Here is a 57,671-nt window from a genome sequence, read left to right as displayed (position 1 = left end):
GAGCCCGGCGAGCGCACCGGCGACGGCGTGCACGATCCCCGGCCCGTCGGGGCAGGAGAGCGTCAGCACCCACTGCTGGGAGACGGGGGCGGTGGTCGGGGCGGAGGCGGTCGGGGGGGTCGTCGTGGACACCCTGAGAGCGTAGCCGCGTCGCGTCCGGTGGAACGCGCTCGTCCTTCACCCGGACGTGCCCCGTCGCGCGCGGCGCATCTCTGAGAACATGTGCCCATGAGCGACGCGCAGATCACCACCCGTCTGGTCACGGACGACGAGGCCGGCGAGCTCCTCACGCTCCGCCGGGCGGCCTTCGTCACCGAGGCACAGCTCTACGGCGACCCCAACATCCCCCCGCTGACCCAGACTTTGCACGAGTTGCGCGACGACCTGGCGCGCGAGGACGTCGTGACGATCAGCGCGTGGCTCGGTCACCGGCTGGTGGGTTCGGTGCGCGTGGAGATCGAGGGCACCCGGGCGACGCTGGGACGGCTCGCCGTCGCGCCGGACATGCAGGGCCGGGGGATCGGCACGCAGATGCTGTTCGACGTCCTGCCGTACCTGCCGGAGCAGACGTCGGAGATCTGGGTCTTCACGGGCAAGGACTCCAAGCAGAACCTCGCGATGTACACCAAGCACGGGTACGAGCAGCAGTACGACAAGGCGGCCGGCGACCTGACGTACACCTACCTGCGCCGCATCCTCGGCGAGGCCGAGGCGCGCAACGCCGAGGACACCGGCGCCGCTGCGGCGCCGCAGGAGTGACCCGGCGCGTGGCCCGACCCATGCGTTAGGATCGTGCGCGTCGCGACTGGCGCGGCCCGGTTCGTCCGTCACCTCATACCGACGCCGACACCGGGCAGGGTGGATCACCACCGGGGAGCGACTGCTGTGCAGACGACGGGTCGTTCGCCTGGGCCCCGGGTCACCCTGGTGGGGCGTACCCGGACACGAGCCCGCACCCCGCCGACGACAACTGCCCAGAACGCGAGGGAGACGCCATGAGCGCCCAGCCAGCCGACCGCACCGTCCTCGACACCCCGCTCGCCGAGCTCGACCCCGAGATCGCCGCCGTCCTCGACGGCGAGCTCGCCCGCCAGCGCGACACGCTCGAGATGATCGCGTCCGAGAACTTCGTGCCCCGCGCCGTCCTGCAGGCCCAGGGCTCGGTCCTGACCAACAAGTACGCCGAGGGCTACCCCGGCCGCCGCTACTACGGTGGCTGCGAGCAGGTCGACATCGCCGAGAACCTCGCGATCGCGCGCGCCAAGGACCTGTTCGGCGCCGAGCACGCGAACGTCCAGCCGCACTCCGGTGCCACGGCCAACGCCGCGGTCCTGCACGCCCTCATCAACAAGGGCGACAAGATCCTCGGCCTCGAGCTCGCTCACGGCGGCCACCTCACGCACGGCATGAAGATCAACTTCTCCGGCAGGCTGTACGACGTCGCGGCGTACGGAGTCGACCCCGAGACCTACCGCATCGACATGGACCAGGTGCGCGAGAAGGCCCTCGCCGAGCGCCCCGACGTCATCATCGGCGGCTGGTCCGCCTACCCGCGCCACCTCGACTTCGCCGCGTTCCGTTCCATCGCGGACGAGGTCGGGGCCAAGCTCTGGGTCGACATGGCGCACTTCGCGGGCCTCGTCGCGGCCGGGCTGCACCCGTCCCCTGTGCCGGACGCCGACGTCGTGTCCTCGACCGTGCACAAGACGATCGGCGGCCCGCGCTCCGGGTTCATCCTGAGCAAGGAGCAGTACGCGAAGAAGATCGACTCCGCGGTGTTCCCGGGTCAGCAGGGCGGCCCGCTCATGCACGTCGTCGCGGCCAAGGCAGTGTCGTTCAGGATCGCCGCCTCCGACGACTTCCGCGACCGCCAGGAGCGCACCATGCGCGGCGCGAGCATCATCGCCGACCGTCTCGCCCAGCCCGACGTCGCGGCGGCCGGCGTGTCCGTCCTCACCGGCGGGACCGACGTCCACCTCGTGCTCGTCGACCTGCGCCACAGCGAGCTGGACGGCCAGCAGGCCGAGGACCTCCTGCACGAGGTCGGCATCACGGTGAACCGCAACGCGGTGCCGTTCGACCCGCGTCCGCCGCGCGTCACGTCCGGCCTGCGCATCGGGACGCCGGCGCTCGCGACCCGCGGTTTCGGGGACACGGAGTTCGCCGAGGTCGCGGAGATCATCGCGACGGCGCTGCGCGAGGGCACGGCCACCGACGCGGAGTCGCTGCGCACCCGCGTGGCGCGCCTGACGGCGACCTATCCGCTCTACCCGGGCCTGCACCAGTAAAACCCCCCGCTGAGCATGTTGTTGTGGCCCGTATCGCCACGCGGACGGGCAGCAACCACATGTTCGGCCAGCAGCGTCCGCATGCTCGACCGACCTTCGGAGGTCCGTTCATGACCGCACAGATCCTCGACGGCAAGGCCACCGCCGCCGCCATCAAGTCCGAGCTGCGTACCCGGGTCGACGCCCTGCGCGAGCGCGGCGTCGTCCCCGGTCTCGGGACCGTGCTCGTCGGTGCGGACCCGGGGTCCATGTCCTACGTGGCGGGCAAGCACCGGGACTGCGCCGAGGTCGGGATCGCCTCGATCCGCGAGGACCTGCCCGCCGACGCGTCGCAGGCGGACGTCGAGGCGGCGGTCGACCGCCTCAACGCCGACCCTGCCTGCACGGGCTACATCGTGCAGCTGCCGCTGCCGAAGGGCGTCGACACCAACGCGGTGCTCGAGCGCATCGACCCCGACAAGGACGCCGACGGCCTGCACCCGACCAACCTCGGTCGCCTCGTCCTGCGCGTCAACGAGCCGATCACGTCGCCGCTGCCGTGCACGCCCGCCGGCATCGTCGAGCTCGTGCAGCGGCACGGGATCGACCTCGCGGGCAAGGACGTCGTCGTCGTCGGCCGCGGGACGACCGTCGGCCGTTCCATCGGGCTCCTGCTCACGCGCCGCGAGATCAACGCGACCGTCACGCTCACCCACACGGGGACGCGCGACGTCGTCGCGCACCTGCGCGACGCCGACGTGGTCGTCGCGGCGGCCGGTGTCGCGGGCTTCGTGCAGGCCGAGCACGTCAAGCCCGGTGCCGTCGTGCTCGACGTCGGCGTGAGCCGCGTCGTCGAGCCCGAGACGGGCAAGGCCCGGCTGCGCGGCGACGTCGACCCGGCCGTCGCCGACGTCGCCGGCTGGCTCTCGCCCAACCCGGGCGGCGTCGGCCCCATGACGCGCGCGATGCTCCTCGCGAACGTCGTCGACACCGCGGAGCGCACCCTCTCCTGACCGCCACCACCTGACCGCCTCCTGACTGCCTCCGCCGCCGACCGCCCGGCGGACGGGCACGCGACGAGACCCCCTGCGCTCCCGCCCCGCACGGAGAGACCACGCCCGCCGCGCCGGACCGGGCGCTACCCTGCGCAGGTGACCATCGCGCGCACGGCGACGACGGCGGCCTACGCCGTCCAGGGCACGGGGTTCGCCGTCGTCCTGACGAGCATCCCCGGCTACAAGGACCGGCTCGGCATGGGGGACGACGTCGTCACGCTCGTCGTGCTCGGCGTGTGCGTGTGCGCGGGGCTCGGCAGCGCCCTGTCCGGGGCGGTGTCCGCGCGCCGCGGATCGCGCGCCGTCGTGGTCGGCGGACTGCTCCTCGCGGCGATCGGGATCGCCGGGGCGGGCGCCGCGCCGACCTGGCCGCTCTTCTTCGCCGCGCTCGGGGCGTACGGGCTCGCGCTCGGTTCCGTCGACGCCGCGATGAACATGCAGGGCATCGACGTCGAGCGCGCGTACGGGCGCAGCCTGCTCGCCTCGTTCTACGCCGGGAACGCCGCCGGGGGAGTGCTCGGTGCGCTCGTGGTCTCCGGCGCCGCGCTCGTCGGGCTCGGGCAGGCGGTCGCGCTGCCGCTCGTCGCGGTCCTGGTCGCGATCGCAGCTCTCGTCCTGGGCCCCCGGCTCGTACCCGTGCGCGGCGTGCCCGACGACGCGCGGGCGGTCGACCCGCCGACCGACCCCGGGGCCGGGCACGGGCGGTCGGTCGACCGGTCGCCCGCCCAACCCGGTGCCGCCGCGGTACGGGTCGCGGCCGGGACGGTCGCGCTCCTCGGGCTCGCGATGGTGGCCTTCCCGGTCGCGGACTCCGCCGTCTCGAGCTGGAGCGCCACGTTCCTGCGTGACGTGCTGGCCGCGTCCGCGGCCGCGGCACCGCTCGGGTACGCGGCCTACCAGGCGGCGCTCATCGTGTCCCGTCTCGCGGGCGACGGACTGGTCGAGCGGCTCGGACGCGTGCGGGTCGTGCGCCTCGGTGGGCTGCTGGGGGTGGTCGGGTTCGCCGTCGTCGCGCTCGCGCCGGGGTGGCCCGTCGCCGTCGTCGGGCTCGCCCTGACCGGGCTCGGGCTCGGCGTCGTCGCCCCGCTCGCGTTCTCCGCGGCCGGCGACCGGGCGCGCGAGGTCGTGGCCGCGGCACGGACCGGCAGGGCGGGCGTCGACCAGGACGGGCTCGTCGAGACGGTCACCGACCGTGCGGTAGCACGGCTCAACGTCTTCACGTACGTCGGCGCGGTGCTGGGTGGCGTGCTCACCGGGGTCTTCGCGACGGCCCAGCACCTTCGCGTGGGTTTCGTCGTCCTCGCGGCGCTCGCGGCGGTCTCGGCCGTCCTCGCCGGGCGGTTCCGGGCGGTGCGCCCGGACGCCGCGTGGCTCGGCGAGGACGCCGTCGTCGACGGCGAGGTCCCGGACGTGGGTGCCGACCTGGACGTGAGCGGGGGCACAGACGCACGGTGATCCTCGACGCCGCGCGCGTCGGTGGCGTGTGATGGGATGTGCCGGTGCTGACGATCGCTACCGCCAACGTGAACGGGATCCGTGCCGCCGCCCGGCGTGGGATGCCCGCCTGGATCGACTCCCGGACGCCCGACGTCCTGCTCCTGCAGGAGGTGCGCGCGCCGGACGCCGTCGTGCACGACCTGCTCGCGGGCTGGCACGTCGCGCACCAGGCGAGCGACGTCAAGGGCCGCGCGGGCGTCGCCGTCGCGTCGCGACTGCCGTTGCGCGCGGTCCGCGTGGGTCTCGGTCCTGGGTCGGAGGCGGACCCGGTCGACTCCGGGCGCTGGATCGAGGCCGACGTCGAGCTCGCGGACGGGACCTCGCTGACGGTCGTCTCGGCCTACATCCACTCCGGCACCGTGAGCCGCCCCGAGACCATGACGCGCAAGTACGCGTACCTCGAGCGGGTCACGGCGCGGCTGCGCGAGATCGCCGCGGGCGGCGGGCGCGCCGTCCTGGCGGGCGACCTCAACATCGCGCACCGCAACGCGGACATCAAGAACTGGAAGGGCAACCTGAAGAACGCCGGGTTCCTGCCCGAGGAGCGCGCGTACGTCGACAGGTGGCTCGACGACGTCGGCCTCGTCGACCTCGGTCGTGTCCACGGCGGCGAGGGGCCCGGACCCTTCACGTGGTGGTCGTGGCGAGGCCGGGCGTTCGACAACGACGCGGGCTGGCGGATCGACTACCAGCTCGCGACGCCCGCGCTCGCGGACCGTACCGTCAAGGTCGAGGTGGACCGGGCGCCGTCGCACGCCGAGCGGTGGAGCGACCACGCGCCGCTCCTCGTCACGTACGACCTCTGACGGGAGCGGCCTGCTGGTCGGCTCAGTCCACGGCGCCCGCGGGTTCGGACGGCACCGCCAGGAGGAACCCGGGGGCGCCGAAGCCCTCGCGCTCGAACGCGGCGCGGACCGAGTCCGCGACCGCCTCGGCGCGGTCGGCCGCGACCAGGGCGATCGCCGACCCGCCGAACCCGCCGCCGGTCATCCGGGCACCGAGAGCGCCCGCGACCCGGGCCGCCTCGACGGCGACGTCCAGCTCGACGCTCGACACCTCGTAGTCGTCGCGCAGCGACGCGTGCGAGGCGTTCATCAGCGGGCCGATCTCGCCGACCCGGCCGTCCCGCAGGAGCGCCACGAGATCGCGCACCCGGCCGATCTCCGTCACGACGTGCCGGACGCGTCGTCGGGCCACGTCCTCGGGCAGCTTGTCGAGCGCGACCGTGAGCGTCCCGGTCGGGTCGTCGGACGCCTCGACGGCGTCGGCGAGCTCGCGCAGCGACTCCGTGCCGAGCGCGTGCGCGGCGGCCTCGCACGTGTCGCGCCGCTGCGCGTACTGGCCGTCGACGAGCTGGTGCTCGGCGCGCGTGTCCATGACCAGGACGGCCAGACCCGCGGTCTCGAGGTCGAACGGCACCTGCTCTGCGGACTCGGCCGGGTCGAGTCCCCGCCGGCAGTCGAGCAGCAGCGCGTGCCCGGAGCGGGCGCGCAGCGCGACGGACTGGTCCATGCCACCGGTCGGCGCGCCGGCGATCTCGTTCTCCGCGCGGACGCACGCCGTGGCGAGAGCGGCGCGGCCGGCGTCGGAACCGCCGAGGCCCAGCCCGCCGACGTCGTCCAGCGCGACGGCGACCGAGGACTCGAGCGCCGCGGACGACGACAGCCCGGCGCCGAACGGCACGCACGAGTCGACCGCGGCGTCGAACCCCGTGACCTCGCGCCCGAGCTCCTCGCGCAGGGCCCACGCGACGCCGGCGACGTACGCGCCCCAGCCGCTGACGGCACCGGGCGCGACGTCCTCCAGCCGAGCCTCCCAGACCTCTCCGGGCGCCTGGGCGGACGTGAGTCGCACGAGCGAGTCGCTGCGCGGCCGCAGCGCGACGTACGTGCGGTGCGGCAGCGCGATCGGCAGGCAGAGACCGTCGTTGTAGTCGGTGTGCTCGCCGATGAGGTTCACGCGACCCGGGGCGGACCAGACGCGGAGGTCGGCGGTCACGTCGTCGAAGGCCTGCGCGAACACGTCGCGCACCCGGGCAGCACCCGTCTCCTGCGCCCACGCGCCCACCCACCCGCGCGCGGCGCCGGCGGGGGCGAGGTCCTGCAGGCGCGCGGCGATGCGCTCGGGCGTCGTGTCGCTGATCCACGCGCCCATGCCCGACTCCGATCCGGCCAGGTACTTGAGCTTGCCGGGCGCGCGCAGGACCGAGAAGACCTGCAGGTGCAGCCGTGCGAGCGTGACGTCGTCGGTCCCGCCGTCGGCCACGGACCGGCCGACGCTCGCGGGCGCCTGGTGCCACGCGGCGATGTAGGGCAGGGGGATCGGGTCGCCGTCGTCGGTCTCGAAGAACCGGTCGAGGCGGCGCAACAGCTCGAGGTAGGCCGTCGCGAGGTCGTCGCGCTCGGCGTCGGTGAGCGCCGGCAGGTCGGGGACGTCGCGGCGGGGAGCGAGGTGCACCTCGACGGGCCAGCGGGACGCGTACGGGACGTAGGCGACCCAGTGCTCCGTCTCCATGACGACGCGCCGACCGTCCGCGAGCTCCGCGTCGAGCACGTCGCGCAGCAGGTTCCGGCCGGTCCGCTCGTGGTGCGCCCTGGCCTGGCCGAGCATCGTGCGGGTGCGGGGCGTCACGTAGGGGTAGCCGTAGATCTGACCGTGCGGGTGGTGCAGGGTGACGCCGATCTCCTGGCCCCGGTTCTCGAAGCAGAACACCTGCTCGACGCCGGGCAGCGCGCCGAGCGTGGCCGTGCGGTCCGCCCACGCGTCGATGATCGTGCGCACGCGCTGCGGTGGCAGGGCACCGAACGACGTGCGGTGGTCGCTCGAGAAGCACACGACCTCGCACCGGCCCGCCGCGGGGCCGTGGACCTGGAGCGGGGCGTCCTCGACGCGGACGTCGGGCGTCCCGGGGACCTGCTGGAGCGAGGGGAAGCGGTTCTCGAAGACGACGACGTCGTAGTCGGTGTCGGGCACCTCGCCGTCGGAGTACGCGCTGCCCGGCGTGGCGGGGCACAGCGGGCACGAGTCCGCGGCGGGGAGGAAGGTCCGGTTCATGCGGTGCGCCGCCATCGGGACCCAGTCCCCGGTCAGCGGGTCGAGCCGCATCTGGGGGCCCTCGTAGGGCTGCATCTCGCCGTCCGGGCCGGGCACGGGTGCGAACCGGTCGCCGAGCGGTCGCGGGTCGTCGAGACGTCGCGAGCGCTCGCCGGAGACGTACTCGGGCGAGTCGTCGAAGTAGACGAGCTCGCGGCCGTCTGCCATCCGGGCCGGTGTGCGACGCAGGTGCTGATTCATGCGGTTCCGTTCGCGTTCTCGTGCGGGAGGGGTCGGTTCGCGCGGGCGGTCAGGCGACCACGAGCTGCTCGACCAGGTCGTCGACCCGGGTGCGTGCGTCGGTGGGCAGCCCGGAGTCGGTCACCAGCACGTCGACGTCCGCGAAGGTGGCGAACACCCGCAACCCGGTCGTGTGCCACTTGGTGTGGTCGGCCAGGACGACGGTGCGCCCAGCGCAGTGGATGAGCGCCCGGTTGGTCGCCGCCTCGTCGAGGTTCGGCGTGGTGAGCCCGACGTCGGGGTCGACGCCGTGCGCACCGAGGAACGTCTGGTCGACCCGCAGGCCCACCAGAGCAGCCTCGGCGAGCGGTCCGACGAGCGCGTCCGAGGGCGTCCGGGAGCCGCCGGTGAGGATCACCTCGAGTCGCGGGTCGTTGGCGCGGTAGAGCGTCTCGGCCACGGGGAGGGAGTTGGTGACGACGGTGAGGGGGCGAAGGTCGGGCGACGCGACGATCTGCGCGGCCAGGAGGTGCGTCGTCGTGCCTGCGCTGAGCGCGATCGACGAGCTGGGGGCGATGAGCCGCGCCGCGGCCTCCGCGATCACGCGCTTCTCGCCGGCCTCGCGGCCGCTCTTCGCGGCGAACCCCGGCTCGTGCGCGGTGGTGTGCGGGGAGACTGCGCCCCCGTGCACCTTGCGGACCAGGCCTTGGTCGGCGAGCTCCATGAGGTCCCGGCGGACCGTCATGTCGGAGACCTCGAGCTCTCGGGTGAGGTCGGCGATGCGCACGGCCCCCTGGTCACGTACCTCGGCGAGGATCCGTTCCTGACGCTGCGATGCGAGCATGGTGCACAGTATTGTCCAGATCGCCGATAATTCCAACACGATCGAACACGACCGAACACCTGGGAAGTCCGTCGACGCCGGCGCACCACCCGCGACGTCGGTGCGCTCAGCTCCCGGACCCGACCACCGTGACGCCGAGCGAGCGGCCCGCGAGCCCGCGCGGTCGGCGCGAGAGCCCGCCGGCGATGTCGCGCAGCGCGACGGCGGCCGGCGACCCGGGAGCGGCGAGCACCACGGGCGTGCCGCCGTCGCCGGCCTCGCGCAGCGTCACGTCGAGGGGCACCTGACCCAGGAGGGGGACGTCGGTCCCGATCGCGTGCGAGAGGTTCGTCGCGACCCGCTCGCCCCCGCCCGAGCCGAACAGCTCGAGGCGGGACCCGTCGGGCTGGGTGAGCCACGACATGTTCTCCACCACGCCGACGACGCCCTGCTGCGTCTGCATCGCGACCGAGCCTGCCCGCTCGGCGACCTCGGCCGCGGCGACCTGGGGAGTGGTCACGACGACGATCTCGCTGCCCGGCAGGAGCTGGGCGACGGAGATCGCGATGTCCCCGGTCCCGGGCGGCAGATCGAGCAGGAGGACGTCGAGGTCGCCCCAGTAGACGTCGGCGAGGAACTGCTGGAGGGCACGGTGCAGCATGGGCCCGCGCCAGACCACCGGCTGGCCCGGCGGCACGAACATGCCGATGGACACGACCTTGACCCCGTGCGCGATCGGGGGGAGGAGCATGTTGTCCACGCGCGTCGGCTGCCGGTCCACCCCGAGCATGCGCGGGATGGAGAACCCGTAGATGTCGGCGTCGACCACACCGACGGACAGCCCGTCCTGCGCGAGCGCGACCGCGAGGTTCGCCGTCACGGACGACTTGCCGACCCCGCCCTTGCCCGACGCGACCGCGTAGACCTTCGTCAGCGAGTCCGGCTTGGCGAACGGGATCTCCGGCTCACCGACGCCGCCACGCAGCATCGTGCGCAGGTCGGCCCGTTGCTCGGCGGTCATGACGCCCAGCTCGACCTGCACGTCCGCGACACCCTCGACCGCGCGCACCGCCGCCGTGACGTCGCGCACGAGCGTGTCGCGCATCGGGCACGTCGTGACGGTGAGGTCGACCCCCACCGTGACGGCGGCGGCCCCCCCGCGCTCCTCCAGGTCGACCGAGCGCACCATCCCGAGCTCCGTGACGGGGCGGCGGATCTCCGGGTCGAGGACGGTCGCGAGGGCGGCGCGGACCGCGTCCTCGAGCTGGGCGGTGCGGGCGTCGGGCATGGCTCCATCGTAGGTCGGCACCGGGCCGACGCGGAGCCCGGGGCCAGACGCAGGGCGCTCGCCGCGAACCGCTCCGTCCGTCACTCCCGCGGCGCGGCCTCGTCGTTCCGGGCCGGTCTCGCCGACTTCTCCTCGAGCTCCTCGAGCAGGTTGCGGATCTCGGACCGCACGAAGTCGCGCGTCGCGACCTCGCTCAGCGCGATGCGCAGCGCCGCCATCTCGCGCGCGAGGTACTCCGTGTCGGCGAGGTTGCGCTCGGCACGCTGGCGGTCCTGCTCCGCGGTGACGCGGTCGCGGTCGTCCTGCCGGTTCTGGGCGAGCAGGATGAGAGGCGCCGCGTAGGAGGCCTGCAGCGACAGCATCAGGGTGAGCGCGGTGAAGCCGTTGGCCGCGTTGTCGAACCGCAGCTCCTCGGGACCCCACGCGTTCCACACGAGCCAGGCGGCGCAGAACACGGTGAGGTACACGAGGAAGCGGGGCGTGCCGAGGAATCGCGCGACACCCTCGGTGATCCTGCCGACGGCGTCCTGGTCGACGCGGACGCGGGGAAGCAGCGAGCGCCGCGACGAGCGCGGCGTGTCCAGACGGTCAGCCACGTGCACGCTCCGCCCTCGACCGCAGGACCGTCTCGTCGCGCGACGACTCGACCGCAGGGTCCTCGTCGCTCTCGCGCCAGTCGTCGGGCAGCATGTGGTCGAGCACGTCGTCGACGCTGATCGCGCCCAGGAGCCGCTTCTGGGAGTCGAGCACGGGGACGCAGAGCAGGTCGTACGTCGCGAGGATCCTGGTCACGCGACCGAGTGGCGCGTCGGGGGACACTCCTTCGACGTCGGAGTCGAGCACGGAGCCCACGGCGGCGTGCGGGGGCTCGCGCAGCAGGCGCTGGAAGTGCGCGACGCCGAGGAACCGCCCCGTCGGCGTCTCCAGCGGCGGCCGGGCGACGAAGACCATCGAGGCGAGCGCGGGCGCGAGATCCTTGCGGCGGATCTGCGCGAGCGCGGTCGCGATCGTCGTCTCCGGGCCGAGGACCACCGGCTCGGACGTCATCAGACCGCCCGCGGTGTCCTCGTCGTAGGCGAGCAGCCGCCGCACGTCGCGCGCCTCCGACGGCTCCATGAGCTCGAGGAGCTCGGACGCCTGGGCCTCGGGCAGCTCGTGCAGCAGGTCGGCCGCGTCGTCGGGCTGCATGGCCTCCAGCACGTCCGCGGCACGGTCGTTGTCGAGGCCCGAGAGGATCGCGACCTGGTCGTCCTCCGGGAGCTCCTCGAGGACGTCCGCGAGGCGTTCGTCGTCGAGCGCGACCGCGACCTCGAGGCGGCGCGCGTCGGCGAGGTCGTGGATGACGTCGGCGAGGTCGGCGGGCTTCATGTCGTCGTACGCGGCGAGCAGCATCGCGGCGCCCTGGGCGCCGTCGGTGGCCGCGAGCCCGGTCACCGCGTCGACGGGCACCACGAAGGTGTCCCCGCGACGACGCAGCCGCAACGTGCCCTTGTGCTGGGTCTGACGGCGCACGTAGAGCTGCGTGACGAGCCAGTCCCCGGTGCGCTGGCGCTCCATCGCGAGGTCCTCCACGGTGGCGCCGCCGGACCCGTCGACGAGCTCGACGCGGCGTTCCAGCAGCTCGCCGACGGCGAGCGTCTCCAGCGCACGCTGCTCGAACCGGCGCATGTTCACCACCCCGGTCGAGATCACCTGCCCGGCGTCGATGCTCGTCACGCGGGTGAGCGGGAGGAACACCCGTTTGCGACCAGCGACCTCGACGACGAGCCCGACCGCGCGGGGGGCGCCCTTGGGGCGCACGAGCACGACGACGTCGCGCACGCGCCCGACCTGGTCCCCGATGGGGTCGAACACGCTGGTCCCGGCGAGGCGCGCGACGAAGACGGTGGTGGATGCGCTCACGGCGCCAGCCTACGCACCCGGCGCACGCGGCGCCGATGGCTCGCCCGTCGTCCTCGCGTCGCAGGGTCCGGTGGGGGACACTGTGCGCATGAGCATGTCTCGCCAGAACGCCGCCCCTCGTGTCCCGACCCCGCCACGTGGCGAGGAGATCGCGTCGTACGCGACCTACCTCGAGGCGCAGAAGGCGGTCGACTACCTGTCCGACAGCAAGTTCGCGGTCGAGCTCGTCACGATCGTCGGGGCCGACCTCAAGATGGTCGAGCGGGTCATGGGCCGCCTCACCTACGGCCGGGTCGCGCTCGCGGGCGCGCTCTCCGGCGCATGGTTCGGCCTGTTCGTCGGACTGCTGCTCTACATCTTCTCCGCGGGCGGAGCCGTCGTGCTGACTGCGATCGCGATCGGTGCGGGCTTCGGTCTGCTGTTCTCCGTGCTGTCCTACGCGCTCACGCAGGGTCGGCGCGACTTCACGTCCTCGAGCCAGATCGTCGCGTCGTCGTACGCGATCCTGTGCGCGTCGGAGCGGGCCGGCGAGGCGCGCCAGCTCCTGTCCCAGCTGCCCGACGCCGCGAGCGGCGTCCGCGTCACGGGAGCCGCGACCCCGGGCGCGTCCGCGCAGCCGCCGGCGAACCCCACGTGGGGCGCACCGCCGCCGCAGCCCTCCGCCCAGCAGCCCTCCGCCCAGCAGCCGTCCGCCCAGCCGCCGCAGACCACCGCGTCGGACCAGCCCGGGCCCGAGCGGACGCCCGACCCGCGCTGGACCACCCCGAGCGGCGAGCCGCGCTACGGCGCCATGCGGCCGACGTCGGACGCGCCGCCGGCCGAGGACGAGCCGGGCCGCACGCCCCCGCCCGCCTGACGCTGGGTACGAGGCGGGAGGCGGGGGCGCGCGGACCGGCTGCGCGGGACCGGCCGCAGGTCGGTGACGCCGGTTCGTGCCGGTGACGCCGGTCAGTCGCGCAGCGACGCCATCCAGGCCTCGACGTCCTCGGGCCGTCGCGGGAGCGCGGCGGACAGGTTCTCGTTCCCGTCCGCCGTCACGAGCACGTCGTCCTCGATGCGCACGCCGATGCCGCGGTACTCGGCAGGGACAGCGAGGTCGTCGGCCTTGAAGTACAGCCCGGGCTCGATGGTGAAGACCATGCCGGGCTCGATCACGCCGTCGACGTAGAGATCACGACGGGCCTGCGCGCAGTCGTGCACGTCGAGGCCCAGGTGGTGGCTCGTGCCGTGGACCATCCAGCGGCGGTGCTGCTGCCCGTCGGGCGACAGCGACTCCTCGGCGCTCACCGGGAGCAGGCCCCACTCCTCGAGGCGGGCCGCGACCACCTCCATCGCGGCGGCGTGCACGTCGCGGAACCGGGCCCCGGGCACGGCGGCGGCGAAGGCCGCGTCGGCGGCGTCGAGCACCGCCTGGTACACGCGCCGCTGCACGTCGGTGTACTCGCCGTCCACGGGCAGCGTCCGGGTCACGTCGGCCGTGTAGAGCGAGTCGACCTCCACCCCGGCGTCGAGCAGCACGAGCTCGCCCGGACGCACGGCCCCGTCGTTGCGGATCCAGTGCAGCGTCGTGGCGTGGTCGCCGGCCGCGGCGATGGTCTCGTAGCCGACGGCGTTGCCCTCGAGGCGCGCGTGCGCGTCGAACGTCGTCTCGACGACACGCTCGCCGCGTCGGTGCCCGAGCGCGCGCGGCAGGTTCCGCACGACCTCCGAGAAGCCCGCGATCGTCGCGGCGACGGCGTCGCGCATCTGCTCGACCTCGTGGGCGTCCTTGACGAGCCGCAGCTCCGAGACCGCCTCGACGAGTGCCGCGTCGGTGCGCTGGTACGCGATCCGTGCACGTTCGAGCCACTGCGCCTCGGTGACCTGCTCGTCCTCGACCCGGGCCCCCGCGTCCTGCGTCGTGCCGTCGAGGCCGGACTCGGCGCGGATCGCGTCCACGAGGTCCTCGACCGCCTCGTCCGCACCGGTGACGACGAGCAGCGCCACGCCGTCGGCGCCGACGTCCTTCGCGAGCGCGTCGCGCAGGCCGTCGACGTGGCGGGCGTCGATGCCCGTGCGCGTCGCGACGTCGTCGAGCGACGGCCGGGCCCCGACCCAGAACTCGCCGTACCGGGCGTCGGCGTAGAACTCCTCCGTGTCGCGCGCGGCGAGCGGCCGCACGTACAGCACCGCGCGATGGGCGCTGCGGCCTGAGCCGTCCTCGCCACCACGACCGCCGCTGTCGCCCGTGCCGGGTTCCACCGGGTGCAGGACGAGCACCGTGTCCGGGTCGGTGTCCCAGCCGGTCCCGGTGAGGTGCGCGAAGGCCGAGTGCGGGCGGAAGCGGTAGTCGGTGTCGTTGGAGCGCACCCGCAGCGGGCCCGCCGGGATGACGAGGCGGGCGCCGGGGAAGCGTTCCGACAGCATCGCCCGCCGTGCCGCGGCGAACGGCGCGGCACGCGCGGGCTCGACGTCGAGCGCGGCGCGCGGTGCCCAGCTGCTCGTGACGAACGCCTTGAACGCGTCGGACTCGGGGCGCTGGGACCTGTTGCTCCCGCGCTCGCTCACGTCCTGGTCGACGGGTGGCTCGGTGGTCTCGGGGGTGACGGGGGTGGCGTCGGTCATGCTCCCAGTGTCGCACCGCGCCCGCGCCCGAAGTCGGCGAGCGCGCGGCCGAGCACGCGGTTGAACGCGTCCGGTGCCTCGCTGTTCACGTCGTGGCCCGCGCCGGGGACGACGACGAGCGCGGCGTCCGCCGCGGCCGCGAGGTAGCGCTGCTCGTCGAGCCGCATGCGGTCCCGCGCACCGTTGACGAGCCACAGCGGGACGTCGAGGGCGCGCACGTGGGGGAGCCACGACCGGCCGGCGAGCTGGGACAGGGCGTCGGTGACGATCCCCCAGCCCGGCCGGTGCGCGGTGGTGGCCGTGACCGTCCCGCCCGGCAGCACCGAGGCCGTGTCGGCGCCGCCCGGCACGGACCCTGCGCCGCGCGCGAACGTGCCCCAGGCCGCGACGCTGGTGCGGGCGCTCCAGCGCGCGGCACGGGCGAGCGTGCCGCCGCCGGCGACGACGAGACGGGCCACGTCGCGGAAGAGCGCGACCGGCTTGCCCTTGGGGTCCGAGGTGCAGCCCGCGACGACCACACCGGCGAGGTTCGCGGGTCGCCGTGCGGCCCACGCGAGACAGGTGTAGCCGCCGAGCGAGAGGCCCACGAGCACGACGGGCCGGTCCGGGCCGAAGGACGCCACGGCGTCGTCGAGGACCTCGAAGGACCGTGCGAGCGAGAACCGCTCCCCGTGCCGGGTGCCGTGCGCCGGCAGGTCGACGGCGACGGCGTCGTGACCGAGCGCGCGCACGTGCGCGACCTGGCGCTCCCAGATCCTGCTCGAGGTGCGCATGCCGTGCACGAACACGATGGCGGGGGGCTGGTGCGGGCGGGGCGCGGTGATGGTGGTCATTGCTCTCGACGGTCGCACCCGGACCTGGGACTCGCATGGGGGCGGTCCGTGCCCGGTGTGAACATCGTGTGCGGGTCCCGTACCTCACTATCCTGGGCTGGTGCGCATCGACCTCCACACCCACTCGACCGTGTCCGACGGGACGCAAGAACCGGGCGAGGTCGTGCGGGCCGCGGCGGCCGCGGGGCTCGACGTCGTCGCGCTCACCGACCACGACACGACGGCGGGATGGGCCCGGGCCGCCGACGCGGCGCTGCGGCACCGCGTCGCTCTCGTGCGCGGGGCGGAGATCTCGGCGCGCGCGGGCGGCGTCAGCGTCCACGTCCTGTCCTACCTGCACGACCCTGCGCACGTCCCGCTGCTCGACGAGCTGGACCGCACGCGCGACGCGCGCACGACGCGGGCACGTCGGATGGTCGAGCTCGTCGGTCAGGACTTCCCGGTGACCTGGGAGGACGTGCTCGCGCAGACGGCCGAGGGCACGACGATCGGCCGGCCGCACATCGCGGACGCGCTCGTGGCCGCGGGCGTCGTGGCGGACCGCTCGGCCGCGTTCGCCACGGTCCTGGCGGCCGGGACCGCCTACTACGTGCCGCACTACGCGCCCGACGCCGCGACCGCGGTCGCGCTCGTGCGTGCCGCCGGCGGGGTGCCCGTCCTCGCGCACCCCGGCGCCCGGATGCGCGGTCGCGTGGTGGGCGACGAGGTGATCGAGGAGATGGCGGGCGCAGGCCTGGCGGGGCTCGAGGTCTTCCACCGCGACCACGACGCGCAGCAGCGCGAGCGTCTCCAGGGGCTCGCGCAGGACCTGGGCCTGTTCGTGACCGGGTCGAGCGACTATCACGGTGCCGGCAAGCCCAACCGCCTCGGGGAGAACACGACGGCCCCCGCGGTGCTGGAGCAGATCGTGGACCTGGGCCGGCTGGACGTGATCCGGTGAGTGCGGCGGACCGGGTGGACGGGCGGGCGGGCCGATGAGCGACGTGATCGACGTCCGTCTCTTCACCGAGGTGTTCGTCACGCTGTTCGTCATCATGGACCCGCCGGGCACGGTGCCGGTGTTCCTCGGGCTCACGAGCGCGATGGGGGCCAAGCAGCGCAACCAGGCGGCGCGGACCGCGATCCTCGTCGCCTTCGGCGTGATCGTCGTGTTCGCCGTGTTCGGGCAGCAGATCCTCAGCTACATGCACATCTCGCTGCCCGCGCTGCAGACGGCGGGCGGGCTCCTGCTCCTCCTCGTGGCGATGGAGCTGCTGACCGGCAAGATGGAGGACCCGCAGCCCTCGGGGAACAAGGGGGTCAACGTCGCGCTCGTGCCGCTCGGCACGCCGCTGCTGGCCGGGCCGGGGGCGATCGTCGCGACCATGGTGTTCGTGCAGCGCGCGCAAGGCCAGGGCGGCGGTCTCCCCGAGTGGGTCGCGATCGTCGCCGGGGTCGTCGCGGTGCACGTGTGCCTGTTCCTCGCGATGCGGTTCGCGAACGTCATCCACCGGGTGCTGGGCGACTCGGGCACGATCCTCGTGACCCGCATCGCGGGGCTCCTGCTGGCCGCGATCGCGGTCCAGCTCATCGCGGACGCGGTCACGGAGTTCATCCGGACCGCGTAGTCGCCCGTCGTCGCGCCCGTCGTCGTACGGTCGGACGCCCTCGTTCGACCGTCAAACATGGGATGTTAGGCTCTTTCGATGTCACAGCCGATCACCCCGCCCCGCAAGGTCTCCGAGCTCGTCGTCGAGCGGCTCACGGAGCGCGTGGAGCAGGGGCAGTGGCCGGTGGGTTCGCGGATCCCGTCCGAGCCGGAGCTCGTCGCCGAGCTCGGCGTCGGGCGCAACACGGTGCGCGAGGCGGTCCGCGCGCTCGAGCACGCCGGCATCCTCGAGCCCCGGCGGGGCGACGGGACCTACGTGCGCGCGTCCAGCGGGCTCGACGCCGCGCTCGGGCGGCGTGCGCGGACGGCACGCGCTCTCGACGTGCTCGAGGTCCGGGGCGTCCTCGAGCGCGGGGCAGCCAGGCTGGCGGCCGCGCGGGACGACGCGGGAGCGCTCGCCCGGCTCCGGGCTGCTCTGGACGACCAGGTGCGCGCGCGCTCGGGCACCGGGCCGGGGTCCGACGCCGCGTTCGAGCGGGCGGACGTCGCCTTTCACTCGGAGGTCGTGCGTGCCGCGGGCAACCCCCTCCTCGCCGAGCTCTACGACGGGCTCGACCACGCGCTCGTGCGTTCGACCGCCGCCGGCGACGCGCGTCGTCACGACCGCGAGGTCCCCGGGCACGAGGAGGTCGTCGACGCCGTCGCGGCGGGTGATCCGGACGGGGCCGAGCGTGCGGTCGCCCGGACCATCGCCACCGTGCGGGCACAGCTCCTCGGAGCGACCGAGGCCGGTACCCCCGGACCGTCCGGACGATGACCACGCTGCGCCGCCCCCTGAGCGTGGGGGCCGCCGTCGCGATCGTCCTGGCCGCGCTCAACCTGCGACCCGCGGTCGTGGCCGTGTCTCCCCTGATCGGAGAGATCCGTGCCGCCGAGGGGCTCAGCGCCGCAGCGGCCGGTCTGCTCACGACCCTGCCCGTCCTGTGCTTCGGGGCGCTCGCCCCCGTCGCACCCGCACTCTCACGCAGGCTCGGCCTCGAGCGCACGCTCTTCGGCGCGCTCGTGCTGCTCTGCGTCGGCTTCGCCGTGCGGCTCGCCCCGACCACCACGGCGCTGTTCGTCGGGACCGTCGTCGTCGGCTGCGCCATCGGGCTCGGGAACGTGCTGCTGCCCGCGCTCGTCAAGCGGGACTTCGCCGACCGCGTCGGCCTCATGACGAGCCTCTACTCCATGGCGCTGGCCGGTGGCGCTGCGCTCGCCGCCGGTCTGACGCTGCCGGTCGCCGAGGCTGCCGGCCTCGAGTGGCGGGGTGCGCTCGCGACGTGGGGGCTGCTCGCCGTCGTGGGAGCGCTCGTCTGGGCGCCGCGCGCGGTGCGCGCCGACCCGGCGCTGCCGAACCCGCTTCCGGCGGGCATCGCCGCAGGCACGGTCGGAGGGTCCGGGTCGGCACGGTCCGTGTGGCGCAGCCCGCTCGCGTGGGCGGTCACGGTCTTCATGGGCGTGCAGTCGCTGTCGTTCTACGTGGTCAACGCGTGGCTGCCGGAGATCTTCGTCAGCGCGGGCAGCACGGCCGAGGCCGGCGGCTGGCTCCTCGCGCTGTGCAACCTGTGCGGCATCGTGGGGTCCTTCGTCACGCCCCTCGTCGCCGGGCGGATGCGCCGTCAGCGAGCGATCGGGATCCTGCTGGCAGGATGTATCGGCGCGGGACTCGCCGGGCTCGCCCTCGTCCCCGGCGCCGGGGTGCTGTGGGTCGTGCTCCTCGGGCTCGGGCAGGGTGGCGGGATCAGTCTCGCGCTGACCCTCATGGCGTTGCGCGCGCCGGACGCGGCCCGGACCTCCGAGCTGTCCGGCATGGCCCAGAGCGCGGGCTACACGCTCGCGGCGTGCGGGCCGATCGGCGTCGGGCTCGTGCACGACATGACCGGCACGTGGTCCACGGCCCTGCTGCTGCTCGTGGGGGCCGCCGTCGTCCAGGGCGTGGCGGCCTGGTTCGCCGGACGCGACGCGCACGTGCGCTGAATCCGGACCGGAGGTACGCGAGCCCTGGGACCGTCCGCGCGACACCGTGGTCGGGCGGACGGTCCCGGGTCCGGGAGGAGCTACTCCGCCGCGGGCGGCGCGCCACCCTGGTCCGGAGGCGTCACGGGCCTGCCGCCGCGCGTGCGGCGGCGGTTGCGCGACCGACGTCGGCGCTCGCCGCCCTCGCCCGACCCGCTCGGGCTCGGCGCTGCGCCGCCCTCGCCGTCCTGGCCGGCGACGTCGGGCCGCGGAGCCTGCTGCCGCGCATCGCCGCCCTCGCGACGGTCGTCCCGGCCGCGTCCGCCGGAGCGCTCGCCGCCACGACCGCTCGTCCGCCCGCCGGAGCGCTCGCCGCCGCGGCCCCCCGACCGCTCGCCGCTCGGGCGCGCCTGCGTGTGGCGCTTGCCGGTCTCGCCGAGGTCCTCGAGCACCTCGGCGTCCAGACCCGCGAGCGTGCGCCGGCTCTTCGGGAGGCGGCCCTTGGTGCCCTCGGGGATGCCGAGGCCCGTGTACAGATGGGGGGACGTCGAGTAGGTCTCGACCGGCTCGGGGATCCCGAGGCCGAGCGCCTTGTCGATGAGCGACCAGCGGGGCAGGTCGTCCCAGTCGACGAACGTCACCGCGGTGCCGGTGTTGCCCGCGCGGCCGGTGCGGCCGGTGCGGTGCAGGTAGGTCTTCTCGTCCTCGGGGCACTGGTAGTTCACGACGTGCGTGACGTCGTCGACGTCGATGCCTCGTGCGGCGACGTCGGTCGCGACGAGCACGTCGATCTTGCCGTTGCGGAACGCGCGCAGCGCCTGCTCGCGGGCGCCCTGGCCCAGGTCCCCGTGGATCGAGCCTGCGGCGAACCCGCGGTCGACGAGCTCGTCGGCGACCTTGGCGGCCGTGCGCTTGGTGCGCGCGAACACGATGGTCCGCCCGCGGCCGTCGGCCTGCAGGATGCGGGCGAGCACCTCGACCTTGTCGAGGGCGTGCGCGCGGTAGACGACCTGGGCGATGTTCTTGACGGTCTGGCGGCCGTCGTCGTCGGGGTCGACCGCCCGGATGTGCGTCGGCTGCTTCATGTACCGGCGGGCCATGGACACGACCGCGCCCGGCATGGTCGCGGAGAACAGCATCGTGTGCCGCTGCGCGGGGGTGCGCGCGAGGAGCTTCTCGACGTCGGGCAGGAACCCGAGGTCGAGCATCTCGTCGGCCTCGTCCAGCACGACCGTGTTCGCGCGCGTGAGGTTGAGGTGACCCTGGTTCATCAGGTCGATCATCCGGCCGGGGGTGCCGACGACGACCTCGACACCGCGCTGGAGCGCGTCGACCTGCGGCTCGTACGCGCGCCCGCCGTAGACCTGCAGGACACGCACGCTGCGTCGGCGCGACGCAGTCTCGAGGTCCTTGGCGACCTGGACCGCGAGCTCGCGGGTCGGCACGACGACGAGCGCCTGCGGCTTGCCGGGGGCGGGGAGGTCGTCGAAGCCGTCCTCGCCGGGTGCGACCACGCGGTGCAGCAGCGGGACGCCGAAACCGAGCGTCTTGCCGGTACCGGTCTTGGCCTGGCCGATGATGTCGTGGGCCGACATCGCGACGGGCAGGGTCATGGCCTGGATGGGGAACGGGTGGGTGATGCCCGCGTCGGCGAGCGCGGCGACGATCTCCGTCCGCACGCCGAAGTCGGCGAACGAGGTGTTGTCGGCGTGCACGCTCGCGGCGACGGCGTGCGCGTCGGCGCTGACGTCGGGGGTGGCGTCTGTGGTGGTCACTGGTGCCTCTGTCTCGTGGAGAGCGCACGCCGCGACCTTGCCCCTGGCACCGGAAGTCCGTGCCGCCCGGGGCCCGGGCCGTCGTCGTACGCGCCTCGTGGCCGGCAGCCGATCGTGGTTTGCGTGGCGAGGTCCGTACGGACCGTCGCGCGTCGTCTCGCGCGAGGACGAAACTGTTCCTCGCACCGGTCCAGGGCTGATGAGGGCCGGTGAGGGCGTCTGCTGTCGGGACGACCGGGCAACCGATGTACCCGGCCATGGTATCGGACGCGAGCGCCGGCACGGTATCCGGGCCACTATCCTGGCGTGATGAGCGACGGCGACGGCACCAGCCCACACGCGGTCTCGACCGCGACCCTGACCTCGCAGGCCGACGACGACCGCGGCACGGGTGACGCGGTGGACCTGCTCGGCCTCGTCGCGTACACCGAGCTCGCGAGCTTCGGTCGGCTCGCGGGCGACGCCGCGCACGCCCCGACGCTGGGGCAGCGGCTCTCGCTGTCCCGGATGGCGGCGACGATGCTCGAGCGCCAGCACGCCGTGCTGGACCGCGCCACCGAGCTCGGCGGGCACCCCGAGACGTGCATGGCCGCGTACGAGGGGATGTACGACGACTTCGACGGCCGCACCCGACCGAGCACCTGGTGGGAGGGGATCCTCAAGGGCTACGTCGGACAGGGAGTCGCCGACGACTTCTGCCTGCTGGCCGCGCAGGGTCTCGACGAGCGCTCGCGGGGCGTGGTCGTCGACGCGCTGACCGTCGAGACCGCCGCGGACCGCTCTGCGCCGGTGATCGGTGTGGCCGCGGCCGACGATCCCGTGCTGGCCTCACGCCTCGCCCTGTGGGGTCGACGGGTGGTCGGCGAGGCCCTGGGCGTCGTCGGGTCGGTGCTCGCCGAACGGCCGGCGCTCGCGCGGCTGGTGGCCGACGCGATGCGCGCGGCCGAGGGCGAGCCGGGCGACGGCCCCTCGACCCAGGCCTGGGTCTTCGCCCGGCTCACCGCCGAGCACGCCCGGCGGATGGACCGTCTGGGCCTCGCGGCCTGATCCTCAGAGCGAGCCGAAACCGACCTTGCGCTGCTCCTCCGTGCCGATCTCGACGTAGCCCAGCGTCGCGGTCGGGATGATGACCCGACGCCCCTTGGCGTCGGTGAGCTCGAGCGCGGGCGCGCCCCCGAGCGCGGCGGTGACCGCCTTCGCCACGGACTCGGCGGTCTCGTCGGTCTCGACGACGATCTCGCGGGCCAGGTTCTGCACACCGATGGTGACTTCCACAGGTTCTCCTCACAGCGGCTGCGCGGACGCAGCGTTCGACGTCGTCCCGTCGCCGGCCGGTGGCGTCCACCCGCGGCGACGCCACGATCGTAGTCCGAACCGGGCCTACTGGCGTCGGAGCATGCCGTGCACGCCCCGCCAGACGAGCTGGGGGAGGATCCGGGTGACGTCGTCGGGCCCGTTCTCCGGCCGGACGGCCTCGGCCGCGGCCGCGCGACCCACCGCCGTGCAGGTCCGTGCGACGACGAGCGCGGCCGGGCCGTCCAGGTCCGTGATGCGGACGAGGACGTCCGCGAAGGCTGCCGCGATGGCGGCGTCGGGCGCGAGGACCCGTGCGCGGACCAGGGGGTCGCGCATGACGTCGGACTCGAACAGCAGCGCGGCCGAGCGTCCGGCGGCGTGGGCGTAGGCGACGTAGGCGTGGAGGATCCCCTCGATGACGGCGAGCCCGTCGACCGCGAGAGCGTCCAGGTCGCCCGGCTCCGTGCCCGGGGGTGCCTCACGGAAGGGGTCGAGCGTCTCCTGGACCGACCGCACGAGCCGCTCGCCCTGCGCGTCGACGATCGCGAGGTAGAGATCGAGCTTCGAGGGGAAGTGCCGGTAGAGGACCGGCTTGCCCACGCCGGCGCGGTCGGCGATGTCGTCCATCGAGATGTGGTGGTAGCCGTGGACGGCGAACAGGTCTTCGGCGATGTGCAGGATCTGGTCGCGCCGCTCGGACCGGGGCATGCGGCGGCGGGCCGGGCGCGCCACGTCTGCACGCGCGGCCGGCGGTGCTTGCGTGCCTGTCGCCATGACGCCGAGGATACGACCGGCACGAGGAGGTCGACCGGGGTGTACGAGGAGTGGGACGATGTCCTCGTGCCCGACCCCGTGACGTCTTCGCCGAGCGACCGCACGAGGACCGCTCGCAGGGGCGGTCCGTGGCACGTCGCGGCCCTGGTCACGTGCCTCGTCGTCGGTTCCACGTCGGGTGTGGCGACGGCGATGGTGTGGGACGCGCCCGAGCCCGAACCGTCGGTCTCGACGGTCGCGGGTGAGGCGGCTGCGACGCACGACGTCCCGGCACCGCCCACGCAAGCTGCTCCCGAGCCGCAGGCCGGTGCAGCGAGCCGCTCCGCGGCGCAGCGCCCGGTCCACGTGGACCCGGACGCCCCGACCGGCCTCGTCGTCCCGACCGACGACCCGGAACCCGTCGAGCCCGTGCCCGCCCCGCGCGCGCCCGTCACCCCGACCCCGGCGCCCGACCCGACGCCGTCCCCGGTCGAGCCGGCGGCACCCACCCCGGAGCCGGGCTCGGGCCTGCTGGGGACCGACGTCGTCGAGGACCTCGGCGGCGAGCTCGTGGTCGTCGGGGCGGCGGCGGACGCTCCCGGGGACGCTGCGACGCGATCCGTCCGTGTCGAGGTCGAGGACGGTCTCCCGGTCGACGGCGACGTCTTCGCGGACGCGGTCCTCGCCACCCTGAACGACCCGCGCGGCTGGTCGTCGGGCGACGGGGTGACCTTCTCGCGCACGGCTGGTGCGGACCCGTCGATCCGCGTGGTCCTCGCCAGCCCGGCCACCGTCGACCGGCTGTGCGCGCCGCTGGAGACCGAGGGCACGTACTCGTGCGGGAACGCGGTCGACGGCGTCGCCGTGCTGAACTTCGAGCGCTGGGTCGTCGGGGCGCCGGACTTCGGCGACGACGTCGCGACGTACCGCCAGTACCTCGTCAACCACGAGGTCGGCCACGTGCTCGGGCACTCGCACGAGTCGTGCCCCGGCGAGGGCGAGGTCGCTCCCGTCATGGTGCAGCAGTCGATCTCGACCGAGGGGTGCCTGCCCAACGGGTGGCCCTCGCCGTAGGTCGTCGGACCGCGGGTGTGGGCGGCGCGTGGTTGCATCGCTGCGTGCCCATCTCCGCGCCCGGCCGTCCCTCGTCTCTCGTGCGTCGCCGTCCGCCTCTGCTCGTCGCCCGTGCGCCCGAGCGGGCCGCGTTCCGACCGGACCCTGCGCAGCGCGCAGCCCTCGACGCCGCGTCGCGTCCCGGCACGACCCTCGTCGTCGGCGCTCCCGGGACCGGCAAGACGCTCGTCGCGGTCGAGGCCGTCCTGGCGGCGCTCGACCGCGGGGCGCCGCCCGAGCGTGTGCTGCTCCTCGCCGCGACGCGACGCGGCGCCGCGACGCTGCGCGACCGGCTCTCCGCCCGGGCCCGGCGGACCGTGGGGGCACCGATGGTGCGCACGGCCTCCGCGGCGGCGTTCGCGATGCTGCGCGAACGGGCGGCCGCCCTCGCAGAGCCCCCGCCGACCCTCGTCTCCGGCCCGGAGCAGGACCTCGCGCTCGCCGAGCTCCTCGCCGGGCACCTGGCGGGAGAGGCACGGCCCCTCGACCTCCCCCCGGGCCTGCCGGTCGAGGCGCTCGGGCTGCGGGGACTGCGCCAGGAGCTGCGCGACCTGCTCATGCGTGCGGCCGAGCGCGGGCTGACCCCCGCCGACCTCGCGACGCTGGGACGACGGTACGACCGGCCGGAGTGGGTGCTCGGTGCGCACCTGTACGAGGAGTACCTCGACGTCACCGCCCTGCGCGCGGGCCTGCCGGGCTCCGGCGCCCGGCTCGACCCGGCGGTCGTCGTCGACGAGGCCGCGCAGGCGCTGCGCGCCTGGGACGAGGAGGTGCCGGAGGTCCCACGCCCGACGTGGGACCTCGTCGTAGTCGACGACTACCAGGAGGCGACGGTCGCCACCGCGCGGCTGCTCCGGACCCTCGTCGGGGACGGCGCGCGCCTCGTGCTCCTCGCCGACCCGGACTCGGCCGTCCAGGGCTTCCGCGGTGCGAGCCCGGGCCTCGTCGCCCGGGCAGGGGCGCCCGACAAGGGAGGCGCGGGCGAGTTCGACGCACGCGTCGTCGTGCTCGGTACGGCGTGGCGGCAACCGGCACCCCTGCGCGAGCTCACCCGCCGTGTCACGTCGCACGTCGGGGTGGTCGCGGGCGCGGTGCACCGAGGAGCCGCGCCCGGCGGGGCCGCGGCGGGGGACGACGTCGCGCCGGTCCAGGTCGCGGTCCTCGCCGGCACGGCGCAGCAGGCGGCGTTCGTCGCGCGCGAGCTGCGCGCGGAGCATCTCCTGCACGGGACGCCGTGGCGTCGGATGGCGGTGATCGCCCGGTCGGGCACCCAGCTCGCCGCACTCCGGCGCGAGCTGGTGGCGGCGTCGGTGCCCGTCGAGCTCCAGGGATCCGACGTCCCCCTGCGGGACGAGCCGGCCGTCTCCCCGCTGCTCGCCGCGGTGCTCGCGAGCGTCGCGGCCGACGACCCGCGGCCGGACGTGCCGTCCGGCGCGACCGTGCTCGACCCGCTGGTGGCGGCGACTCTCCTCACGTCCCCGTTGGGGGGGCTGGACGTGGTGGGACTGCGACGGCTGCGCCGCGCGCTGCGCGGGGAGGAGCTCGCCGGGGGCGGGGGCCGTTCCTCCGACGCGCTGCTCGTGGACCTGCTCCAGGACCCGGACCGGGCCGCGACGCTCCCGGCCCCGCTGCGCCGTGGCCCGGTCGCGCTGGCCCGTGCGCTGCAGGCGGGCCGGGCCGCGGCGCACGAGCCGGGCGCGAGCGCGCAGACGGTCCTGTGGGCCGTGTGGGACGCGACCGGGCTCGCTCAGCGGTGGCGGGACGCCGCGCTCGCGGGTGGTCCCGCCGGTGCGCGCGCCGACCGCGACCTGGACGCCGTGCTCGCGCTGTTCCGTGCCGCGGAGACGTTCGTCGACCGCATGCCGGGTGCCGCCGTCTCGGCGTTCGTCGAGTACCTCGCGTCGCAGGACCTGCCCGCGGACTCGCTGGCCGCGGGCACGAGCGGGGTCGACGCCGTGGCGGCACTGACCCCCGCGGGCGCGGCCGGGCGCGAGTGGGACGTCGTGTTCGTCGCCGGTGTCCAGGACGGCGTCTGGCCGGACCTGAGGCTGCGCGACTCGCTGCTGGGCTCGCAGGCCCTCGTCGAGCTCGTCGCGGGCCGGCAGGACGACGGGCACGGCGTCGGCTCCCAGGCCCGTGCCCAGGTGCTCGCGGACGAGCTGCGGGCGTTCACCGTCGCCTCGTCGCGCGCGACGAGGCGACTCGTGGTCACCGCCGTCGAGGACGCGGAGGAGGCACCCTCGGTGTTCTGCGACCTCGTCGCGCCGCCGCCCGGACCGGACGGGGACGGCACCGACCCCACGGACGCGCACCGCCCACCGGAGGGCGGCGGGACCGACGGCGGCGCGGCGTCGGGGTACGAGCGCCGACACGTGCGGGTCGGCGCTCCGCTGGACCTGCGGGGAGTCGTCGCGGCCGCACGCGCCGTCCTCGTCACCGACTCCGCACGAGCGGAGCCGCGCGACGGCCGCGGCGACGCGGCGGCGACGCTCCTGGCGGACCTGACGGCCGCCGGGGTCCCGGAAGCAGACCCCCGCACGTGGTACGGGGTCCCGCACCTCACCTCGACCGCGCCCCTGCGGGACCCCGACGAGCTCGTGACGGTCTCGCCCTCGAAGGTCGAGACCGTCACGACCTGTCCCCTGCGCTGGACCCTCGAGGCCGCGGGCGGGACGGCGCCCGACGCGTCGCACCAGAGCCTCGGCACGCTCGTCCACTCGATCGCGGAGGCCCTTCCGGCCGGGTCGCTGTCCGAGCTGCGCGCCGAGCTGGACCGTCGCTGGCCGGAGCTCGCGCTGCCCGCTGGATGGCCGTCGGTCCAGCTGCGCCGGCGCGCCGAGCGGATGATCGCCAAGCTCGCCGACTACCTCGCCGGTGCGGGGAGCCCGCTCCTCGTCGAGCCGCAGTTCGCCGTCGACGTGGGTCGTGCCCGGCTACGGGGCACGCTCGACCGGGTCGAGGACGCCGGCGACGGAGCGGTCCGCGTCGTCGATCTCAAGACGGGCCGCAGCACGGTGACCAAGGCCGATGCCGGACGGCACCCCCAGCTCGGTGCGTACCAGCTCGCCGTCGAGGAGGGGGCGCTCGACCTCCCGGACGGTACGCGCAGCGCAGGTGCCCAGCTCGTGTACGTCGGCAGCACCCACGTGGGACCCGCCGTCGTCGGGCAGCCCGCCCTCGCGCCGGAGCCCGACGGGTCGAGCTGGGCCAGGACGGTCGTCGAGGACGCTGCGGGGACGATGTCTGCCGCGACGTTCACGGCACGGGTGAACCCGCTGTGCGAGATGTGCCCGGTCCGCCGGGCGTGCCCCGTGCAGCCCGAGGGTCGCAGGGTCGTGGCATGAGCGGGACGGCAGCGAGGTCGCAGGACGGGCTGTTCGACCTGGACGAGATGCGGACGGGCGGCGTGCGTGCGGACGTCGATCCGGTCGGACGACACCGCGGAGCCCTCCCGGAGGGCAGCGCCCCGGCGCTCTCCGCCGCCGCGATCGCGCGCCTGCTCGGGCGGCCGGAGCCGACCGCCGAGCAGGTCGCGGTGATCGAGGCACCGCTCGAGCCGATGCTCGTGGTCGCCGGCGCCGGCTCGGGGAAGACGGAGACGATGGCGGCCCGGGTCGTCTGGCTCATCGCCAACGACCACGTCCGGCCCGACGAGGTCCTGGGGCTGACGTTCACGCGCAAGGCCGCCGGAGAGCTGGCCGAGCGCGTCCGCGCGCGGCTCGCCCAGCTGACGCGGGCCCGGAGCGACGCCGCGTCGGGTCTCTCGCTGCTCGACCGCCCCACGATCGCGACCTACAACGCCTACGCGGCGACGATCGTCGCGGACCACGGCCTGCGGGTCGGGGTCGAGCCGGGGTCCCGGCTCCTCGGCGAGGCCGAGCAGTGGCAGCTCGCGTCCCAGATCGTCGAGAGCTGGGCCGACGATCTCGGGACAGATCGCGCGGTGAGCACCGTCGTCGCCGCCGTCCTCGGCCTGTCCGGTGCGGTCTCGGAACACCTGCTCGACGTGCCCGACGCCCGCTCCCGGGTCGAGGACATCGCGGCGGCGCTGGACGTGCTGCCCCTCGGCCCGCGGCAGCGTGCGCGCACCAAGGAGGTCGAGAAGCTGATCGGCGACGTGGCGGAGCGAGCGCGGATCCTCGACCTCGTCGGCGCGTACCGGGAGCGCAAGCGCACGGCGGACACGCTCGACTTCGGCGACCAGGTGGCGCTCGCGGCCCGGCTGGCGCTCGAGGTGCCGGTCGTGGGCGCGACCGAGCGGTCGCGCTTCCGCGTCGTGCTCCTCGACGAGTACCAGGACACGTCCCACGCCCAGGTGGAGCTGCTCGCGGGACTGTTCGGGGACGGTCATGCCGTCACGGCGGTCGGTGACCCGCACCAGTCGATCTACGGGTGGCGCGGCGCGAGCGCCGGCGGGCTCGCCCGCTTCCCCCAGCGGTTCGCACGCGACGGCCGGCCGGCCGCGGTCCACTACCTCTCGACCTCGTGGCGCAACGACGGTGCCGTCCTCGCGGCGGCGAACGTCGCCTCCGCCCCGCTGCGGGCAGGCGGCCCGCGGTCCGCGGACGTCGCCGTCCCCCCGCTTGCACTGCGCCCGGGGGCGGGCCCCGGGCGGGTGAGCGCGCACGTCGCGGCGACGCTCGAGGAGGAGGCCGCGGCGGTCGCCGAGGTCGTCGCGTCGCGGTGGCGGCCGGGCAGCGCCCCGGCCGGGCGTGTCACGGCAGCGGTCCTGTGCCGCAAGCGCAGCCAGTTCGCGCCCGTCGAGGTCGCGCTGCGCCGGCTCGGCCTGCCGGTGGAGGTCGTCGGGCTCGGCGGGCTGCTGACGACGCCCGAGGTCGTGGACGTCACCTCGCTCCTGGAGGTGGTGCACGACCCGTCGCGCGGCGACGCGCTCGTGCGGCTGCTCACGGGCCCGCGCGTCAACCTGGGCGCCGCCGACCTGCACGCCCTCGCCGGTCGCGCCGCGGACCTCGCACGGCGTGACGCTCTCGGTGCCGCCCGGCGAGGCGGGCGGGGCAGCGCCGGCGGACCCGCCGCCCTCGCCGGAGGACCGGACCCCGCCGACGCCGCGGGGACCGGTCCGGTGGTCGTCGAGGGCGACGTCGTGGACCACCGTTCCATCGTGGACGCCCTCGACGACCTGCCGTCGCCCGGGGAGGCCTCGGGTGACGGGCGGGTCCTCACGTCCGCCGCGCACGAGCGGCTGAGCACGTTGGCGCACGCGTTGCGGTCCTTGCGGTCGTTGACGTACCTGTCGTTGCCCGAGCTCGTCGTCGAGGCCGAGCGCGCCCTCGGGCTCGACGTCGAGGCCGTGACGAACCAGGCTCTGCTCTCGACCGGACGGCTGTCCGACCCCGACGCGGTGAGCGACCGCGCGCGCGAGCACCTGGACGCCCTGAGAGACGTCGCGGCCACCTTCGCGCAGAAGGCGGACGTCGTGACGCTCGGGGCCTTCCTCGCGTGGCTGGGGGTCGCCGCGAGCCGCGAGGACGGGCTGGACCTGCCGGTGCGCGAGCCCGACCCGGACGCGGTCCAGGTCATCACCGTGCACGCGGCGAAGGGCCTGGAGTGGGACGTCGTCGCGGTCCCCGGTCTCGTCGACGGAGGGTTCCCGACGACGGCAGCGTCCTCCTCGGGGGTACGCGCGGACAGCGGCTGGCTCTCGGACGTCTCACAGCTCCCGTACCCGTTGCGCGGGGACGCGGACGACCTTCCCGAGTTCCGCTTCGACCTCGCGACCGACACGAAGGACCTCGTCACGCGACGCGACGAGTTCCGCGCCGCGGCCGGAGAGCACCAGCTCGCCGAGGAGCGTCGCCTCGCGTACGTCGCCTTCACCCGCGCGCGCCGCGAGCTGTTCCTCGCGGCGTCCTGGTGGCGCGCGGGCACACGACCCCGGTCGTTGTCGCCCTTCCTGGTCGAGCTCGTCGACGCGGGCGTGGTCGCCGACGACGGGTGGTCGGCGCCGCCCGGGCCGCAGGACGCGAACCCCCTGGAGGACGTGGAGGTGACGGGGGTCTGGCCGGCGCCGGAGCGCCACGCCCCGACGTCCGCCCGTGCCGTGCTGCGCGCGACCGCCGAACGGGTCGGGCGTGCTGCCTCCACCCGAACCCTCCGTACGGCCGCGGAGCAGGACGAACGCGCACACCGACCACCCGGCTCCGCCGGCGGACCTCTGCCGGACGCGCTGACCACCGCCGCGGGCGTGCTGGTCGACGAGGACGGGCGCGACCTCGTCGAGCTCGCGCGCGTGCTGCTCGGTGAGCGGGAAGAGGCCACGGGCCCGACCATCGAGATGCCGGCGCACGTGTCGGCGTCAGCCCTCGTGCGGCTCGCGGCGGACCGGGACGAGTTCGCGCTGCACCTGCGACGCCCCGTCCCGTCGCAGCCGACGGTGCACGCGCGGCGCGGGACGCAGTTCCACCTGTGGGCCGAGCGGTACTTCACCCGCTCCTCGCTGCTCGGCGTCGAGGACCTGCCCGGCGCCGACGACGAGGACACCGACCACGACCTGGACCTCGCCGCGCTGCAGGAGACGTTCCTCGCCTCGCCGTGGGCGGGCCGGACACCGAGCGCGGTCGAGGTCGACGTCGAGACCACGGTCGGTGACACGGTGCTGAGGTCGCGCATCGACGCGGTGTTCCCCGAGCACCCGCTCGACGACCGGGACGAGCGGGAGGGGACGACCGCTGCCGGAGCAGAGCGGGGCGGCGTCGTCGTCGTCGACTGGAAGACGGGCCGGGCTCCGCACGACCGGCAGGCGCGCGCGACGCGGGAGGTCCAGCTCGCCGCCTACCGGCTGGCGTGGTCGCGTTGGTCCGGGCTCCCGCTGGAGCAGGTCGGGGCGGCGTTCTACTACGTCGCCTCGGACGAGACCGTCCGCCCCGAACGGCTGCTCGACGAGGGCGAGATCGAGGCGTTGCTCCGGGGGTGAGGCGCCGTCACGCGTCGTCGCGCGTGGCCTCGTCGAGGTCGGCGAGCATGTCGAGCGCGTCGGCGACCACGTCGTCGAGGTCGTGGCGCACGCCGTGCATGAGCCAGCGTGCCAGCGCGAGCTCGCTCACGAGCAGCGCCCGGTCCGTCAGCCGCGTGTCGGTGAGCTCGGTGCGACGCAGCTGGTACGCCTCGGTGATGGAGTCGATCGCCTCGGGCGGTGCCGAGGCGAGCAGCCAGGCGAGGTCGTCCGCCGGGTCGGCCACGCGCGCGTCGGACCACCCGGTGACCGCCACGACGCGTCCGCGCGCGACGAACACCTGCTCGGGGCTCAGGTCTCCGTGCACGACGACGGGCTGGAACCGCCAGAGCGAGACGTCCTCGAGCGCGGACTCCCAGCGGCGCAGGAGCCGCGTGGGAACGCTGCCGGTCGCGGCGGCCTCGTCGAGCTCGGACATGCGGCGCTCGCGGTACTCGGTCGCGGTGTAGCCGGGCAGGCCGGCGTCGTCGACGATCGACCGGGGCAGCTCGTGGATCGCCGCGAGGACGCGGCCGAGGTCGGCGGCCAGCCCGGGCCCGGGACGGAGCGAGTCGACGTCGAGCGCCGTCCCCTCGAGCGCGGGGTGCACGACCGCGCGGCCGCCCTCCGGCAGGAGGGCGAACCCGGCCAGTCGCGGGACGGCGAACGAGAGCACACCGGAGTCGGCGAAGAGCTGGAGCGAGGCGAGCAGCTCGGTCTCGGCCTCGAGCGCCGCCCCGGCCTGCGGGCTGCGGGGGGCCCGGACGGTCCACCGCGCGCCGTCGTCGTCCGTCACCACGGCGGTGTCGTAGTCGCCCGGGTCCGCGACCGGGTGCGCGCTGCGCGCGTCGAGACCGGGGACGGCGGCGGTCGCGAGCGCGGCGAGCGTGAGGGGAGAGCGAGGCACCCGCTCACGGTAGTCGGTGCCGACGCCGCGGCGCCGGATCCACGCCGGACCCACGCCGGATCCACGCCGGACCAGGACGTCCCGGACCGACGCCCGTCCGCCGTGGTGGCCTACGGTCGGAGCATGACCGCGAGCATCCCGTCCCCCCGTCCGGCCGTCCGCGCGGTCCCGGTGCCGCAGGACGGCGTCCTCGTCGACCGCGCGGCGCACCGGCGCGCCGAGCCAGGTCTCGTGGGCGCGCTGCGCGAGATCGGGTCGACGCGCGTGCTCCTCGTCCACCGCGGACGTCTCGCCGTCGCACCGGGCGGGGAGGTGGTGGTGCTCGGCGGCGAGCGCCTCGTCCGCGTGCCCGCGCCCGACGACGGCGAGCGACCCCGGTGGTTGTTCCTCGGCGAGGACGGTGGCGCGGCGTACCTCGCGCTCGTCCTGCCCGACGACGCCGACGCCCAGGGGATGGACATCGAGGGGATCGACCCCGGCGACCCGCTCGCCGAGCTCGTGCGCGACCACACCTGGCGCGGGCTGCGCGAGATCGTGGGCGGCGCGGACGGGCTGGGTGCCGCTCTCGCCACGGAGGCGGTGGCGCTCGCGGCGTGGCACGCGTCGCACCCGCGGTGCCCCCGCTGCGGCGAGCCGACGGTCGCCGAGAACGCCGGCTGGACCCGTCGCTGCGTCGACGAGGGGATCGACTTCTACCCGCGCACGGACCCGGCGGTCATCATGAGCGTCGTGCGCGGCGACGGAGCGGACGAGCAGCTCCTGCTCGGGCACGCCGCGCACTGGCCCGACCGACGCTTCTCGACCCTCGCGGGCTACGTCGAGCCGGGCGAGTCGCTCGAGCAGGCGGTGCGACGCGAGGTCCTCGAGGAGTCGGGGGTCGTCGTGGGGGAGGTGGACTACCGGGGGAGCCAGCCGTGGCCGTTCCCGGCGTCCCTCATGCTCGGCTTCCACGCTCGCGCCACGAGCGAGGAGATCCAGGTCGACGGCGTCGAGCTGACCGACGCGCGCTGGTTCACGCGCGCCGGGCTGGGCGCGGCGGTCGACGCGGGCGACGTCCTGCTCCCGGGCCGTTCCTCGATCGCGCGGGCGCTCATCGAGGGCTGGTACGGTGCCCGACTCGCCGGCGACTGACGTCGGCTCACGTCGTCCGGCGCCGGCGGGCGCCCCAGGAGGAGTGTCCCGCTCGTGTCCTCGACTGCCCCCGACTGCGCTCGACGCTTGCCGTCAGGCGGCGAGGCGCTGCTGGACCTCGGCGAGCGACGGGTTGGTCGCGGCGGTCCCGTCCGGGAAGACGACGGTCGGGACCGTCTGGTTGCCGCCGTTGACCTGCTCCACGTACGCCGCGCTGTCGGGGTCCTGCTCGATGTTCACCTCGGTGTACCCGATGCCCACCGAGTCGAGCTGCGTCTTGAGCCGTCGGCAGTAGCCGCACCACGTGGTCGAGTACATGGTGATCGTGCCGGCGTCGGGCGTGGTGGGGGCGGTGGGCATCGGGAGATCTCCTCGGTTCGACGGCATGGCGTCGGGTCGCTTCGGTCGCTGCGCGGGTGCGGCTGCAGCCACGCTCCTGCGTGAACGTCGGGGTGCGGGGTCCTTGTTCCCGTCGCCCGCGCACCACCGTCGGACCGCCCGGGGACGGCCCTCGGAGGTTCCGGACCTGGTGCCGCGTGTGGGTGTCGGCTGCGAGAATCAGCGGTGATGTCGACACCACCCGGCCCACCCTCAGCTCCTGCCTCGACGCCTCCTGTCCTGCGCTCCGCCGACGCGATCCTGGACGCGCTCGACCCGGACCAGCGCGACGTCGCGCTCGCGCTGTCCGGGCCGGTGTGCGTGCTGGCCGGGGCCGGGACGGGCAAGACGCGCGCGATCACGCACCGCATCGCGTACGGCGTGCGTACGGGGTCCTACCCGCCCACGTCGGTCCTGGCCGTGACCTTCACCGCCCGGGCCGCCGGGGAGATGCGCACGCGGCTGCGCGAGCTGGGCGCGCACGGCGTCCAGGCGCGCACCTTCCACGCCGCCGCTCTGCGGCAGCTCGGCTACTTCTGGCCCAAGGTCGTCGGCGGTGCCCCTCCGCGCATCCTCGAGCACAAGGCGTCCGCGGTGGCGGAGGCGGCCCGGCGCATCGGGGTCTCCGTCGACCGGGTCGCGGTCCGGGACCTGTCGTCGGAGGTCGAGTGGTCCAAGGTCTCGCTCGTCACCGCTGACGACTACGTCCGTGCCTGCGCGGCGATCGATCGTGACGCACCGGCGGGCTACGACCACCAGACGGTCGCCCGGCTCATCACGGCCTACGAGGACGTCAAGACCGAGCGGTCCGTCATCGACTTCGAGGACGTCCTGCTCATGCTCGGCGACATGCTCGCCCACCAGGGTTCGGTCGCGGACCAGGTGCGTCGCCAGTACCGGCACTTCGTCGTCGACGAGTACCAGGACGTCTCCCCGCTGCAGCAGTTCCTGCTCGACCAGTGGCTCGGCGGGCGCGACGAGCTGTGCGTCGTCGGTGACCCGTCCCAGACGATCTACTCGTTCACCGGCGCGACCCCCCACCACCTGCTGACCTTCACCCGCACCCATCCGGGCGCACGGGTCGTGCGGCTCGTGCGGGACTACCGCTCGACCCCACAGGTCGTCACGCTCGCGAACCGCCTCCTGTCCCGCGCCGGGCGGGCCGGGGGCGGGCACACGGCGCTCGAGCTCGTCGCGCAGCGACCGTCGGGCCCGCCGGTCGCGTTCACCGCGTACGAGGACGACGAGGCGGAGGCGACGGGGATCGCCGCCCGGATCGGGCGGCTCGTCGAGGCGGGTACCCGGCCGTCGGAGATCGCGGTGCTGTACCGCACCAACGGTCAGTCGGAGGCGTTCGAGGCGGCCCTCGCCGACGCGGGGATCGGCTACCTCGTGCGCGGCGGCGAACGCTTCTTCCAGCGCAAGGAGGTCCGCGACGCGATCGTGCTCCTGCGCGGTGCGGCCCGGTCCGCGGACCCCGACGTGCCGATGCCCGAGACCGTGCGCGACGTGCTGGTCTCCGCCGGGTGGTCCGCCGAGCCGCCCGCGGCGCGCGGCGCCGCACGTGAGCGCTGGGACTCGATGCAGGCGCTGGTCGCGCTGGCCGACGACGTCGCGGCCCTCGCCGCGTCGTCGGGCGACCCGACGACGGTCGCGACCTTCATCGCCGAGCTCCAGGAACGCGCAGCGGCCCAGCACGCGCCCACGGTCGAGGGAGTCACCCTCGCGTCGCTGCACGCGGCCAAGGGGCTGGAGTGGGACGCGGTGTTCCTCGCCGGGACGAGCGAGGGACTCATGCCCATCTCGCTCGCGGAGACCGACGAGGCGGTCGCGGAGGAGCGCCGGCTGCTCTACGTCGGGATCACCCGTGCCCGCGAGCACCTCGAGCTGTCCTTCGCACGTTCCCGCAACCCGGGAGGTCGCGCGACACGCAAGCGCACCCGGTTCCTCGACGGGCTGTGGCCGGCCGAGGCGGAGGGCCGGGTCGCCGGGCGCCGACCCCGTCCCGGCGAGGCACGGCTGCGTCTGACCGGCGAGTACGACGTCGCCCTGTTCGACGCGCTGTGCGAGTGGCGCCGCGAGGTCGCGCTGGAGACGGACAAGCCGGCGTTCACCGTCCTCGTCGACGACACCTTGGCCGCGATCGCGGAGACCCGCCCCAGCACGGTCGCCCAGCTCGCGCGGATCAACGGCCTGGGACCGGCGAAGATCGACCGGTACGGCGCGGTCCTGCTCGGCCTCGTGGCCGGTTCCGCGCACTGACGGACAACTCGTCGAAAGAAGTTCGGTAAATACGTTGCGCCTCCTGCGAGGCGCGACCTACTCTCAGAGTGTCCTTGGAGGAGGGGCGTGCCGAGAGGCAGGCCCGAACGGAGAGAGGGGGTGCACACGGTGAAGATCAACCAGATCCTGATGGCGAGCCTGCTGGATCCTGCGACGAACGCAGCGATTCCAGGGGGGAACTCTGCCCGCGTGCGCACGCACCGTGGCGGAGCCTTCGGCATCCGCACCGCACCCGACTCCGCTCCCAGGACACGTCCGGTCTGACCGACCGCACGTCAGGTCCAGGCCGCGGAGTCCCACTGGGACCCGCGGCCTTCGTGCTTCTCCAGGCACGAGGCCGGTGAGGAATCACCGGAGGCATCGTCCAGGTCGGACGAGGCCGCTGTCCGGGGGTCCTGTGACGACGACGTTCACACACGACAGGACACCACTGGAGGACATCGTGCGGCTCACCGCGCTGCTCGACACCATCACGACCCAGGGCGGATCCGGCCCCTGGGAACCACAACCCCCCCATCAGTCGTCGAGCTCTCTGCGAGGCGACCAGGACACGACCGAGTTCGACAGCCTCGTCCTCGACCTGCTCCCGTGCCGCAGCAACGACCCCGAGCTGTGGTTCGCGGAGCGCACGATCGAGGTCGAGCGGGCCAAGGCGCTGTGCCGGACCTGCCCCCTCGCTGCCGGGTGTCTCGCGGGTGCGCTCGAGCGCCGCGAGCCCTGGGGCGTCTGGGGTGGCGAGGTCTTCGTCGACGGGAACGTGGTCGCGCGCAAGCGTGGCCGCGGCCGACCCAGCAAGGCCGAGGTGCTCGCGCGCCGGGCGCAGGACGAGGCGTCGGAGGCCGACGCCTCAGCCGATGCGCGTTCGGTCGCCTGACGTGCGGGTGCTCGTCGCCCGGGGGGCGAGGCCGGCACGGACGAGGGGTGTGCCGTCCGGCGGCGCCCCGCGCAGCTCGGTGCACCCGCACTCCGGGTGCGAGGTGGTCCCGCGCAGCCGCGGCACCGCGTCGGGAGCAAGGATCTCGAGGCATGCCGTGGCTGTGCGGGGCACGTCGCCGTCGATCGCGGCGAGCACCTGACCCGAGGCCACCGATGCGGCGACGGACGACAGCACCGCGTCCTCGTACCCTGGCCCGACCGCGTCCCGGAGCTGGCGCGCCATCTGGGGCCAGCAGGGGTCCACGTCGCGACGGCGCAGATCGACGCAGCGCACGCACGGGTCGAGACCCGGGCGGACGAACGGGCCGACGACGACGTCCGCCTCGCGCACCACGATCGACAGGTGCGCCACCCCGTCACCCACGAGCTCGCGGACCCGGTCCGGGTCCGCCGCGTCGTGCTCGACGACCACGACCACGTCCGGGACCCGCCCCGACGCCGTCGTGACTCCCGGCGCCACCTCTCCCAGGATCCGGGCCAGCGCCAGCCCACGAGGTGCGCCCACGTCCCGCAGCCGGAACCCGCCGAGCCCGACGTCCGTCGCGAGCACCGGCGCGGTCTCGTGCGCCACGATCGTCCCGACGCCCGCCGTGGCCAGGGTCGTGGCCAGGGTCGCGCCCAGCCTGCCGATGCCGACGACGCCGACGACGGCGCGTGCCCGGCCTGCGAGCGCGCGATGCCCCGCGCCGTCGTGCCGGACCGCGTCGAGGACCGGGAGCTCGGCGTCACCGTTGCCGGGGCCGGTGCTGACGCGGCGGCGTGGACGACGCCGGACGAGCAGGCCTGCCTCCTCGAGCAGGCGGAGCAGCGTGCCGCGGCGCTGCGCCGGCGGTCGCAGATCGGCCGTCGTGGCGCACGGGGCGCCGTCCGCGCCGAACCGGGGCTCGAGCGACTGCAGCCACCGCTCCTCGGCCGCCGAGAGGCCGACGAGGCGGACGGCCCACCGTGGATCCGTCCCGATCTGCACCTCGCCCGGCGCGCGTCGGAGCACGCGGGTGGCGGGGCGCAGGGTGAGGGCGTGGGGCATGGGACCTCCGGAGCACGTGCACGGGCGTCTGCGGGCCGGTGCGTCCGGTCCCGTCGTGCACGCCAGCGTGGCACGGTCCGGCCCGGCTCCCGCCGTCGTCCACAGGGCCGGCGGGGTGCGACCGGATCGGCGTGGGGCCTGCCAATTCTCGCCCCGAACCAGTACGGTCGTGGCGTGGTCCGGGAGACGGTCGTGGAGGTCCGGCGAAGTCGCCGGCGCAAGAGCACCGTCAGCGCCTACCGTGACGGAGACCGCACGGTGGTCGCGATCCCGGCCCGGTTCACCCGCGAGCAGGAGCAGGAGTGGGTGGCGCGCATGCTCGCGCGGCTCGCCAGCTCCGAGCGGAGACGTCGCCCCTCGGACACCGAGCTCGAGCGACGCGCGGCAGAGCTGTCGGAGCGGTATCTCGACGGGCGCGCGCGGCCCACCTCGGTGCGGTGGTCGACGAACCAGGGTCGTCGCTGGGGGTCGTGCACGTTGATCGACGGCACGATCCGCATCTCGACGCGGGTTCGGGGCATGCCGGGCTGGGTGCTGGACTACGTGCTCCTGCACGAGCTCGCGCACCTGCTGCACGCCGGTCACGGGCCGGCGTTCTGGCAGCTGCTCGAGAGCTACCCGCGTACCGAGCGGGCGCGCGGGTTCCTCGAGGGGTTCTCCTTCGCCGGCGAACCGGTCGAGGACGACGAGGACCCCGCAGCCGACGACGGCTCCGCCGCGAGCGACGGGCGCGCCGCCGACTGACCCGACGTCAAGGCGTGCCCTGAGCGGGTGGATCGTCGGAGTCGTCGCCTGCGGTGCGGAAGATCTCCTCGAGCGCGCGGTCGACGTCGGCCTCCTCGGCACGTGCCGTCTCGCGCCGCGTCGCGTACCCGGCGGGGTCGTCGAGGTCGGTCGCGTCGGGCAGGAGGTCGGGGTGCGCCCACACCGCTTCGCGTCCCGCGGCGCCGGACTCGCCCGCGATGCGCGCCCACAGCGCCGCCGCGTCGCGCGAGCGACGTGGGCGCAGCTCGAGCCCGACGAGCGAGGCGAACGTGTGCTCGGCCGGGCCGCCCGCCGCCCGGCGTCGGCGCAGCATCTCGCGCAGCGGCACCGCGTGGGGCAGGTGCGGCAGCGCCGCGGCCGCGGTCACCTCGTCCACCCAGCCCTCGACGAGGGCGAGCGTCGTCTCGAGGCGCAGCAGCGTCGCCTGCTGCTCCGGCGTGTTCTGCAGCCCGAACACGCCGCCGGACGAGAGCGCGCCCTGCAGCGCGGCGGTGTCCGTGAGGTCCACGTCGCGCAGCTGGGACTCGAGCTCGCCGAGGTCGATGGTGATGCCCCGGGCGTACGCGTCGACGAGGCCTCGCAGGTGACCGCGCAGCCACGAGACGTGCGTGAACAGCCGTGCGTGCGCGGCCTCGCGCAGAGCCAGGAAGAGCCGCACCTCCTCGGCCGGGGCGTCGAGCCCGTCGGCGAAGGCGGCGACGTTCGTCGGCAGCAGGACCGTCGCGGGCTCGTCCAGGAGCGGGAGCCCGACGTCGGTCGCCCCGAAGACCTCGCGCGACATCGTCCCGGCGGCCTGGCCCACCTGCATGCCGAAGACCGCGGACCCCATCCGTCGCATCAGCGCGGTCGGGTCGGTGCCGGGCAGGCCGGGGGACCCGGCCGTCTGACCGGGCAGGGTGAAGCCGACGCCGGGCAGCTCGGGGCTGCCGGTGCCGCCCAGGTCGCCGAGGCCGTCGGGGAGCTGGTCGCGCAGGACGGTCGCGAGGGCGTCCGCGACGGACGCGGCGACCGGCGCCACGAGCGCGTCCCAGGCCGGCAGGGTCGCCTCGACCCACTCCGACCTGCTCCACGCGTGCGCTCGCCCGCCCGACGGCGCGAGGTCCGTGACGGCGTCGAGCCACAGCTCCGCGACCGACAGGGCCTGGGTCGCCTCGCGGGCCTGTGCGGCGGTGAGCGAGGGGTCCCCCTCGGCGACGGCGACCTGGCGGGCGACGTCGTGCGCCACGCCGGTGTTCACCGGGCCGTCGCTCGGTGTCGACAGGAGCCGCTGCACCTGGGCGAGGACGTGCTGCACGAGCTGGGGGTCTGCTCCCGCGGCGCCAGGGCCCGCGAGCGCCCCGGGGTCGAAGCCCCGCTCGCGGAGCTCGCGCAGGGCCGCGTCCGCGTCGGCTCCGAGCATCTGACGCAGCAGCTCCTCGAAGCCCTGGTCCCAGGGGGTGGCGTCGTCGGCGCCCGGCGCGCCGTCGTCAGGGGGAAGGGGGCTCATGGCGACTCCTCGTGGTTGCGTCGGGACTCACCGTAACCAGGTTCCACCGTCGCGCAGGCGGGTGCGGGCGGTCCCGGGCCGGAGGTTCGCTCAGGGCGCAGCGCGGCCGCCGGCGGACACGTCCGCCGAACTCGGGGATGATGTCCCGGTGAGCGACCCCACCTCCTTCGACTCCCTGATCACCGACGACGAGGCCCCGCCGCCGGTGACGCGACGCGCCGTGACGTTCGGCGTGTCGCTGCTCGCGACGACCTTGCTGCTCGCAGGGCTGGCCGTGCTCCCCGCGCCCTACGCGATCCGGTCGCCGGGGCCGACCGAGGACACGCTCGGCCAGGAGGACGGGACGCCGCTCATCTCGATCACGGGTGCGCAGACGTACGACTCGACGGGCGAGCTGCGGCTGACGACGGTCTCGGTCGCCGGGGGCCCGGGCTATCCGGTGGGGCTCGTGCAGGTCGTGCGGGACTGGTTCGACTCCTCGCGCTCGGTGCAGCCGGCCGAGCTGATCTTCCCGCCGGACACCACGAAGGAGCAGACCGAGGAGCAGGGGCAGGCGGAGATGATCTCCTCGCAGGAGAACGCGACGGTCGCCGCGCTCACCGAGCTCGGCTACGAGGTCCCGGCGACGTTGACCGTCGACGGGACGACCCCGGGGACCGGGGCGGAGGGCGTCTTCGAGCCGGGTGACGTCATCGTCTCGCTCGACGGCGACGAGGTCGTCACCTACCAGGACCTGATCGACGACCTGGACGCCACCCGGCCGGGCTCGGACGTGCGGGTCGGCGTCGAGCGCGACGGGCAGGAGGAGGTCCTGACCGTGACGACGACGGACATCGACGGCCAGACCGTGCTCGGCGTGTACATCGACCCCGCGTTCGACTTCCCGGTCGACGTCGCGATCCAGATCGACGACATCGGCGGCCCCAGTGCCGGCACGATGTTCGCGCTCGGGATCATCGACCAGCTGACGCCCGAGGACGAGGCGGACGGCGTGTCGATCGCGGGGACGGGGACCATGAGCGTCGAGGGTGACGTCGGGCCGATCGGCGGGATCCAGCAGAAGATGTACGGCGCGGTGCGCGACGGCGCGACCTGGTTCCTCGCCCCCGTGGCCAACTGCCCGGACGTGGTCGGGAACGTGCCCGACGGGCTGCACGTCGCACGCGTCGCGACCCTCGCCGAGGCGCGGGACGCGATGACGGCGATCGGTGCGGGCGAGGGCGGCACGCTCGCGACGTGCGGTCCCGCGGAGCAGCAGCAGGCCGGGGGAGCCGGCTGACGAGCAGGGCCTTCAGCTCTCGAACGTGGCCCGCAGCGCCGCGACGAGCCCGGGCACGAGGTCCGGTCCGGACGCGACGTCGGCCGCGACGTCGTGCGCGCGCGACCGCACCGCGCACCAGGCCTCACCGGATCGCAGGACGCCGACGGCGAGGCGCACGTCCTGACGGTCCGGGTGGTTCGCGAGGTGCTCGAGCGCGGCCTGCGGGTCGTCCGGTACCGACTCCTCCGCGTCGGGAGGCAGGACGATCCGCTCCACGACGAGCGCCGCGCCGTCGACCGTCGGGGGCCAGGCCACCACGGCGAGCGACCGCTCGAGGTCGCCGTCGGCGGCGAACTCCTCCTGCTCGACCGAGAGCAGGTGGTGCGGGTCCGTCCGGGCGGCGGTCACGACGTCGGAGGGCAGCCGGTCCGCGAGGGTCGGGTCGGCGGCGAGCGCGCCCGCGGTCGCCACGAGCGCGAACAGCCGGGGAGGGGCGTCCCACCCGGCGTCCGCGACATGGTTCTCCACCTCGTGCACGGAGACGGCCAGGCTGCGGGTCGCGGCGCTCAGATCGGTCATGGGCCCATCGTCGCACCGCCGTCGCCGAACCGTGACCGGGCTGTGACAGGTCTGTCGCGCCTGCGCCAGCGCACGCGGGCTCGTTCGTGGGAACCTAGGAGGAGGTCCGGCCGTTGTGCCGATGGACCGTGCCACCGACCGTGTGCGTGCCACAGACCGTGTCATGACGAACGACGCAAAGAGGTAGACCTACCGTGTCATTTGCCGCAGCGCCCCGCAGGGAGTCCTCCGGGAAGCGCCCTGGCCGGCGACGGAGCCCGATCGGGATCGCGATCGCCGTCGTCGCCGCCCTCGTCGTCCTGCTGCTCCTGCTGGCGCAGTTCTGGACCGAGGTCCTCTGGTTCAACGACCTCGGCTTCTCGAGCGTTCTGTGGACGCAGTGGGGGACGCGGATCGCGCTGTTCGTCGGCGGGTTTCTCGTCATGGGCGGACTCGTGTTCCTGTCGTTCTCGCTCGCGTACCGGTCGCGGCCGATCTATGCGCCGTCCACGCCGGAGCAGGCGACGCTCGACCAGTACCGCGAGGCCGTCGAGCCGCTGCGCAAGGTCGTGATGATCGCCGTACCCGTCCTCGTCGGCTTCTTCGCGGGGGCGGCGGCGTCGTCGCAGTGGCAGACGGTCCTGCTCGCGTTCCACTCGGTGCCGTTCGGCACGTCGGACCCGGAGTTCGGCATCGACCTGTCGTTCTACGTGTTCGGGCTGCCCGCGATCCGGTTCGCCGTGAGCTTCCTCATGGCGGTCGTCATCATCTCCGCCATCGCAGCCCTCGCGACCCACTACCTGTACGGCGGGCTGCGGATCGGCGGCGGCGCGGACGCGGGTCCGCGCACCACCAAGGCGGCCCGCGTGCACCTGTCCGTGCTGGCGGCCGTGCTGCTCCTGCTCATCGCGGTGAACTACTGGCTCGACCGGTACTCGATCCTCACGTCCAGCAGCGCGGACGTGAACGGCGCGTCGTACGCGGACGTCCACGCCGTGATCCCGTCGAAGGGGATCCTCGCCGGGGTCGCCGTGTTCGTCGCGGTGCTCTTCGTCGTCACGGCGGTGCGCGGGGACTGGCGGCTGCCTGCCATCGGCGTCGGCGCGATGGTCGTCGCGGCGATCGCGATCGGCGGCATCTACCCGTCGGTCGTGCAGCGGTTCCAGGTCACCCCGAACGCGCAGGAGTTCGAGGAGCCCTACATCCAGCGCAACATCGACGCGACGAAGGTCGCGTACGGGATCGACGACGTCCAGACCGAGCAGTACAACGCGAAGACGCAGGCCGAGGCCGGCGCGCTGCGCGAGGACGCGGACACGACGGCGTCGATCCGGCTGCTGGACCCGGAGATCGTCAGCCCGTCGTTCAGCCAGCTGCAGCAGAACAAGCAGTACTACCAGTTCTCCCAGTCGTTGTCGGTGGACCGCTACTCGATCGACGACGAGAGCCGTGACACCGTCATCGCGGTGCGGGAGCTGAACCAGGAGGGCCTGGGTACCGGGGCGCGGACCTGGGTCAACGACCACACGGTCTACACGCACGGGTTCGGCGTGGTCGCGGCCTACGGCAACCAGATCGGGCCCGACGGGCGGCCGGCGTTCTACGAGGGCTCGATCCCGTCGCAGGGCGCCTTCACGGACGCGGGCGGCTACGAGCCGCGCATCTACTTCTCGCCGGAGGCGCCGGAGTACTCGATCGTCGGCTCACCCGAGGGCAGGGACCCGTGGGAGCTCGACTACCCGGTGGACGAGGACACGGGCCAGGTCAACAACACGTTCCCGACGCAGGACATCGCAGCCGGGCCGAGCGTGGGCACGTTCATGAACAAGGTCCTGTACGCGCTGAAGTTCGGCTCGGAGCAGATCCTCTTCTCCGACCGCGTGACGGAGGACTCCCAGATCCTGTACGACCGCAGCCCGCGCGACCGCGTCGCGAAGGTCGCCCCGTACCTGACGCTCGACGGACGCGTGTACCCGGCGGTCGTCGACGGTCGCGTGAAGTGGATCGTCGACGGGTACACCACGTCCGACGCCTACCCGTACTCCACCGCGGAGTCGTTGCAGGAGTCGACGGCGGACTCCCTGGTCGCGGCCAACTCGGTCGAGGCGCTCGCACCGCGCGAGGTGAACTACATCCGCAACTCGGTCAAGGCCACGGTGGACGCCTACGACGGTTCGGTGGACCTGTACGCGTGGGACACCGAGGACCCGGTGCTGCAGGCCTGGAACGGGGTCTTCTCGGAGTCGGTGCAGCCGATCTCCGAGATCTCGGGCGAGCTGATGAGCCACCTGCGCTACCCGGAGGACCTGTTCAAGGTGCAGCGCACGCTGCTGGCCAGCTACCACGTGGACGACGCGAACGAGTTCTACTCGCGGCAGGACTTCTGGCAGAGCCCGCAGGACCCGACGGCGAGCGGGACGATCAAGCCGCTGCAGCCGCCGTACTACCTGACTCTGCAGATGCCGAGCCAGGACGACCCGAAGTTCTCGCTCATGTCGACGTTCATCCCGGGTGGTCAGACCGACCGCAACATCCTCACCGGGTTCCTCGCGGTGGACGCGGAACCGGGGAACCAGGACGGCGAACGGTCCGACGACTACGGCACCCTGCGGCTGCTCGAGCTCCCACGCAACGCGACGGTGCCCGGCCCGGGCCAGGTGCAGAACAACTTCAACTCGAACCCCACGGTGTCCCAGGAGCTCAACCTGCTGCGGCAGGGCGACTCCACGGTCATCAACGGGAACCTGCTGACGTTGCCGGTCGGTGGTGGTCTGCTCTACGTCCAGCCCGTCTACGTGCAGTCGGCGGAGGGCACCCGGTTCCCGCTGCTGCGCAAGGTCCTCGTGTCGTTCGGCGACGAGGTCGGGTTCGCCGACACGCTCGACGAGGCGCTCGACCAGGTGTTCGGCGGTGACTCGGGAGCGAACGCCGGCGACGCCGAGGGCGGTGTCGACACCGAGGTGCCCGACCAGCCCGCCGAGGGCGAGGGGACTGCGGGGACGGAGGAACCGGGGACGGACACCGGTACCGACACCGGGACGGACACCGACACCGACACCGACACGGGGACGGACACCGGCTCCGACGGCACGGGCGGTACGGTCGACGGCGAGGCGCGTGCCGAGCTCGACCAGGCGCTGAGCGCCGCTCAGCAGGCGATCGACGACGGCCAGGCTGCTCTCGCCGAGGGCGACTTCGCCGGCTACGGCGAGGCGCAGGAGCGGCTCCAGCAGGCGCTCGAGTCGGCGCTCGCGGCCGAGCAGCAGCTGGACGCGACGTCGTCGGAGGGCTGACCACCGCTGACAGGGGCGAGGGCGGGACCGCGCAGGCGGTCCCGCCCTCGCGTCTGTTCCGGGCCCGGGCACGAGGGCCGCTGTGCACGGCCACGGCCCGCTCCCGGAAGCATGGCCGTGACGCAGGTCTCGTCCTCGCGATTTGGCCGCATCCCGGGAGTGTGCGTAAAGTAGGGATCACCGCCGCGGGGTGGAGCAGTTCGGTAGCTCGCTGGGCTCATAACCCAGAGGTCGCAGGTTCAAATCCTGCCCCCGCTACTCAGGTCCGAAGGCCCTCGATCAGCTGATCGAGGGCCTTCGGCGCGTTCCGGCCCGGTGGGATGTCCCGGTGTCTGCGCACCCGGCGACGAGCGTGCGGTGACGAGGCCCACAGGCCACTCTCCCGGGACGGGAAGGAGCGGCGCCACCTCCGGCGTTATCGTCGATGGCCGGCGTCCACCACTCCTTGCGGCGCCCGACACCCGGAAGGTCACCATGCGTCGTCTGCGTCGCCGTACCCGTCCCGTCCTCCTCGCCGCGCTCGCGGCGACCACCACGTTGACCCTCGCCGCCTGCTCGTCCGGCGGCACGGACGAGGGTGGCATGGCGGACCCGACCGACGGTGCGCCGTCGGACGCCGCGCAGTGCGAGCCCGGCGCGCTGCCGACCCTGACGGACGACGTGCTGACCGTCGGGGCGGGCGAGCCGTACCTGCCCTGGTACGTGGACGACCCCGAGTCGGGCGAGGGGTTCGAGTCGGCACTGATCTACGCCGTCGCCGACCGCCTGGGCTACGCGGCCGAGGACGTGCAGTGGCAGACCGTGACGTTCGAGCAGATCGTCAGCCCGGCGGTGAAGCCGTTCGACGTCGCGGCCTACCAGACGTCGATCACGGACGAGCGCCGCCAGGCGGTCGACTTCTCCAGCCCGTACCTCACGACCCGTCAGGGTGTCGTCGTCATGGAGGACGGCCCGTACGCGGACGCGACGAGCCTCGCCGACCTCGACGGCGCGAAGCTCGGGGTGACCGCGGCCCAGACGAGCCTGACGCTCACCGAGGCCGCGTTCGGCGAGGACGCCGACGTGTCGCCGTACAGCGCCGCGGGCGACGGCATGCAGGCCCTGCAGTCCGGCACGATCGACGCGATGGTCATGGACGTCGACCAGGGTGTCGCGGCCTCGACCGAGTACTTCCCGGACTCGGTCGTCATCGGCACGCTGCCCGACGAGGGCGTCGTCGAGCAGTACGGGCTCGTGCTCGACGTCGGCTCGCCGCTCACCGACTGCGTCTCGCAGGCGGTCGACGAGCTCGAGGAGGACGGCACGCTCGCGGGGCTGCGCACCACGTGGCTGAGGTCGGACGACGTCCCCGTCCTCGAGTGACGGGTTCCGGACCAGTGCTGACCGCAGTGACGACCGCAGTGACGACCGCAGGGACGACCGCAGGGACGACCGCACCGTGACGACGCCCGACGGCGTGTGGTCACCGTCCCCGCTCGCGCAGGAGCGCGCCGCGTTCCGGCGGGCGCAGCGACGGCGCTCGGCGCTCGTCGCGCTCGTGAGCACCGTGGTCGTCGTGACGACCGTCGTGCTCGTGGTCACGGGCGCGCCCGGCTGGGAGCGCGCGCGCACGGCCTTCTTCGACCCGGCGTACGCGTGGGAGTCGCTGCCGGCGATCCTCGACGGGCTGTGGCTCAACCTGCGGGTCTGGGTCGTGGCCGGCGTGGTCGGGACGGTGCTCGGGCTCGGTCTCGCCGTGGCGCGCACGAGCCGGGTCCCCGCGCTCTTCCCGCTGCGCGCGTTCGCCGTGGTGTACGTCGACCTGTTTCGCGGGGTCCCGCTCCTGCTCGTCCTCCTGCTCGTCGGGTTCGGGCTCCCCGCGCTGCGGCTGCCGTGGTTGCCGTCGTCGGGCGCGTTCCTCGGTGCGCTCGCGATCGTCCTCACGTACACCGCCTACATCGCGGAGGTGTTCCGGGCGGGCATCGAGTCCGTGCACCCCTCCCAGGTGGCGGCGGCCCGCTCGCTCGGGCTGACGCGCACCCAGACGACGCGGCGCGTCGTGCTGCCCCAGGCGCTGCGCAACGTCACGGCGCCGCTCGCGAACAACCTCGTCGCGCTGCAGAAGGACTCCGGCCTCATCTCGGTGCTCGGCGCGGTCGACGCGATCCGCGCCGCCCAGATCGCGACGACGGGGAGCTACAACTTCACGCCCTACGTCGTGGCCGGAGCGCTGTTCTTCCTCGTCTCCTTCCCGCTCTCGCGGGCCGTCGACGCCTATCAGGCGCGCCGCGGGTGGGGGCGGTCGATCGCGACGGTCAGCGGGGCGGGTGACATCCGATGAACCACCTGCTGTCGCTGCGCGGCGTGCGCAAGACCTACCCGGCCCCGCGCGATTCCGGGCTCGGTCGACGTAGCGCGCCCGCGGAGCGTCGCGTCGTGCTCGACGGCATCGACCTCGACGTCGACCGTCATCGCTGTGTCGTGCTCGTCGGTGCGTCGGGCTCGGGCAAGTCGACGCTCCTGCGGGTGGTCAACCTCCTCGACGAGGTCGACGACGGCGAGATCCTGCTCGACGGCGAGGACGTCGCCGACCCGCGGCTCGACGCCAACGCCGTGCGGGCCCGCATGGGCATGGTCTTCCAGGCGTACAACCTCTTCCCGCACATGCGGGTGCTCGACAACGTGGCCCTGGCGCCGCGACTGGTGCACCGTCGGCCCGCGGCGGAGGCCGAGGACGCGGCGGTCGAGATGCTGCGACGGGTCGGGCTCGCGCACAAGGTCACCGCGTATCCCGACCAGCTCTCGGGCGGCGAGCAGCAGCGTGCCGCGATCGCGCGCGCCCTGGTCAACGGTCCCGAGCTCCTGCTCCTCGACGAGGTGACGTCCGCGCTCGACCCCGAGCTCGTCGGCGAGGTGCTCGACCTGCTGGCCGAGCTGCGCGCCGAAGGCCGGACCATGCTCGTCGCGACCCACGAGATGGGCTTCGCCCGCCGTGTCGCCGACGAGGTGTGCTTCCTGCACGACGGTCGCGTGCACGAGCGCGGCACCCCGCAGCAGGTGCTCGACACCCCCGAGCGGGACCGCACGCGCGAATTCCTGCGCCGCCTGACGTCCTGACGCCCCGAGCCGCGCCGAACACGACCTGAGGGTCGCTATCGGCGACGTGACGACCCTCAGGTCGTGCTCGACCGCGCGTGAGGGTGTGGTCGGCCGCGTCGGTAGGGTGCTGCATAGCGTCGCGTGCCGGTGACGGGCTGCGTCAGGCATGGAGGCGTCGGACCCGGAAGGGGGTACCCGTGCGCCACGTGCGGACCCGTTCCTCGTGCCTCACCCGTGGGTGAGGGCGAGACGACCAGGTTGGTGGCCTGGTACGACGAGATGAAGGCCGTGCACGGCCGGCTGCGACGGGCGCTCGAGCTCGTGCGCGAGACAGCGGACCACGACGACGCCGGCTCGACCGGCGACGAGACGTCGACGCGGCGCGCGGTCGCGCACCAGGAGCTGCTCGTCCACTGCCGCGGCTTCTGCACGGCGCTGACCCGCCACCACACGAGCGAGGACACGACGCTCTTCCCGGAGATCGGGCGTCGGCACCCCGGGCTCGACGCGACCCTGCGCGCGCTGCGGCAGGACCACAGCATGATCGCCTACCTCGTCACGGACCTCGAGCAGACGCTCGACCGCGCGGCAGACCCCGCGTCGTCGAGGGCCGCGATCGGGCGCCATCTCGACGGCGTCGGCGCGATCATGGAGTCGCACTTCCGCTACGAGGAGAGAGCGCTCGGGGACGTCCTCGCCGCGCTCGACCTCGTCGCGGACCGCGACGACGTGCTGGGCCCGATCTGACGGTGCGTGGTCCGACCGGCGGGCAGCACCGCGAGGTCGCCAGCGCCGCGCGGGCTGCGAGAGTGGGGCCATGGTCAACCGCCTCGCCGACGCCGTGAGCCCGTACCTGCGCCTGCACGCGGACAACCCCGTGGACTGGTACCCGTGGGGCCCCGAGGCGTTCGCGGAGGCCCGGCGGCGCGACGTGCCGGTCATGGTCTCGGTCGGGTACGCGACGTGCCACTGGTGCCACGAGGTTCTTCGATTGGCGACTGTCGACGGAAATCTGCGAAACCGCAGGTCAGGGGCCTAGTCTCGGTTCGCTCGCTATCGGCGAATGTTGCCGTTGGACACCGATTCCAGGGCTTCGTGCATCACTCTCGTGCATCACCCGCGCGGGCCCCGAAGCCCCGAGTCGTGCTCCGGGTGGTCAGGCCCACGGGATCACTTGGCGCCCGGAGCGTCGCGGCGATAGTATGGATCCGATCCTGGCGGAGATGCTAGGAGGCTTGGACTCGTCTAGCTAACGAGAACAAGCAACCACAGAGGAGGATCCCTCCGACAAGATCGGCGTGTATAGCGAGCCCCGAAACGATGGTTTCGAGTTTGCGCCGGTCGCATCGGTGGTCACGAATCCCTGTTGGACCAGAGTGCTCGCCTCATGAGCTTGAATGCCCCGGTTATGCCGGGGCATTCGCATTTAGCGCTTCGCCTGCCAAAGCTCGTTGGCTCTGGCGCCGGCCCTGACATGTGCGTTCGGGTAGACGTTCACGTAGCCCCTTGGCTCTACCCGCCACACGCTCGAAGCGGCGATCACGGTCCGTCGCTTGCGACCTGCGCTGGTGTCCCAATGAAAGCCTGGTGGCACGACGTAGTCCCACACGCGAAGCAGGTTGCCCGAGGCATCCGGTCGGCCGTGTCTCACTCCTGGTGCCGCCGGCGTCCAGGTCCCAGTTGAAGGGGACAGCCAGTTGCCCCCGTTCCCATAAGTCGCGCGGAAGGCCTGGCGCCCCGATTCCTCGACGAGAGGTCTTAAGACGGCGTCCTTGTGGAAGACATGCAGTGGGAGCACGCGCGGGTCGTGATGGTCGGAGCAGTCGGACGGTCCTTCAAGCGCCATCAGATCATCGAGATCGGCGGCAGGGTCACGCCCGTCCTCAAGGGTTCGGAAGGCGGCCTTGTATTGGACGAACTGCGGGAGCGGCAGACAATCGTGTTTCGTCGGCGGGTCACGTCGCGGATCGTGTAGCACGAAGACCGCGCCCCTGCTGAGTACGTAACACTTCCGAAGGCTCAGATCTCGGTACAGCTCGCCTGCGTCCGCCGGCTCCAAGATGTTGATCGGGCGCGTTCCGTTCCCATCGGCAGTCATCCGTCGTCGACTCGACCGTCGCGTGACGAGGTCCATGCCGAGCTGAGATGCACGACGGCTGAGCGTGGTGCGCAGATTTTTCTCGTAGCCGCTGTCAGTTGGATGCAACACGAGCCAGACTCTCGGGCCGAGCGGTTCGGGCGCGGCGGTGCTCGTTCCTTGCCCCCGCCGGGTCACATCTTCGCCCGAAGCGCAACCGAGGCTGGTACTTGCATAGCCTTGAGTTCGCCTGGCTTCATGACCGCGACACAGCGCAGGAGGAATCGCCTCAACTCCTCGGCCTCCTGGCTCTCCTTGGCCGACGGTCGAGTACTTGCGTCGGAGGACGCATTCGCAGGCAGTGACAGACCCTGTTGCTCGAACCAGGGCGCAAGGATGTCCACGACCTTGGACTTGAGCGTCAGGTTCCAGGGCCGCCGCAGGTCAGGCGGAAGCGCCATCGTTCCGAGGCCGCGCTCTACCCACTCGGCGAGGTCTCGATCGGGATGAGCCTTGGCGAAGCCGCGTCGCCAGTCGGCCATCACTTCGGCCTTGATCGTGGGCATCTGCGGTCTGCCAGTAGCCTCGCCAGGGGCGACTTTGACAGCCTGAAGGCCATCCCACACATAGACCTCTCCAGAGGAGTAGTCGAGAACGGCGTCCCAGAGGTCCGGTCGTAGTCGACCGCTTCCAACGACACTTCCAGCCGGTGTGGCAGAAGACGACGGGGCAAGAAGCCTTGCCACAGGTGGGCGAGCGGTGTCATCAAGCTCGACGAGATCAGGTACTTGGCGCAACAAGCCACTGAAGGACGCGGCTCCGAAGGAACGTTCGTCGAACTCTCGGGCCGTTGCCTGGAGAATCCGATTCTTCAGGACGCCGACGGTCATCACTTGCCAGTCCGACCGTCCCGACTCACGCGCGGCCTCGAACGCGCTCGTCACCAACGCTCGAAACGTGTCGAGCGTCGACGCATCGGTCGTCGGCGGTGGGGTCTTCTCGTCTGGCACGACCCACATTCTGGCAGCACACGGCCGACGCCGCTGCAGTGAGCGGTGATTGACAGGCTCTATCCGGCACGCCGTCGGTGCTTGGCCTGCGGGAGAAGGTCGGCTATCCCGACCTCCTCCCGCGCGGGTGCGATGAGGACTTCCGACGCGGCTTCGGCCAGCACCATGCGCTTTTCCTCCAACGCCAGCAGCTGGTCGAGGCGCCACCGGTCCGGGTGGGTCATCACGGGCGGCGGCACCAGGTCGCGGTCCTTGAGGTTCTGATAGCCCTTCGTCTTGCCCCAGCCGTAGCGCGCCATCACGTCGTGCGCGTCGAGGAAGACGTGCCGCGGGTCGGTCTCGTCCGAGGCATCCGGCGGCCAGTGCATGGCTCACACCGCCGTCGGCTTGCCGAGCAGGGGCTGGGAGGCGAGGCGCTGGGTGCGGATGAAGGTCCGCAGGTCGCCGACGGTCGTGTAGAGGCGCCGGCCGATCTTGAAGAACTCCGGACCAGTGCCCTCCTGGCGCCACCAGCGCACGGTGTTGACCGGTGTCCGCAGGATCTCGGCGACGTCATCGAGCGTGAGGAGCTCGTCGTCGTGGCGAGCGTGGAAGGGGACGTCATGGGTGTTGCTGTTCATGGTTCCTCCTGTCAGGCGTTGGCCCGCGAGGATCGTGGGCGACAGGTAGGTGTGCGGGCCGTGCCGCACAGAGCGCCGAATACATTCGATCGGATATCGTCGAGGGATGGATCGGGCGTACCTGATCGAAGTCGCACGACGAGCCAGCGGTCTGACGCAGGCCGAGCTCGCCGCCAGATCCGGTACGTCGCAGGCGACGATGTCGGCGTACGAGCGGGGCCTGAAGTCCCCGACAATCAAGGTCGCCGGACGGATCCTTGAGGCCGCGGGATACGACCTCAACCTGCGACGGCTCATCGACTGGGTCGAGCACGAGGCGCCCGGCGTGGGGAAGTTCTGGGTGCCGAACACGCTCTGGAACGTGGAGACGCCCGACTGCTTCGCGATCCTGGAGTTCGCCGACCTCGTGGGCGACGGGCCGGTCCGGCAGTGGGACCTGCACGACCGCAAGCAGCGCAAGGGCGTCTACGAGCAACTCCTGCGCGGTGGGACTCCTGAGGAGATGATCCGCTGGATCGACGGCCCCCTTCTGGTCGACGTGTGGGAGGAGCTCGAACTCCCGGACGCGGTCCGCGCGGCGTGGAAGTGGCCGATCGTTATCGCGCGGGGACCGACCCATCCCGACACCGTCCGGATCCTGGGTCGAGGGGACGAGTCGTTCACGGGTGAGGCGTGGGTCCGCGAACGCGAAGCCGTGCCACCGAGGCCGCCGGGTCCGAAGGAGCCGCGGGTGCGGTTCATCCGGACGCGCTTCGACCCGCGTCCACCGGAGCCGACGGCGGACGGCGATGAGACGAAGCCGGCAGCGACCGTCGCCAAAGTTGCCGAACGGCTTGCCACCCAGCTGGCAACGTCGCGGCACCCCGCCGCCCCGGCAACCTGGAACGCCGGAGTCGCGTTCGCGCGGCGCTGGGCAGACCTGGGCAACGGCCACAACGTTGTGCTGACGCCGAGCGGACCGGGCTGCGTCGTCGGCGTCACGGTCGAGCCGTACGTCGACAGGCTCGAGGTCGGCGAGCAGCTGATCAGGCTGTGGCGAACGGGCTGAACCCGATCCGGCGCCTCGACGGCACCTCGACGGCACCTCAGAATCCGATGCTGGGTGCCGAGGGTGATGCCGCGGGCCGGGAGTCGAACTCGGCAGGGGGGCGCGGCGCGGGCCGCCGCCTGGGTGTCTTCGGTCCGTAGCGCTCGATCGCCTCGGTCGCCGTCACTCGTGCGTGAGCCGGTCCGAGGTCGGCGCGGTCGCGAGCGAAGACATCGCACCACTGCTTGCGCGCATCGTCGATCGACTCGGCGACGATGTGGGCGACGTTGCGCTCGCGGCCGCGTGTCATCCCGACGTACGCCGACGCGGCTCCGCTGTGCTCGCCGACCAGCACATGGCTTTCGGTGACAGTGGCGCCTTGCGCGCCATAGGCGGTCGTGGCGTAGGCGAGCTCGACATCGCGGCGCACGTAGTCGGGCGGCAACACACGAGTCCCCGCCTCGCCCCTCACGGTGAGCGCGCCGCGATCGCACGAGACGACGAACCACAACTCGCGGTTCGCGACGTTGGCATCGCGGTCGTTGCGCCGGGTCGCGATGGTGTCGCCGACGCCGAGCCGTTCACCCGCCGCGGTCAGCACCTGCTCGTCGACCTCACCGGTCGCCTTGCGGATCCGGTGCGCGAAGGCGTTGATCCGGCCCACCTGCTCGCGGGTGTCGGCGACGACGAGCTTGCCGACGCTGGCTTCAGCGGCAAGGCGGCGGGTCCGCTCGACGTCGCTGGCGTGGATGACGATCTCGCCACGGGCGAGGAGATCATCGAACACCTCGCCCGCCTGAGCACCGCTCCGCATCTGGAGTGACAGCTCGGCATAGCGCGGGTCCTTGAAGCGGCGTACGCCGTCGAGCTGTTGCACCCGATCGGGTGCGTACCTGATCGCCAGATCCAGGACCCCGCCACGGCCGACGGCCGGGAGTTGATGGCGGTCGCCGACCAGCATCACGAGCGCCTGGGTCTCGTCGGCCAGGCGGAGTAGCGCGCGGGCAGTGTCCTGGTCGACCATGCCCGCCTCGTCGACGACGAGCAGGTCGCCTCGAAGTAGTCGGGCGCTGACGTCGGGCGCGGAGTCGACTCGACTCCACCGACCGTCCTCGTCCCAGCGGAAACCGTGCTGGTGGAGCAGCGAGGCTGCGGAGTACGACGCCGCGCCGATTGCGCCCTCTGCGACCTGGGCCGCCTTGAGAGTCGGGGTCACCACGACCATCCGACGCCCGGCTGCGATCGCGCGCTCGCGGGTTGCCGCGAGACGGGCGGTCTTGCCAACCCCGGCCGCGCCCTCGATCACGGTGATCGTCTTGGCCTCGGCACGAGTCGCAAGGTGGTCGACGATCTCGTGCTCGACGGCCAGCACGTCGATCGACGTGAACGAACGCACGTGCTTGGGCACGTCCGATCGGGGGAGTAGCGGGCGTGATGCGGCGACGACGCGAGCGGTCAGATCCTCTGCCAACTCACGGCGCACGGCCCCGTCGACTACGCCTCCGCCGGACGCGATGATCCGCTCGACCTCCACCCTGGGCGTCGGCCGCGTTCCACGCCGAGCGACGCGAGCCCAGCCGGACGAGAGCCAGCTCGACGACGCCGTCGCGGTCGACGGCGCCCGTCCGCAACACGGGTAGTGGAGCGCCTGGCGCCGGAGCGACGTAGCCGAGCTCGTGCAACTCCTCCATCCAGCGGTGCCGCAGTTCCTCACCGTTTGTAGGCACCACCTTGTCCGGCCGCGCGTCGGCCCACGCTCGCCGATCCCATGCCTGCCGCAGCGCCGGCCCGGGCTCCTCGCCGGGATGGTCGGAGCGCCACTCGGCCTCGTAGGTGTCGATGTTGGCCTCGATCTGCTTCGCCCGTGCGCTGAACGCTCCCGTGTACGCCGCCAGTTCGACGACCTCGCCGGTCTCGGCGTCGAGCGTGAGCCCGTGATGTGCCAGTGCCTCGCGGAATCCTTGGTTCGTCATCACCGCGGCGTGCCCGATCCCGTTGATAGCCTCCAGGCTGTCGCGCACGCCGACCGTGTGGAGTCCTCGCCACTTGCCGGCGGCGAACACCCGGGCGTTGACCTGGAGGTGCAGGTGTCGGTGCGGGTCGCCGGCTCGCGATGTGAAGTGGCGTACGACGGCCGCCTCGATCTGCTCCACCGGGATCTGCACCTGCCGATCCCGCGGCCCGACCCGAGTCGTCGCGTGAGAAGCGAGCCAGCCGATGAGCTCCTCAGCTGCCGCCATCTGGGCGGCGTCGTACGCTCCGGCGATTTCGGGGTGCAGCGCGGCCGCGAGCGACCAGGTCTTCGGCCCGTTGACCGTGACTTCAACGAACCGGACGCCCTTCTCGTCCTTCCGCAGCCTGCCCTTCGTGAGCCGGGTGTCGACGTCGTATCCGGCGACCCATCGCTCGTACGTCTCGCCGTCCATATCGGCTCGCCGCTCGACGCTGTCCGGAGTTGCCGCGAACTGCATCGCGACCCCGCTGCCTTCGGCGAGGTAGTAGTGGTCGGCCCGGGAGCGATCGGCCTCGACGTAGTGGCGCGCAGCGGCGGCGGCGCCGCGGTAGATCTTCATCCCGCCGTGCACGCGGACCACCTTTCTCAACAACCGTCGATGACCGTGAAATCGCAGGTCAGGCGGTGCATTGGCGCCCGTCCCGCTACGAACTTTCGTAGCATGCGTGCCGCTCAGAAGGGAGGACAGAACAGGTGATCAGGAGAGTGGATCGGTGAGCCAGCGATGATTAGAGATGGGTGCTAGGGGAGGCGATGGTGGAGCTGCAGCGGGAGAACAAAAGGGTGCGTCGGGGGACGGGCAGGGGAAAACGATCAGGACGCGAAGCTCTGAGCGGCCCGGTTCCTCCTGGGCGCGCGCCCGAGGGTCGCCTCGTACTTCTCCGCGGTATCGAGGGTATCGACCATGCGGTCGACCAACTTCGGTCGGTACACGAATTGCGAGAAGGCCGGGGCGTAGACGCAGTAGCCAGACGACTTCCTCATCTGTGCCTTGGAGCCGCTCTTGGCCGGGCCGATCTCCCATGCCTTACGCAGCGTCGTGAAGTCGTGCAACGTGAAGACGAAGTCGATCCGGGCCGCGACGGCTCTCGTTGCGGCCTTCGGCAACATCTCGTCGCCGTGGACCGCGTCACGAAACTTCTCTGCGACGATGACGCTCCCTTCCTTGCCCACAAGGTCCTTCAGCTCCTCCTCGCTGAGTGAGTCCTGCCGCACGAAGTTCAGCGCGAGGTCAGCTTCGGTCTTTGGTCCCTGCATCGGTATGAGGAGAAGGCGATACGCGAAGCGCTCGTCGCCACGGACGTCGTCCGGAACGGCCTTCTGGAACTCGGTGATGTAGTTCGTGACTGCCTGTGGAACACCGCGCCGCATGGCCTTGTGTCGATCAACACCTGCGGGCGTCAGCGACTGGACGAAGATTGGGAACTTCAACTCAGATCCGAGAGACTCGCTGGCCCCGAACCGCCGCGTGAGCTCAGCCTCGAAGTTGATGATGCAGGCGTGGGCCTCCGGAGCGGTTACCGCGAGCACGTAGTCCTGGAAGCGGTGCTCGATCTGGTTTCGGAGGCCGATGAAGAACTCGATGTTGAAGCGGACCGGGTCGTTGTCTTTGAACTCCGCCTTGAGGCATCGGGCAAGATCCCACGTCTTCTTCGACCCGTCTGGATTTCGCTCGTACCGCCTCCGCCCGGTCTTCTCGCGGTAGAAGACCGTTTCATTGCGCCTGGTGCGGTCGGCATGGAGGAGGTTCTGCCAAGCCAGGTGTATGTGAACGATGAAGTCGACGAAGCTGCGCCGATCTCCGGGGCGGTTGTAGAAGTCGATCGCTACCAGAGCCTGGCGGCGAGCCTCGTCGAGCGTGTGACTCCATGCGGGGGGCCGACTCATCCGTTGCTCCTCCATCCGTTGCGCATTGCTATGTCAATGTGCAAATATAACAGACATGACAGAAGTCGCGATGGTTTCGCCGGTCCTCCAGGCCATCCGTGCTGCGCTTGACCTGACCCAGGCGGAGTTGGCTCAGCGCCTCGGCGTCTCGTTCGCGACGGTCAACAGGTGGGAGGGCGGAGCCAACAAGCCGCAGAGGGCCCAACTGGCCAAGATCACTGCACTGGCCGAAGAGGCCGGCGTCGACCTCGGCGATGCCCCGATCACGGGCGGCGCGGTTGTGACCCGTCGTCGTGGCCGTCAGGCCAAGTCGGGGCCGCCGACCACCAAGCCGATGGAGCAGATGCTCTGGGACGCGGCCTGCTCAATACGTGGCGAGAAGGACGCACCTAAGTTCAAGGACTACCTGCTCCCCCTGTTGTTCCTGAAGCGCCTATCCGATGTCTTCGACGACGAGATCGACCGCCTCGCCGAGGAGTACGGCGACCGCGAGGTCGCCGTCGAGATCGCCGACAACGACCACAGTCTCCTCCGCTTCTACCTCCCGCCCGAGTCTCGATGGGCAGTCATCAGCGGCCGCGCCCAGTACGACTGGCCGGACGACGAGCGCGGTCGCACGACCCGCCCCCGCGACATCGGAGAGCACCTGACCAAGGCGGTACGTGCGGTCGTCCGCTACAACCCGACGCTGGCAGGCGTCATCGACGTCGTCGACTTCGCGGCCGAGCGCAACGGCGAGCGAGACATCAACCCTGCCAAGCTCAACGGTGTCGTCGAGACCTTCTCGGATCCGCGCTACCGACTCGGCCTCGCTGATGTGCAACCGGACTTCCTCGGTCGTGCCTACGAATACCTCCTCCGCAAGTTCGCCGAGGGTTCCGGCCAGAGCGCCGGTGAGTTCTTCACGCCGACCGAG

48 protein-coding genes, 1 tRNA gene, 3 pseudogenes and 1 riboswitch (2 of these 53 running past the window's edge) are annotated in these 57,671 nt (G+C 73.1%); of the genes and pseudogenes, 29 read left to right on the top strand and 23 right to left on the bottom strand.

Going from position 1 to position 57,671, the window contains the following annotated elements:
- A protein-coding gene (gene purU / locus IF651_RS04210) for a formyltetrahydrofolate deformylase (RefSeq protein WP_191827815.1) crosses the window boundary here: on the bottom strand, positions 1–132 show its 5' portion. 762 nt of this gene lie to the left of the window's left edge; only the first 132 of its 894 coding nucleotides appear in the window; its start codon is at positions 130–132; its stop codon lies beyond the left edge, outside the window.
- A 96-nt stretch (positions 133–228) separates the two neighbouring features.
- Here purU and IF651_RS04205 point away from each other — a divergent pair, with 96 nt between their 5' ends.
- From IF651_RS04205 to IF651_RS04185, 5 genes are all read left to right on the top strand, one after another.
- Positions 229–759, top strand: coding sequence for a GNAT family N-acetyltransferase (locus IF651_RS04205; protein WP_191827814.1), 531 nt, complete (start codon positions 229–231; stop codon positions 757–759).
- Between the two features lie 32 nt (positions 760–791).
- Positions 792–920: riboswitch (ZMP/ZTP riboswitch) on the top strand.
- 75 nt (positions 921–995) lie between these two features.
- On the top strand, positions 996–2,288 hold the full coding sequence (gene glyA / locus IF651_RS04200) for a serine hydroxymethyltransferase (RefSeq protein ID WP_191827813.1): 1,293 nt from the start codon (positions 996–998) through the stop codon (positions 2,286–2,288).
- 110 nt (positions 2,289–2,398) lie between these two features.
- Positions 2,399–3,280: a bifunctional methylenetetrahydrofolate dehydrogenase/methenyltetrahydrofolate cyclohydrolase gene (locus IF651_RS04195; protein ID WP_191827812.1), complete on the top strand. Its 882-nt coding sequence runs from the start codon at positions 2,399–2,401 to the stop codon at positions 3,278–3,280.
- A 138-nt stretch (positions 3,281–3,418) separates the two neighbouring features.
- The gene (locus tag IF651_RS04190; protein WP_191827811.1) at positions 3,419–4,777 is read left to right on the top strand and encodes an MFS transporter; all 1,359 of its coding nucleotides are present in this window, start codon (positions 3,419–3,421) and stop codon (positions 4,775–4,777) included.
- A 44-nt stretch (positions 4,778–4,821) separates the two neighbouring features.
- The gene (locus IF651_RS04185) at positions 4,822–5,625 is read left to right on the top strand and encodes an exodeoxyribonuclease III (RefSeq protein ID WP_191827810.1); all 804 of its coding nucleotides are present in this window, start codon (positions 4,822–4,824) and stop codon (positions 5,623–5,625) included.
- Positions 5,626–5,647: 22 nt separating this feature from the next.
- Here the strand turns inward: IF651_RS04185 and galK are convergent.
- The 6 genes and pseudogenes from galK to IF651_RS04160 all read right to left on the bottom strand — a co-directional run.
- A pseudogene (gene galK / locus IF651_RS04180) lies at positions 5,648–6,841 on the bottom strand (galactokinase); the annotation flags it as partial.
- 69 nt (positions 6,842–6,910) lie between these two features.
- A pseudogene (gene galT / locus IF651_RS17545) lies at positions 6,911–8,113 on the bottom strand (galactose-1-phosphate uridylyltransferase); the annotation flags it as partial.
- A gap of 49 nt (positions 8,114–8,162) precedes the next feature.
- Positions 8,163–8,936 carry a DeoR/GlpR family DNA-binding transcription regulator gene (locus IF651_RS04175; protein ID WP_191827809.1) on the bottom strand — a complete coding sequence of 258 codons (774 nt, stop codon included), beginning with the start codon at positions 8,934–8,936 and terminating at the stop codon, positions 8,163–8,165.
- A gap of 106 nt (positions 8,937–9,042) precedes the next feature.
- A complete protein-coding gene (locus IF651_RS04170) occupies positions 9,043–10,203 on the bottom strand; it encodes an Mrp/NBP35 family ATP-binding protein (protein ID WP_191827808.1) in 1,161 nt (386 codons plus the stop codon).
- An 80-nt stretch (positions 10,204–10,283) separates the two neighbouring features.
- Positions 10,284–10,799: a DUF1003 domain-containing protein gene (locus tag IF651_RS04165; RefSeq protein WP_191827807.1), complete on the bottom strand. Its 516-nt coding sequence runs from the start codon at positions 10,797–10,799 to the stop codon at positions 10,284–10,286.
- A complete protein-coding gene (locus IF651_RS04160) occupies positions 10,792–12,105 on the bottom strand; it encodes a magnesium transporter MgtE N-terminal domain-containing protein (RefSeq protein WP_191827806.1) in 1,314 nt (437 codons plus the stop codon). The genes IF651_RS04165 and IF651_RS04160 overlap by 8 nt, the downstream gene beginning before the upstream one ends.
- Positions 12,106–12,193: 88 nt before the next feature.
- Between IF651_RS04160 and IF651_RS04155 the strand changes: the two genes are divergently transcribed.
- Positions 12,194–12,961, top strand: coding sequence for a YflT domain-containing protein (locus tag IF651_RS04155; RefSeq protein WP_191827805.1), 768 nt, complete (start codon positions 12,194–12,196; stop codon positions 12,959–12,961).
- Between the two features lie 92 nt (positions 12,962–13,053).
- On the opposite strand, the gene IF651_RS04150 is transcribed toward IF651_RS04155, so the two are convergent.
- A complete protein-coding gene (locus tag IF651_RS04150) occupies positions 13,054–14,709 on the bottom strand; it encodes an aminopeptidase P family protein (protein ID WP_191827804.1) in 1,656 nt (551 codons plus the stop codon).
- The gene (locus tag IF651_RS04145) at positions 14,706–15,542 is read right to left on the bottom strand and encodes an alpha/beta fold hydrolase (protein ID WP_191827803.1); all 837 of its coding nucleotides are present in this window, start codon (positions 15,540–15,542) and stop codon (positions 14,706–14,708) included. The genes IF651_RS04150 and IF651_RS04145 overlap by 4 nt, the downstream gene beginning before the upstream one ends.
- A 100-nt stretch (positions 15,543–15,642) precedes the next feature.
- On the opposite strand from IF651_RS04145, the gene IF651_RS04140 reads away from it, so the two are divergent.
- The 4 genes from IF651_RS04140 to IF651_RS04125 all read left to right on the top strand — a co-directional run bounded on the left by IF651_RS04140 (position 15,643) and on the right by IF651_RS04125 (position 19,149).
- The gene (locus tag IF651_RS04140) at positions 15,643–16,482 is read left to right on the top strand and encodes a PHP domain-containing protein (protein WP_191827802.1); all 840 of its coding nucleotides are present in this window, start codon (positions 15,643–15,645) and stop codon (positions 16,480–16,482) included.
- A gap of 34 nt (positions 16,483–16,516) precedes the next feature.
- Complete coding sequence (locus tag IF651_RS04135; protein ID WP_191827801.1) at positions 16,517–17,149, top strand: MarC family protein; 633 nt, start codon at positions 16,517–16,519, stop codon at positions 17,147–17,149.
- 78 nt (positions 17,150–17,227) lie between these two features.
- Entirely contained in the window at positions 17,228–17,947 is a 720-nt protein-coding gene (locus IF651_RS04130; RefSeq protein ID WP_191827800.1) for a FadR/GntR family transcriptional regulator, read from the top strand.
- Entirely contained in the window at positions 17,944–19,149 is a 1,206-nt protein-coding gene (locus IF651_RS04125; RefSeq protein ID WP_191827799.1) for a CynX/NimT family MFS transporter, read from the top strand. The genes IF651_RS04130 and IF651_RS04125 overlap by 4 nt, the downstream gene beginning before the upstream one ends.
- 80 nt (positions 19,150–19,229) lie before the next feature.
- On the opposite strand, the gene IF651_RS04120 is transcribed toward IF651_RS04125, so the two are convergent.
- Positions 19,230–20,903 (bottom strand): DEAD/DEAH box helicase, encoded by a 1,674-nt coding sequence (locus IF651_RS04120; protein ID WP_191827798.1) that lies wholly within the window; start codon positions 20,901–20,903, stop codon positions 19,230–19,232.
- Positions 20,904–21,212: 309 nt separating this feature from the next.
- On the opposite strand from IF651_RS04120, the gene IF651_RS04115 reads away from it, so the two are divergent.
- Entirely contained in the window at positions 21,213–21,950 is a 738-nt protein-coding gene (locus tag IF651_RS04115) for a ferritin-like fold-containing protein (protein ID WP_191827797.1), read from the top strand.
- A 3-nt stretch (positions 21,951–21,953) separates the two neighbouring features.
- Here the strand turns inward: IF651_RS04115 and IF651_RS04110 are convergent, their stop codons facing one another.
- A complete protein-coding gene (locus IF651_RS04110) occupies positions 21,954–22,178 on the bottom strand; it encodes a DUF3107 family protein (protein ID WP_191827796.1) in 225 nt (74 codons plus the stop codon).
- A gap of 105 nt (positions 22,179–22,283) precedes the next feature.
- Positions 22,284–22,973: a TetR/AcrR family transcriptional regulator gene (locus IF651_RS04105; protein ID WP_191827795.1), complete on the bottom strand. Its 690-nt coding sequence runs from the start codon at positions 22,971–22,973 to the stop codon at positions 22,284–22,286.
- A gap of 66 nt (positions 22,974–23,039) precedes the next feature.
- Here IF651_RS04105 and IF651_RS17950 point away from each other — a divergent pair, with 66 nt between their 5' ends.
- The 3 genes from IF651_RS17950 to IF651_RS04090 all read left to right on the top strand — a co-directional run bounded on the left by IF651_RS17950 (position 23,040) and on the right by IF651_RS04090 (position 30,999).
- A complete protein-coding gene (locus tag IF651_RS17950; RefSeq protein ID WP_338403764.1) occupies positions 23,040–24,026 on the top strand; it encodes a DUF3152 domain-containing protein in 987 nt (328 codons plus the stop codon).
- Positions 24,027–24,106: 80 nt separating this feature from the next.
- A complete protein-coding gene (locus IF651_RS04095) occupies positions 24,107–27,409 on the top strand; it encodes an ATP-dependent helicase (protein ID WP_191827922.1) in 3,303 nt (1,100 codons plus the stop codon).
- Entirely contained in the window at positions 27,406–30,999 is a 3,594-nt protein-coding gene (locus IF651_RS04090; RefSeq protein ID WP_241744082.1) for an ATP-dependent DNA helicase, read from the top strand. The genes IF651_RS04095 and IF651_RS04090 overlap by 4 nt, the downstream gene beginning before the upstream one ends.
- Before the next feature lie 7 nt (positions 31,000–31,006).
- Here IF651_RS04090 and IF651_RS04085 read toward each other — a convergent pair whose 3' ends face one another.
- Complete coding sequence (locus IF651_RS04085) at positions 31,007–31,924, bottom strand: phosphotransferase (protein WP_191827794.1); 918 nt, start codon at positions 31,922–31,924, stop codon at positions 31,007–31,009.
- Positions 31,925–32,047: 123 nt separating this feature from the next.
- On the opposite strand from IF651_RS04085, the gene nudC reads away from it, so the two are divergent.
- Complete coding sequence (gene nudC, locus IF651_RS04080; RefSeq protein WP_191827793.1) at positions 32,048–33,055, top strand: NAD(+) diphosphatase; 1,008 nt, start codon at positions 32,048–32,050, stop codon at positions 33,053–33,055.
- 93 nt (positions 33,056–33,148) lie between these two features.
- Here nudC and IF651_RS04075 read toward each other — a convergent pair whose 3' ends face one another.
- Positions 33,149–33,415, bottom strand: coding sequence for a mycoredoxin (locus IF651_RS04075; protein ID WP_191827792.1), 267 nt, complete (start codon positions 33,413–33,415; stop codon positions 33,149–33,151).
- Positions 33,416–33,622: 207 nt separating this feature from the next.
- Here IF651_RS04075 and IF651_RS04070 point away from each other — a divergent pair, with 207 nt between their 5' ends.
- Positions 33,623–35,695 (top strand): ATP-dependent DNA helicase UvrD2, encoded by a 2,073-nt coding sequence (locus tag IF651_RS04070; protein ID WP_191827791.1) that lies wholly within the window; start codon positions 33,623–33,625, stop codon positions 35,693–35,695.
- A gap of 463 nt (positions 35,696–36,158) precedes the next feature.
- Positions 36,159–36,590: a WhiB family transcriptional regulator gene (locus IF651_RS04065; protein WP_422110443.1), complete on the top strand. Its 432-nt coding sequence runs from the start codon at positions 36,159–36,161 to the stop codon at positions 36,588–36,590.
- Here IF651_RS04065 and IF651_RS04060 read toward each other — a convergent pair.
- Complete coding sequence (locus IF651_RS04060) at positions 36,564–37,679, bottom strand: thiamine biosynthesis protein ThiF (protein WP_191827790.1); 1,116 nt, start codon at positions 37,677–37,679, stop codon at positions 36,564–36,566. The genes IF651_RS04065 and IF651_RS04060 overlap by 27 nt on opposite strands.
- Before the next feature lie 174 nt (positions 37,680–37,853).
- On the opposite strand from IF651_RS04060, the gene IF651_RS04055 reads away from it, so the two are divergent.
- On the top strand, positions 37,854–38,423 hold the full coding sequence (locus tag IF651_RS04055) for a M48 metallopeptidase family protein (protein WP_338403762.1): 570 nt from the start codon (positions 37,854–37,856) through the stop codon (positions 38,421–38,423).
- 7 nt (positions 38,424–38,430) lie between these two features.
- Here IF651_RS04055 and IF651_RS04050 read toward each other — a convergent pair whose 3' ends face one another.
- Positions 38,431–39,930, bottom strand: coding sequence for a zinc-dependent metalloprotease (locus IF651_RS04050; protein WP_191827789.1), 1,500 nt, complete (start codon positions 39,928–39,930; stop codon positions 38,431–38,433).
- Positions 39,931–40,078: 148 nt separating this feature from the next.
- Here IF651_RS04050 and IF651_RS04045 point away from each other — a divergent pair, with 148 nt between their 5' ends.
- Positions 40,079–41,209: a YlbL family protein gene (locus IF651_RS04045; protein WP_338403761.1), complete on the top strand. Its 1,131-nt coding sequence runs from the start codon at positions 40,079–40,081 to the stop codon at positions 41,207–41,209.
- Positions 41,210–41,221: 12 nt separating this feature from the next.
- Here IF651_RS04045 and IF651_RS04040 read toward each other — a convergent pair whose 3' ends face one another.
- On the bottom strand, positions 41,222–41,770 hold the full coding sequence (locus tag IF651_RS04040; RefSeq protein ID WP_191827787.1) for a PPA1309 family protein: 549 nt from the start codon (positions 41,768–41,770) through the stop codon (positions 41,222–41,224).
- Positions 41,771–41,964: 194 nt separating this feature from the next.
- Between IF651_RS04040 and IF651_RS04035 the strand changes: the two genes are divergently transcribed.
- The 8 genes and pseudogenes from IF651_RS04035 to IF651_RS04000 all read left to right on the top strand — a co-directional run bounded on the left by IF651_RS04035 (position 41,965) and on the right by IF651_RS04000 (position 50,095).
- The gene (locus tag IF651_RS04035) at positions 41,965–45,042 is read left to right on the top strand and encodes a UPF0182 family protein (protein ID WP_191827786.1); all 3,078 of its coding nucleotides are present in this window, start codon (positions 41,965–41,967) and stop codon (positions 45,040–45,042) included.
- A 184-nt stretch (positions 45,043–45,226) separates the two neighbouring features.
- Positions 45,227–45,300: transfer RNA gene (locus IF651_RS04030), tRNA-Met, on the top strand.
- 216 nt (positions 45,301–45,516) lie between these two features.
- Positions 45,517–46,404, top strand: a complete 888-nt coding sequence (locus IF651_RS04025; protein ID WP_191827785.1) for an ABC transporter substrate-binding protein — start codon at positions 45,517–45,519, stop codon at positions 46,402–46,404.
- Positions 46,405–46,480: 76 nt separating this feature from the next.
- Positions 46,481–47,362 carry an ABC transporter permease subunit gene (locus IF651_RS04020; RefSeq protein WP_191827784.1) on the top strand — a complete coding sequence of 294 codons (882 nt, stop codon included), beginning with the start codon at positions 46,481–46,483 and terminating at the stop codon, positions 47,360–47,362.
- Positions 47,359–48,138, top strand: coding sequence for an amino acid ABC transporter ATP-binding protein (locus IF651_RS04015; RefSeq protein ID WP_191827783.1), 780 nt, complete (start codon positions 47,359–47,361; stop codon positions 48,136–48,138). Before IF651_RS04020 ends, IF651_RS04015 begins: the two co-directional genes overlap by 4 nt.
- Before the next feature lie 243 nt (positions 48,139–48,381).
- Complete coding sequence (locus IF651_RS04010) at positions 48,382–48,867, top strand: hemerythrin domain-containing protein (protein ID WP_338403760.1); 486 nt, start codon at positions 48,382–48,384, stop codon at positions 48,865–48,867.
- A 70-nt stretch (positions 48,868–48,937) separates the two neighbouring features.
- Positions 48,938–49,111: pseudogene (locus IF651_RS04005) on the top strand (DUF255 domain-containing protein); the annotation flags it as partial.
- Positions 49,112–49,894: 783 nt separating this feature from the next.
- Positions 49,895–50,095, top strand: coding sequence for a hypothetical protein (locus IF651_RS04000; protein WP_191827781.1), 201 nt, complete (start codon positions 49,895–49,897; stop codon positions 50,093–50,095).
- Positions 50,096–50,391: 296 nt separating this feature from the next.
- Here the strand turns inward: IF651_RS04000 and IF651_RS03995 are convergent, their stop codons facing one another.
- From IF651_RS03995 to IF651_RS03985, 3 genes are read right to left on the bottom strand one after another with little or no spacing between them, the layout of a single operon-like run.
- Positions 50,392–51,207 carry an OST-HTH/LOTUS domain-containing protein gene (locus IF651_RS03995; protein WP_191827780.1) on the bottom strand — a complete coding sequence of 272 codons (816 nt, stop codon included), beginning with the start codon at positions 51,205–51,207 and terminating at the stop codon, positions 50,392–50,394.
- A gap of 59 nt (positions 51,208–51,266) precedes the next feature.
- Complete coding sequence (locus IF651_RS03990) at positions 51,267–51,575, bottom strand: hypothetical protein (RefSeq protein WP_191827779.1); 309 nt, start codon at positions 51,573–51,575, stop codon at positions 51,267–51,269.
- A gap of 3 nt (positions 51,576–51,578) precedes the next feature.
- Positions 51,579–51,827 carry a helix-turn-helix domain-containing protein gene (locus IF651_RS03985; RefSeq protein WP_191827778.1) on the bottom strand — a complete coding sequence of 83 codons (249 nt, stop codon included), beginning with the start codon at positions 51,825–51,827 and terminating at the stop codon, positions 51,579–51,581.
- A gap of 106 nt (positions 51,828–51,933) precedes the next feature.
- Between IF651_RS03985 and IF651_RS03980 the strand changes: the two genes are divergently transcribed.
- On the top strand, positions 51,934–52,875 hold the full coding sequence (locus IF651_RS03980; protein WP_191827777.1) for a helix-turn-helix domain-containing protein: 942 nt from the start codon (positions 51,934–51,936) through the stop codon (positions 52,873–52,875).
- A gap of 37 nt (positions 52,876–52,912) precedes the next feature.
- Here IF651_RS03980 and IF651_RS17365 read toward each other — a convergent pair whose 3' ends face one another.
- The 3 genes from IF651_RS17365 to IF651_RS03970 all read right to left on the bottom strand — a co-directional run bounded on the left by IF651_RS17365 (position 52,913) and on the right by IF651_RS03970 (position 56,755).
- Positions 52,913–54,262 (bottom strand): AAA family ATPase, encoded by a 1,350-nt coding sequence (locus IF651_RS17365; protein WP_206715125.1) that lies wholly within the window; start codon positions 54,260–54,262, stop codon positions 52,913–52,915.
- Positions 54,263–54,326: 64 nt separating this feature from the next.
- Positions 54,327–55,427, bottom strand: a complete 1,101-nt coding sequence (mobF, locus tag IF651_RS17360; protein ID WP_206715123.1) for a MobF family relaxase — start codon at positions 55,425–55,427, stop codon at positions 54,327–54,329.
- Positions 55,428–55,681: 254 nt separating this feature from the next.
- Positions 55,682–56,755, bottom strand: a complete 1,074-nt coding sequence (locus tag IF651_RS03970) for a DUF3644 domain-containing protein (RefSeq protein WP_191827776.1) — start codon at positions 56,753–56,755, stop codon at positions 55,682–55,684.
- 55 nt (positions 56,756–56,810) lie between these two features.
- Between IF651_RS03970 and IF651_RS03965 the strand changes: the two genes are divergently transcribed.
- Positions 56,811–57,671: the 5' end (the start) of an N-6 DNA methylase gene (locus IF651_RS03965; protein WP_191827775.1), read on the top strand. 981 nt of this gene lie beyond the right edge of the window; 861 of the gene's 1,842 nt are visible here — the first part of the coding sequence; the start codon lies at positions 56,811–56,813; its stop codon lies beyond the right edge, outside the window.

It is taken from the genome of Cellulosimicrobium arenosum (assembly GCF_014837295.1).
GTDB classification, from domain to species: domain Bacteria; phylum Actinomycetota; class Actinomycetes; order Actinomycetales; family Cellulomonadaceae; genus Cellulosimicrobium; species Cellulosimicrobium arenosum.
This window is presented reverse-complemented; position numbering and strand designations above follow the sequence as displayed.

Bases quoted from the DNA above. Each gene is read 5' to 3' on its own strand.
- IF651_RS04155 (WP_191827805.1), top strand. From the start codon at position 12,194: ATGAGCATGTCTCGCCAGAACGCCGCCCCTCGTGTCCCGACCCCGCCA.
- IF651_RS04195 (WP_191827812.1), top strand. From the start codon at position 2,399: ATGACCGCACAGATCCTCGACGGCAAGGCCACCGCCGCCGCCATCAAG.
- IF651_RS04090 (WP_241744082.1), top strand. From the start codon at position 27,406: ATGAGCGGGACGGCAGCGAGGTCGCAGGACGGGCTGTTCGACCTGGAC.
- IF651_RS04135 (WP_191827801.1), top strand. From the start codon at position 16,517: ATGAGCGACGTGATCGACGTCCGTCTCTTCACCGAGGTGTTCGTCACG.
- IF651_RS04205 (WP_191827814.1), top strand. From the start codon at position 229: ATGAGCGACGCGCAGATCACCACCCGTCTGGTCACGGACGACGAGGCC.
- mobF (WP_206715123.1), bottom strand. From the start codon at position 55,427: ATGAAGATCTACCGCGGCGCCGCCGCCGCTGCGCGCCACTACGTCGAG.
- IF651_RS04075 (WP_191827792.1), bottom strand. From the start codon at position 33,415: ATGCCCACCGCCCCCACCACGCCCGACGCCGGCACGATCACCATGTAC.
- IF651_RS04050 (WP_191827789.1), bottom strand. From the start codon at position 39,930: ATGAGCCCCCTTCCCCCTGACGACGGCGCGCCGGGCGCCGACGACGCC.
- IF651_RS04170 (WP_191827808.1), bottom strand. From the start codon at position 10,203: ATGCCCGACGCCCGCACCGCCCAGCTCGAGGACGCGGTCCGCGCCGCC.
- IF651_RS04130 (WP_191827800.1), top strand. From the start codon at position 17,228: ATGTCACAGCCGATCACCCCGCCCCGCAAGGTCTCCGAGCTCGTCGTC.
- IF651_RS04145 (WP_191827803.1), bottom strand. From the start codon at position 15,542: ATGACCACCATCACCGCGCCCCGCCCGCACCAGCCCCCCGCCATCGTG.
- IF651_RS03970 (WP_191827776.1), bottom strand. From the start codon at position 56,755: ATGAGTCGGCCCCCCGCATGGAGTCACACGCTCGACGAGGCTCGCCGC.
- IF651_RS03985 (WP_191827778.1), bottom strand. From the start codon at position 51,827: ATGAACAGCAACACCCATGACGTCCCCTTCCACGCTCGCCACGACGAC.
- nudC (WP_191827793.1), top strand. From the start codon at position 32,048: ATGACCGCGAGCATCCCGTCCCCCCGTCCGGCCGTCCGCGCGGTCCCG.
- IF651_RS04150 (WP_191827804.1), bottom strand. From the start codon at position 14,709: ATGACCGACGCCACCCCCGTCACCCCCGAGACCACCGAGCCACCCGTC.
- IF651_RS04115 (WP_191827797.1), top strand. From the start codon at position 21,213: ATGAGCGACGGCGACGGCACCAGCCCACACGCGGTCTCGACCGCGACC.
- IF651_RS04125 (WP_191827799.1), top strand. From the start codon at position 17,944: ATGACCACGCTGCGCCGCCCCCTGAGCGTGGGGGCCGCCGTCGCGATC.
- IF651_RS04175 (WP_191827809.1), bottom strand. From the start codon at position 8,936: ATGCTCGCATCGCAGCGTCAGGAACGGATCCTCGCCGAGGTACGTGAC.
- IF651_RS03980 (WP_191827777.1), top strand. From the start codon at position 51,934: ATGGATCGGGCGTACCTGATCGAAGTCGCACGACGAGCCAGCGGTCTG.
- IF651_RS04060 (WP_191827790.1), bottom strand. From the start codon at position 37,679: ATGCCCCACGCCCTCACCCTGCGCCCCGCCACCCGCGTGCTCCGACGC.
- IF651_RS03990 (WP_191827779.1), bottom strand. From the start codon at position 51,575: ATGCACTGGCCGCCGGATGCCTCGGACGAGACCGACCCGCGGCACGTC.
- IF651_RS04040 (WP_191827787.1), bottom strand. From the start codon at position 41,770: ATGACCGATCTGAGCGCCGCGACCCGCAGCCTGGCCGTCTCCGTGCAC.
- glyA (WP_191827813.1), top strand. From the start codon at position 996: ATGAGCGCCCAGCCAGCCGACCGCACCGTCCTCGACACCCCGCTCGCC.
- IF651_RS04105 (WP_191827795.1), bottom strand. From the start codon at position 22,973: ATGGCGACAGGCACGCAAGCACCGCCGGCCGCGCGTGCAGACGTGGCG.
- IF651_RS04015 (WP_191827783.1), top strand. From the start codon at position 47,359: ATGAACCACCTGCTGTCGCTGCGCGGCGTGCGCAAGACCTACCCGGCC.
- IF651_RS04025 (WP_191827785.1), top strand. From the start codon at position 45,517: ATGCGTCGTCTGCGTCGCCGTACCCGTCCCGTCCTCCTCGCCGCGCTC.
- IF651_RS04070 (WP_191827791.1), top strand. From the start codon at position 33,623: ATGTCGACACCACCCGGCCCACCCTCAGCTCCTGCCTCGACGCCTCCT.